The sequence below is a fragment of the Alphaproteobacteria bacterium genome (assembly GCA_030739735.1).
Classification (GTDB): domain Bacteria; phylum Pseudomonadota; class Alphaproteobacteria; order UBA7887; family UBA7887; genus UBA7887.
Window position 1 is genome coordinate 381 of the sequence record JASLYQ010000011.1, and the last position, 57,226, is coordinate 57,606.

Sequence of the window (57,226 nt, forward strand, 5' to 3'; positions counted from 1 at the left end):
ACGAATCTGGGGGTCGGGAGTTCGAATCTTCCCGGGCGCGCCACATTTCCAAACGTGATGAAAGCCAGGCGATACGGCTAAACTGACGCATTGTAAGCGTGAGCCGTTAATTCTGGAAGATTCCGAGCGGCTTCGCGCCAAATACCACCTAGAAACCGATTTAGTGACCGTCGATCGGCTGTCCTATCGCGACCTGTCCAACAGCTATCTCGAGGATAGGCCGACTGCGCTCAGATGCGTAGAAAGTTTCGATTTTATATCCTGGCACCCCGGGCATGGCAGCGTCGGCACGCGTGCCCGTTCTGCATCCCATCTGTGTTATTTGGAGGTGCAGCGCGATGCCCTGTATGGACATATCCGGGGATCCCGATGTCGAGGCGATCAAGCTCCTGATCCGTATATAGGTCTATCCCTATTGGGGCTCGTACGAGCGCTGGCTCTACCTTAATATCGAAGGCACGGTACGCCATATTTAGCAATTTCGACGTGGGAGCCGATGATGTTACGCTTGGCTATGACGTTTTTGTTCCTTGCCGCGGCCCTACCGGTGGTGGCGGACGAGTGCAGCTTTGCCGGTCCGGAAGAGGCCAAGGCTATGGTTGAGCGGGCTGAGAAACGTATCGCAGATGTGGGTGCGCAAACCGCGTTGCATGAGTTCATGGACGCCGGCGGTGATTTTTTCGACCGCGACCTCTATGTCTTCGTGCTCGATTTTAGCGGTAACGTCTGGGCCCACGGCTTGCGCCCTGACGTGGTCGGCAGCAATGGTATCGAGGCACAGTCGGCCGACGGACGCTACTATGTCCAGAAAATGATCGCGCTTGCTCAGAACAGTGGCGAAGGCTGGGTCGAGTATGAGTTCATTAACCCCTGCACCGGTGACTTTGCGTCTAAGGTTAGCTTCGTCAAGCGTGTCGGCGACCTTATCGTCGGCGTCGGTGCTTACGGCACCGTCTCCACTTAGAACTTCCCTGATGGCAAACAGCCCCTATGATGTCGGCCTACCCCAAACGCCTGCCAATTACCAACCCCTGACGCCGCTATCCTTCCTTGACCGTGCTGCGGCGGTGCATCCGGAGCGCATCGCTTGGGTGCATGGCGAGCAACGCAAAACGTATCGTGACTTTGCGAGCCGCTGCCGGAAACTGGCCGCGGCATTGGCAGTTCACGATATCGGTCGCGGTGACACGGTGGCTGTGCTGGCGCCGAACATACCAGCTGTTCTGGAGGCTCATTATGCCGTTGCCATGGCCGGTGCCGTGCTCAACGCCATTAATACGCGTCTCGATCCTACAGCGGTACGCTTCATCCTTGAGCACAGCGAAGCCAAGCTGATCATCACCGACCGTGAATTGGCGCCAGTGCTTGCCGTAGCCCTTGACGGTATGGCAAGTGCACCGCTCGTGGTTAATTATGACGATCCCAGTTATCAGGGCCCCGGCGAACGCATTGGCGAGATTGAATATGAGGGCTTTCTCGATGAGGGCGCAGCGAACTTCATGGCCCTGCCCGTGCTCGACGAATGGGATGCGATCAGCCTGAATTACACGTCCGGCACCACCGGCAATCCCAAAGGTGTTATTTATCACCATCGCGGTGCCTTCCTGAACGCACTCGGTAATCAGATGGTCTGGAGCATGCCTCAGCATCCGGTGTATCTCTGGACCCTGCCGATGTTCCATTGCAACGGTTGGTGCTTTCCCTGGACGATCACAGCGCTGGCCGGAACTCATATCTGCCTGCGCCGAGTCGAGGCGGGCCAGATCTACGACGCCATCGCACAACACAAGGTCACGCATTTCTGCGGTGCTCCGGTCGTGCTGTCGATGCTGGTCAATACCGCTGTGGACGAGCCCCGACCACTGGCATCGCCAGTCTCCGTAATGACCGCCGCGGCACCCCCACCGCCGCCCGTCATCGCGGCAATGGAAGCGGCCGGATTCCATGTGACGCACGTCTATGGCCTGACCGAGTGCTACGGCCCGGGGGTAGTATGTGATTGGCACGAGGAGTGGAACGACCTACCCGCGGAGGAGCAGGCCCGCCTGAAGGCGCGCCAAGGTGTCCGCTATCCCGTGCTCGAAAGCGTTGGTGTGTTTGATTCCGAGACCATGCGCCCCACCCCTGCGGACGGCGAGACCATGGGCGAAGTAATGATGCGCGGCAATACCGTCATGAAGGGATACCTGAAGAACGAATCTGCCACCAACGAGGCTTTCGCCGATGGTTGGTTCCATACCGGCGACCTCGGCGTGATGCACGATGACGGCTACATAGAGCTCAAGGATCGCTTGAAGGACATCATCATTTCGGGCGGCGAGAACATCTCCTCGATAGAAGTCGAGGAAGTGCTCTACATGCATCTGTCGGTACTGGAAGCGGCCGTGGTGGCCCGGCCCGACGAAAAATGGGGCGAGACCCCTTGCGCCTTCGTTAATCTCAAGGACAACGCACCGACCGTGAGTGAAGGTGACCTCATTGCCTTTTGCCGCGACAAGCTAGCAGGCTTCAAAACTCCGAGGACCGTCGTCTTCGGGCCTTTGCCAAAAACCTCGACAGGCAAAATCAAAAAAAATGTATTGCGGGAAAGAACCCGAGCGCTATAGGAGGCGTTGAGCTTACCTCCAGGGGATCGATCATTGGACATTATCGCCGCGAACGGCACATTGATGCTTGGTTTAGCCCTCGTGCTGGGCGTGTTCATGACCTGGGGTATCGGCGCCAACGACGTCGCCAATGCCATGGGAACCTCGGTCGGCTCGGGCGCCATCACGGTGACAACGGCAGTGATAATCGCGGCCATCTTTGAATTTGCTGGCGCGGCGATCGCCGGCGGCCATGTCACCGCTACCGTGCGTCGCAATATCGTAGATTCCGCGATGTTCACCAACACGCCTGAGATACTGGTGTTGGGCATGTTGGCAGCCTTGTTTTCGGCCGGGGTTTGGCTGTTGGTGGCCTCGGCCCGGGGCTGGCCGGTCTCGACGACCCATTCGATCGTCGGCGCCCTCATCGGCTTCGCCGTGGTATCGGCGGGGACCACAGCTGTGAACTGGCCGAAAGTCGGCCAGATCGCCGCGAGCTGGGTTATCTCTCCCCTGATAGGTGGCGCCATCGCGTTCGCGTTGAAGGTCAGTGTCAGAAAGTTGATTCTCACTGGCGATGACCCCGCTGCCTGCGCCCGTCGCTACGGCCCTGCCTATGTTTTCCTCTTAGGCTTTGTGGTCTCGCTCGTAACTCTGTTCAAGGGCCTGAAGCATCTCAAACTTGAGCTCAGCATTGAGGGCAGTTTTATCGTTGCCTCCTTGATTGGCGTGCTGGCGGCAGTGCTGGGGCAATACCTGATCGCCCGGGTGCACACGACCGAAAGCCAAGACCGCGATGTCGCGCTGATGAACGTCGAACGCATATTCACCCCGATGATGCTGTTTGCCGCCTGTGCCATGGCGTTCGCCCATGGCTCCAACGATGTCGCCAACGGCATCGGCCCGCTTGCGGCCGTATATGGAATTGTCAGTGCAGGCGGCGAGATCGCCAATAAGTCGGCGTTGCCGTTATGGGTGCTACTGCTCGGCGGCGGCGGCATAGTCGCCGGCCTTGCCACGTACGGCTATCGGGTGATGGAAACCATCGGCACGCGCATCACAGCGCTCACGCCAAATCGTGGCTTCTGCGCAACCCTGGCGGCGGCGGCAACTGTGGTTCTGGCCTCGCGCACCGGCTTGCCGGTCTCGACGACACATATCGCCGTTGGCGCTGTCATGGGTGTCGGCTTGGCTCGCTCGGTCGATGAAGTCGATCTACGGCTGTTTCGCGATATCGTTGTATCATGGGTGGTGACACTACCGCTCGCCGCCGGCCTCGCCGCGCTTGCCTTTATTGTCCTGCGCACCCTGTTCGGCGCTTAAAGTAATATCAGCGCAGCAACGACGAAAACTACGATGCCGACGAACGGCGAGATATCGAAAAGCGCCACCGCCACGAACAGTAATAGTGCTAGGATCAGTGCCGGCAGTGAGAGCTGGTCGGTAACGAGCGGCTTGGCCAAGGCATAGAGAGCCGCGCCCAGTAGGGCAACGGCGGCATAGCGCATACCGATTAGTAGCTTTCGCACTAAGGTGCTGTCCTGGTGCACAACGATGAGCCGCCAAAGCACCACCGCGAGCACCAGCCCAGGCAGGTTGAGAGCGAGGACGCTGGCAAGCATGCCCGGAACGCCGCCAACTTTGAGCCCGATCAAGGCGGACAACTTCACTGCTGTTAGACCAGGAAAGAGGTAGCTTGCGCCTAGTAGCGAGGCAAACTCTTCTATGTTTAGCCAGCCACGGTTCTCGATGCATTCTTGTTCGATCAGGGTGATCATGGAATTACCGCCGCCGAGCGCGAATAAGCCGATGCGGCCGAAGCTAACTAGCAGTTGCCAGGCTTCTAGCATCAAGACTCAGAAACAGCGGCGAGAAAATCGACGTATCCCATGACCATTCCGCGCTCCGGCAGAGCCCGCGGGCGTTCGGCTAGAATACGACCATGGTCGGGTCCCTCGACGCAGACAGTCCAATGAACTTGATCACGCACGGTCACCTCGGCAAACTCATACCTTAGCGAGGCATCAAAATTAATTCGAAAGCGCCGCTTGCGTGCCTTAAGTAGGCGGGGCGCATAGTCGAGACGGTTGAGCAGCACTTCTAGTCCCTTGATGTCCTCAATTGGCTCGTCGAGCCCGCTGAGGCGTGGAAACAAGGCTGCAATATCCGCAGCGACGAAAGGGAACTTAAATTTTTGCTTGCGCATGAAGGCCTGCAGCTGACCATAAGTCTCGATGCATTGTTTCACTTCCAGGCCATCAGCACGCACCTTGACACTGTCGCGGCGTTCCGGGATTAGCAGATAACGGTCGGTCACACGTGTGGTGGATAGCTTGCGCCCTGGCGGAGATGCCAAAGCGCCTGTCGCAGCCAAAGTCGGAACTTGCTCGCTCCAGAAAGCACGCCATTCCCACAGACGTCGTCCTCCGACCGGCGCTGCGGAACTTGCTGTCTCAGCATCCACATAAGACGCGGTCACAGCCGCAACGATTTCCGAGCCTACCAACGGTAGCCGCGCCGCATGGTCGATTCTCTCGGCCAGACGCCGCAACTCTTTGCCGCCGAGCGCCCGCTCAAACAGCCGGCAAGCATGGGCCAAACCTATCAAAAGTGCTTCACGAGGCTTGATCGGTTTCTTGCGCTCCAGATGCTCAAGCAAACGCCTGACACGGGCGGCTGCTTTCGGTGCTGTCGCAAACCCTGTAACGCTAAAGCCGCCAGCAAGCGGCCAAGCGTCCGCGGTCAGTAGGCTTCGCTCGCTCATGGCGTCCAGCACCGTCGCCTCGAGATCGATTGCGCCGTCACTGAGATCGTCAAGCCAATACTCTACCGGCCGTGCCTCTCCCGCCGCGTGAATGCGGCCGAGCACCGTATCCAGATATCCAATCCCGAGCGGCGACCAGTCGACAAGGTTGACACCATCACCGCTCACCCCGATTCGCTCTGCCAGAAGCAGATCTGTGAGTGCCGTGCCGGCTAGCGCTGGAACCATAGTCGGCCGCACCGGCACCGCCTGGGTGCCGCCGGAAAACGACAACAAGATTAGATCCTCGCATGTCGTATACATGGTAACTCAGCAGTTAATACTTATCGTAAAACTGTCATAAATAAACCGTCAGATCTACCGCGCTACTGATAAATAGTCATCGTCCGACCACGCACCGAGAAGCCGTCGAGCCGTTTGAGAAAGCTCATGCCAAGGAGAGATGTGCTCAGATCCGTTTGACTGATCGACGCACGCACATTCTCGACCGCGATCGGACCGATACTAATGCTTTCCAGGCGGATGGGTGCACCAAATATAGTACCGTTGGCCGTAGTATAGGCGCGAGTATACGAGAGACTATCCGGGTCCAGACCAACACGCTCAGCGTCCGTCAGCGACAAGATGACATCGCTGGCGCCCGTATCGACAACGAATATCACGGAGGTGCCGTCAACAAACGCCTCGACAACGAAGTCACCGCCGTCATTGGCTACGATGCTGGCCTCACTCGGACTGCTTGAAACGCTTCGACGGGGGTTCAACTCGGCGCGAATCCTTTCCGGTACAAAGCTCCTTTGCTGCCAAACCGCGTAGCCCAGGGCGACGACGCCGATTATGCCTGTCCATATTGTGAGGTTGCGCAGGTTGCCGCTGAGACGGTCAGCAAAGATTACCGGTCCGATGATCAGCAACAATGCCACCGCATAAACGATGCGCATTATTCCAGCCTCGGACTCTGCCACGGACGGATTCAAAAGGAAAAGAACCAATAAGCCAGCAGCAAATAGCGCCGCCAGCACGAGAAAGGCAATAGAGCATTCCCTCAAAGGATGTCTAATACGGCTTCCGGCGGGCGCCCAAGTGCAGCCCTTTGGCCATTGACCACGATCGGACGCTCTATCAATATAGGATTGGATACCATGCCATCAATCAGTGTTGCATCGTCAAGGTTGTTGTCGGCGAGTCCATTTTCCTTATAAGCTGCTTCCTTGCGCCGCATTAGCTCGCGCGGCACGAGACCAAGCTTCTTCAAAAGTCCAGCCAGTGTCTTGGCATCCGGAGGCGACTTTAGATATTCGACGATGTCCGGCTCGACACCCTTATCGCACAACAATTGCAGAGTTTGGCGCGACTTGCTGCACTGTGGATTATGATAAATGGTTACGGGCATGGGAAAACCTCACTCCTACTTTCTTTTGGCAACATAGACGCCATCCCAATCCTCATTCGGCGGCACAGCGCGAAACTCGGCTACGCGCTCCGCAATGACGTCATAATAATCTCCCAGTGGCCAGCCGTCGGCAAGCTCTCGGCAAGTTGTAAGCTGGGCCTCACAATCGTCCCAGGTCTGCGAGCGGTAGGCATCCAGCATGGCATTATGGCGTTCCACCAGCCCTGCAAAGCCAACACTGCGGACCACGTCACCATCCCCGACCAGGGTATAAATGCGTTCCGGCTGTTGGCGCCCTTTGACCTGAATAAGATCAAGCTCCAAAGTCGCCATCTCGTCGAGCCGCGCCTGTGTACGTTCGCCTATGACAATATCAACCCGATAGGGTTTGCACTGCCCCTCTAGACGCGATGCCAAATTAACACCATCGCCGAGCACAGAATAATCGAAGCGCTGCTCCGATCCCATATTACCGACACAAACCTCGTCGGTATTAATACCGATACCGATGCGTATAGGCTTGTGCTGGCGACCCTCCGCCTCGTCCTCGGTCTTGCGTTCCCGATTCAGTTCTCGGCACGCGGCCAGCATGAGTAGCGCCGCGGTGCAGCCATGATTGACATGCGCCTCGTCATCGAGCGGTGCATTCCAAAAGGCCATCACGCAATCGCCAATATATTTATCGATGGTGCCACCGCCCGCCATGATGATCCCGGTTATCGGTGTCAGAAAACGGTTGATAAGTTCGGTCAGACCCTCAGGCTCAAAATCCTCGGCAAGGGAAGTAAAGTCGCGAATATCGGCGAACATCAAGGTAAGAGATTTCATCTCGCCGCCCAACTTGAGCTGCGATGGATCGGCGGCCAGTGTCTCCACCATGGCCGGGGCGAGAAAGCGACCGAAGGCATCGCGAATCTGCTGGCGCTGCGCCTCCTCTCCGCGATAGCTTAGGTAGCTTAACGTTATGTACAGCACCAATCCGGTGAGCGAGGCATAAAGCGGGTCTGCAAGCAAACGATGTTCGCTGAAAGCATACCACGAAGCCCCGAACATGCCGACGGAAACTATTACACCAAGTAGTAAGGAATAGGTGGCACCGAGTAGTGGCACGAAAATGATCATCAGCAGGCCGATGGCAACGAGCGCAGTGCCTTCTGCTGCCTCCAGCCAAGGCGGACGGGTCAGGAAGTTCTGGGTCAGCACCGTCTCGAGAAATTGGGCATGAACCTCGAAGCCCGGCGTTCCCGGCCCCATGGGCGTCTGCTTGATATCATGCAGGCCGATCGCCGAAGTGCCGAATACCACCATGGCATCTCGCAGACGCTGGGGTGGGACGGTTCCGTCGAGAACATCCGCGGCGGAAACGTAAAGGTTTTCCAGCGAACGCCTGAAGTACGGCCAAACCCGGAAATTTGCGTCCGTCTCAATCTCTGGTACGGTTTGTATGCGGACGATTCTCTGCTGAAGCTTCTCATCCGTCTTCACCAGCACGGTCGGCTTACCGCTCAAGACGCGCAACATCTCCAGCCCGAGTGCAGGATAAATATCGTTCCCCACGCGCGTGACCAATGGCAAGCGGCGAACAACCTGGTCGATCTCGGGCGGCATGGCGATCATGCCTATGCCAGCTGCTGCTGCCTCCAATTCCGGGACATTCCGGAGTACCCCGGAAAAGGCATACATGAACGGTTTCGGATCGGGGCCCAGTTCCGCGAACGTCGCCTTTCGCCCAAGCCCCTCCTGCGGCTGCGTCTCCACGGGCAGCCCCGACTGGCCAAGCACCACCATTATGCGCCCCATCGCCTTGGCGAGGCGCTCCTCATTAGTCGGCATGGCCCGTAACTGCGAGATCACGTCGGGATCAAGCCCCCTCAGCTCATCGGCCAACAGGCTTGGCGACAGACGGTCATATTCGGAAAACAAGATGTCGAAGCCGATAACCAATGTCTGATATTCGGCAAGACGATTTATCAGCCTCGCTAGGGTCGCGCGAGACCATGGCCACTGCCCGACGCGCTGTAGGCTGTCCTCGTCGATATCGAGCAGCACGATGGGCACCCGTGTGGGCTGCGGCTCACGCGGCAAGCTACGATGAAACTGGTCAAAAGTCGCCAACCGTAATTGTTGCACTGGGGTCGGATCCCAGTTGCGAATACCCCAGACCACGACCAATATCGCAAAACCGACGACATGCATAAGTTTGATCTTGGGACGCCAAAGCATCTATGACATCGCCCGCGACGTTAGGTGCCCGCTTGCGGCTCGGGTGCGGTGTCCGGAATTGCATCCGGCAACGGACCCAAATATTCGCTGACATCGACCTTGTCAATCTGTTCTGGAAGAAGGAACTGCTCAGCATAACGTTCGTAAATCTTGTGCTCGACAAAGAGGTCGAACAGGTCTGGGTCGATATGATGCTCGTGCTTCATTTTGCCAAGAATCGTCATCGCCACGCTCAGCTTCATTGCCTTCTTGTAGGGGCGATCGCTTGCAGTTAAGGCTTCGAACACGTCCGCTATTATCATCATGCGGGCCGGCACTGACATTTCGTAGCGTAACAACCCTCGTGGATAGCCTCTTCCGTCCACACGTTCGTGATGACCGCCAGCGAACTCAGGCACGTTGCGTAGGTTTTTTGGAAACGGTAGTTTCTCAAGCATCTCGATCGTTATCACGATGTGATGATTGATGATCTCCCGCTCCTCGGCAGTCAGCGTGCCGCGCCTGATACTGAGGTTATAGACCTCATTCTTGGTAAGGAACGCCTGGTCATCGCCATTGGCATCACACCAAGTGCGCGCAGCGATCTGCTCCACTCTGTCGACCATCTCGGCGCTCATGAACTCGCCGCCTACATTGATGCGCTCGATAAAGGCGAGATCGTTATTGATCGCCGCAACAGAATTGGAAAAGGTTTTGCGCAGCGCGCCGGCATCGGGGCCAGAGCGTGCCATTAAATAGGCAATCTCGGCGTCGCGTTTCAGGACCTCCGCGCGGGCACGCACGGTATGCAGACGATCGTAAATCGTCTCAAGCTTCGTCGCTTTGTCAACCACATATTCCGGTGTTGTCACCTTACCGCAGTCGTGCAACCAAGCCGCCGTCATGAGCTCGTATTTCTGTTCCTCATCCATAGTGAAGTCGGCGAAGGGAGAGGTGGCTGCATCACATGCAACATCCGCTATCATTCCGGTTAGAAATGGCACGCGTGCGCAATGATCACCTTGATAGGACGACTTGGTATCGATTGCCGCTGCAATAAGTTTGATAAAGGCATCGAGTAGCCCTCTCTGCCCTTCCAGTAGCGTTTGGTTGTCGATGGCAACGGCAGCTTGGCTCGCCAGAGACTCAACAACTTCCTGCACCTCGGCTGTGAAGGGAACGACCTCACCCTTACGCCTATCCATAGCATTGATGAGTTGCAGAACACCAATTACCTCACCCGTATTATTCCTCATCGGGATGGTCAGGAAAGATGTTGAACGATAGTTATGCTCAAAATCAAAGCATTGCATGCCAGTGAAATCAAAGCCATCGGCCTCATAGGCATCAGAAATATTCACCGTCTCCGCCGTCAAGGCGACATGTGTGGCGATGTTGGCATGGTTGGGCTTACCGCTGCCAACTGCGTAGAGGGGTAGCGGCGCGAACGGTATGGGCTCGTCGGTAGCACCGCCCAGAGCAAGATTCAGCGAGTCGCTCCGCACGATGGCAAAACGCAGCTCTTTCTCGTCTTCACTCATGAGATAAATCGTGCCGCCATCCGCATCTGCGAGGCCCTTGGCATACAGCAGAATGTTCTCGGCCAGGCGATTCTTATTATGCTCCGCCGACAACGCCACGCCGATCTCGTTTAAGGCCCGAAAGTGCCCAAGTTGCTCCTTGACCTGATCACGGAGCTGTCGCTGATTCCTGGCTGCCTGCAACCGACCGCGGATTAGCTCAGGGATCAGGGGGCGCATCTCGAGGAAATCGGCTCCCGCCGCAAGGATTGCATCTGCCTGATCAAGATGGCTCTCATCGATGATCCCAATCACGGACAGTGTCACGCCATCAGGCTCGGCGCGCAGAGATTGGAGCAGACCCATACCACCCAGCGTCCTGTCGGTCATGTCCAACAACATGACCTCCGGATCGTACTCATCGAGGACAGCCCGCGCCGCTGCCACATTATCGATCATGGCAAAGGTTATTGCCTCTGCACTAAATTGCTCCGAAAATGTGCGCCGGTCTTTTTCGTCGCGATCGACAACCAAAGCCGTGACGGGACCGTCACTCACTTGGCGCCTCCTTGCTACGCCCGCCCCTGATGGGACGCCAACGACAAAATCTCCTTGTGGGAATTAGAGTCAATTGCGATCCGAGTTGGCTAGGCAGTATCCCACGGCAGGCAGAAATTTTAACTATATTGCAGAAACTCAATGCTGCAAAGTACGGTGCAAAACCTTGCCAACAGCGAAAGCCTCCCTATGACCAGTGACAATATGACTAGTGAACAAAATGTCGACGATATACACGCTCATTCCTTTGGCGCCCGGCGCGTCGGAGCCGTAAATTGGCTTGGGCTCTGGACGCTCTATGCGAAGGAAGTCAGGAGATTTATGAAAATTCCAGCGCAAACGGTGCTGGCGCCGACCGTTACTACGTTGGTCTTCTTGGCGGTATTTGCCCTCGCGCTAGGCGGCGCCATGCGTGAGATCAAAGGGATTCCATTTTTGATTTTTTTGGCACCTGGCTTGATCATGATGGCGATAGTACAGAACTCCTTCGCCAACACTTCGTCTTCCGTCATGGGCTCTAAGGTACAGGGCAATTTCGTTGACGTGCTGATTCCTCCATTCAGCCCAAGCGAGCTAACACTGGCGTTGGCAGGTGGCGGTGTGACCCGTGGTCTCATGGTCGGAATTGCCGTCGCCGTGGTGATGACCGGATTTGTCGACTTAAAAATACATAACGCGCTGGCAATGGCATTCTACGCTGTTTCAGCGTCCTTGATGTTATCTTTGATCGGTTTAGCCACCGCAATTTGGGCCGAAAAATTCGATCAGATGGCCGCCATTACCAACTTCTTTGTGACGCCTTTGGCGTTTCTGTCTGGAACATTTTACTCGATCGATAGGTTGCCTGAGTCGTGGCACATGGTTAGCTTGTGCAATCCATTTTTCTATATGATCGACGGCATGCGCTATGCCTTCATAGGCATGGCTGAGGGGTCACTAGTGCTAGGTACCGTTATCCTTCTTCTTACCAATGTGGCGCTATGGACCCTGTGCTGGTGGATGTTATCGAGCGGATACAAGATCAAGGAATAGAGTTACGTGGGGCTTGTCTGGGTCGAATTGGCCCGGCATCATCAGGCGGTTAAAAAGCAAGTGAAAGGCACCTCTATGGACGCCAATGTGATGCACACGTTGACCGAGCTACAGCGAGAGCAATGGGCGGTCGATGGATATCTGCAGATCGAGGGTGCGCTAAGTTCGGAAGAGGTCGAGCTTTTCAGTAACGAACTTGACAGGATACGCCTGTTGCCCGGTTACGAGCCGGCGTGCGGGAACTTGCCACTTGGCCATTACGCATGGGTTGATCATGCCGATCCAGACCCCTCCGCGTTCATGGATCGGCGCAACCTGCTCCCCTATCACCAGGCGTTCATAGACCTCATCGATAAGCTGGAAACCTTCGACCTGATTGTCGATATCATGGGACCCTGTATCCAGTTCTCTATGTCGCAGGCAATCGTGCGTCCCTCCCATGATAACTTTGACGGCTACACCCATACCGATGGCGGCGAAGGGCAGCGGCGTATTCGTGTCACCGAGACCAGTTTCCCACTTGCCGTAAAGGTGCTGTATTTGCTCAGCGACGTGTCCGGCACGGACTGTGGCAACTTCACTTTGTTTCCGGGGAGCCATATGCGCCCCTTCCCTGAAGGCGCTGAACGTGCGCCACACCCCCATGCGCCCGGTGCGGTGCAAACCACGGGAAAGGCCGGTGACGCCTTTATCTTTCCGCACTCGATCTGGCACGGCCCCGCGCCTAACAATTCCGGCAGAGCCAGAAAAACATTGCTCTACAATTATTGTCAGATGTTCATCCGTTGGTACGATTTTGGTGAACCGCCGAGAGACGTGCTGGATAGCTGCACGCCACGCCAGCAACGTTTGTTGGGCAATCTAGGCTACGATTTTCGCCCGGGATCCTACTTCTACGTGCCCGAGGATCAGGAGGCTGTAATAACCGGCCAAACATAGAGCACGATCTGCGTTGACAAGCGCCTATCGTGTCACGATACTCCCCGCCTTTTTTTCCGGCGCGCCAACAATGCGGGTCGAGCCATCTGGAATCAGGAGAGTCCAATGTCTGCGGTGATGCCGACCTACGGCCGGATAGAAATCGCTTTCGAGTGTGGCAATGGTGCTTATCTCGTCGCGACGGATGGCCGGCGATACCTGGACTTCGCCACTGGTATCGCCGTCAACACGCTCGGCCATGCCCATCCGCGCCTAATCTCGGCGCTGGAAGAACAGTCTAAGAAGCTTTGGCATTGCTCCAATTTGTATCGGATTCCGGAACAAGAGCGTCTTGCCGAACGGCTCTGCGAGCATAGCTTTGGTGAGAGTGTTTTCTTTTGTAATTCCGGCGCTGAAGCAATGGAAGGCGTTATAAAAGTTGCACGGAAATATCACAGCGCCAGTGGCAACCCGCAACGGTATAGGATTATCGCCTTCGATGGCGCCTTCCACGGCCGCACTTTGGCAACACTCGCTGCCGGCGGTAACGAGAAGGCTCTAGATGGGTTTGGTCCAGTGATGGATGGCTTCGACCATGTGCCGTTCGGTGATGCCAACGCAGTGCGCGCGGCCATAACGGGTGAGACAGGGGCTATTCTTGTCGAACCGATTCAAGGCGAAAGTGGTGTCAACCCTGCCGCGAACGACTTTCTGGCGGAGTTACGGACGATCGCCAATGAGTTTGCTATCTTGCTGCTGTTCGACGAGGTACAGACGGGTATCGGGCATACCGGTAAGCTGTTCGCATACGAGTGGTGTAGCGTAACGCCCGACGTCATGGGTCTTGCCAAAGGACTCGGTGGCGGCTTCCCTATCGGCGCCGTCGTTGCGACGGAGGCGGCTGCTATAGGCATGGTTTCCGGCACACATGGCTCAACCTTCGGCGGTAACCCACTCGCCGTGGCCGCTGGTAATGCTGTGCTGGACGAGATTTTGGCGGACGGTTTCCTAGAAAACGTGAAGGCTACAGGCAAGTATCTACACTCGCGTGTCGGCGATGTGGCGGCTCACTACCCCAATATCATCGAATCAGTACGTGGCCAGGGTCTTTTGCTCGGTATGAAATGCGCCATCACCAACATGGACTTGGTCGCCGATATGCGCGAGCGTGGCGTCCTCTTGGTCCCCGCCGGCGACAATGTTGCGCGCATGCTACCGCCTTTGATCATTAGTGAGACCGAGGTCGATGAGGCGGTCAGCGCGCTGGAGACGTCCTGCCAAGAGCTGGAAAGATGACCGCACTGCGTCACTTCCTGGATCTCGACCAGATCGATGCGTCCAGCTTGCGTGAGCTGGTCGATCAGGCGGCAATGCTGAAGGCGGGGCGCGGCGGCAACGCCGGTACTCCGCTCGCTGGGCACACATTGGCGATGCTCTTTGAAAAACCCTCGACCCGCACACGCATCTCGTTCGAGGTTGGCATGGCCGAACTCGGCGGTCGCACGGTTATACTAAACCCTGGGGAAAGCCAGATGGGCCGGGGTGAGACGGCCACCGATACCGCCCGCGTCTTGTCGCGCTATGTCGACGCGGCGATGCTGCGCGTAAAACGGCACGATACACTAATCGAGTTCGCCGATGCCGCCGCCGTACCAGTGATTAACGGTCTTTCGGACCGCAGCCACCCCTGTCAGATTCTGGCCGATATCCTGACCTTCGAGGAACACAAGGGACCGGTCGCCGGCAGAACCATCGCCTGGACAGGCGATGGCAATAATGTCGCCACGTCTTGGATACATGCGGCCGTGCGCTTTGGCTTTACGCTACGGCTTGCATGCCCCACCCTTCTTGCGCCGAATCCTAAAATTATGGATTGGGCTGCCGAGAACGCCGGCGCGGTTAGCCTGGGTGTGGACGCAGCCGAGGCAGTCACAGGTGCGGATTGTGTGGTCGCCGATACATGGGTTTCGATGGGCGACGATCCGGGAAGCCGGCATCGCCTGCTCGAGCCCTACCGGGTTGACGCCGATTTGATGTCGAAGGCGGCAGCGGATGCTATCTTCCTGCATTGTCTGCCAGCGCACCGCGGTAACGAAGTGAGCGCCGATGTTATCGACGGCTCGAGTTCGAAAGTGTGGGATGAAGCTGAGAACAGATTGCATGCCCAGAAGGCTGTTCTTCTTTGGTGTCTGAACGCGTGACGCGCCGTGACTGAAGCTGCCCTTTCTGACGATCTGATCCAACCATTTCATATCTAGGCGCTTGGCGTGTATGGGCGGCTGGTCAGGCTCGGATCCACCATCAACCAGATCTTGGGTCGTCGCGCCTACCCGTCCGCTGTTTCACCTTATGGCGTGGGTTTGTATGAGACGGAGCCGGTGCGTTCTTTCTGCCTCCGTTCGGTCAAGTGGGCTGGTACGCTAGTGCGCTCATCCCCCAGCGGCGACCACGCTGAGTTAGCCGACGACGGCATCATCTAGATCACTTGCGACTATTGCGGGGCACGCTATCTCTTCGGTCTGGACGGTGATTTCATCGATTCCGCATAAGGCTTTGTCCTGATGGTGAGCGGTCTATACTTTTCTGACATTGTATGGAGTTTTCCCAATGCGCTTTGCTATCGCCGCCACCGCCGCACTGCTGCTGGCTTGTGCACCATCGCCGCCCGAGGCGAACTTCCCAGAGATCGCCTTCCGTGATTCGCCTGCCTTCCGCATCGACGTGGCAGTGATCGAACTGGTCGAGAGCTACCAGCCTCCACTACGCACACCACACGTGGATCACGAGTCGCCCGTGCCGCCCCTGGTCCTTTTACGCAACTGGGTGCGGGACCGGCTTGTCGCGGACGGCGCAACCGGTAGCCTCAAGGCGACTGTGGTTGATGCGCGCATCACTGAGACACTGTTATCTGTCAACGAGGATTTGGCTGCTAGCTTCACAACAGAGCAGGCCGTGCGCTTTGATGGTCGCGTCGAGATGCGCCTGGAGATCATGGATAGCGCGGCCAGCGGGCATGCGAACGTATACGGGGAAGCCACGCGCTCGCGCACAATGCCGGAAGACGCAACCCTGCGTGAACGCCAGGAAGTTCTGTTTCAGATCGCAGAGGATCTGGCCAACGACCTAAACACTGTGCTCGATGGCAACATTCGTCAGCACTTCGCCCGTTATCTGCGCTAGGACACTATTGGCCGGCGGCTTGGCGGTACATCTGCAGCATCTGAGCGCGCCCTTTAGGTGACAGATCTTGGGGTGACTGCCGAATTCCAACGCGCGCCTCCGGCCGAAGATAGTCGCCGTCGTCGAAGGTCGTACCGGTGCCGCGCAGCGCGCGCCAAGTGTTGGCGGCATTAAGGGCGCGCCTGCTAGCCTTCTGAAAGCCTACTGTGTCGGCGCGAGATCGTTCCTGAATGAACGTTCTATTAAGTTCCGATAGTGTCACCGACTACAACCTTATCGATCAAGGCAACCGTCTCGTCACGCCCGTAAAGGGCAATAAACGAGCCCATGCGCGGCCCCTGACTTTGCCCCAGCAGAATTTCGTACAGCGCCTTAAACCAATCGCGCAAATTAGCAAAATCGTGCTGGTTGCCGACCTCGTAGACCGTGTTCTGAATGTCTTCCGCAGAGGCGATGCTCGGTAAGCTCATGAGCGCAGTTGATAGATCCTTCAGCGCCTCGGTTTCGCCCTCCACCGGTGCACGATAGTGCTTTGTGGGTCTGACAAAATCCCGGTAATAGGCGATGGCGTAGCCGACCAGCTCGTCGAGCATGGGATTGGCTTCAGGCCTTGCATCCGGCGCGTAGCGGCTGATGAAGCCCCATAACACCGCCTTGTCCTCTGTGTTGCAAACGCTCGCGAGGTTCATCAGGATATTGAAGGAGAGTGGTACCTCCTGCTCCGGCGGCGCGCCATCGTGGATGTGCCAGACCGGGTTGCTCAGGCGGTCATTTTCGTCCTGGTTGGCGAACTTGGCACGATGGGTCAGGTAGTCATCGACGTGACGCGGAATGACGTCGAAATAGAGCCGCTTCGCCTTCCGTGGGCTCTGATACATGTAGAGTGACAGGCTCTCCTGCGAGCCGTAGGTCAGCCATTCCTCGATGGTCAGACCGTTGCCCTTGGATTTGGAAATCTTCTGACCAGATTCGTCGAGAAACAGTTCATAGGTAAGGTTCTCTGGCGGCGTGCCGCCGAGAATGCGGCAAATCCGGCTGGAAAGCTGCAACGATGGACTGAGATCCTTGCCCGACATCTCATAATCGACGTCCAGTGCCACCCAGCGCATAGCCCAATCCGCTTTCCATTGCAGCTTGCAGGCGCCGCCGGTGACCGTCACCTCGACGTGGCGCCCATCCTCGTCCTCGTAAACGATGGTTCCGGCGTCCACATCACGTGCTACGACGGGAACTTGCAGAACGCGGCCCGTGCGCGGGCAAAGCGGCAGGAACGGGCTGTAGGTAGCGCGGCGTTCTGGCCCGAGCGTCGGCAGTATGACCTCGGTGACCTTGTCGTAGTGGGCCAGCACAGCAAGCAGTGTGGCATCGAACTCACCGCTCCGGTAGGTCTCGGTGGCGCTCTTGAACTCGTAGTCGAAGCCAAATGTGTCGAGAAAGGCGCGCAGGCGCGCATTATTGTGTGCGCCAAAGCTCTCGTGTGTATCGAATGGATCGGGAATCGCCGTCAGCGGCTTGCTGAGATGCGCCGCAAGCATCCCCTGCTGTGGGATGTTCTCGGGAACCTTGCGGAGCCCATCCATGTCGTCGGAGAAAGCGACAAGGCGTGTCGGGATGTCGCTGAAGCACGCAAAAGCCCGACGCACCATGGTTGTGCGCGCCACCTCGCCGAAGGTGCCGATATGCGGCAGCCCAGATGGCCCGTAACCTGTCTCGAGCAATACATGCCCTTTAACTGGCGTCTTACCGTCCACTCGGTCGAGCAGCTGGCGCGCCTCCACAAAGGGCCACGCTTTGCTGTGGCGGGCAATCTCATTGATGTCGGACATAATGGTGTGTGTAGGCCGGCACTTCCGGGAACGTCAATGCAGGAAATAACTATCTGCGATGGCCTAGACCATAGCGCCGAGACACGTCTCCAGCTTGAAAATTCCTTAATATTGCCGCTGACTTAAAATTCTCAGCCACATGCGTCAGGCTAACGCAAACGCATAAACTAAAAAATCGGGCCGCGGCAGTTCGAGTGGATGAGCGCCGCGACCCGTGTATGTTGGTGTGGAAGGTCGTTGGAAAGGAACATGGGAACTATAGAAGAACTCGATAACACATCAGTAACAGCAAGCTGATGTGCTGCCCGAAGCAGTGCCCGCCAATAGCTGAAAACGACTGTAGCCCAGAATACTGTAAAAGAAATAAGGCGAGCAACTAGGGTAAAAAGTGATGACTATCACACACCGGCGTCGGAACGTGTTTTTCTCGCAGCGATAAGATACTCGACATTCCCTCGCGGCCCGGTAATCGGGCTCTCGATGATGCCCAGAACGCTCCAATCCAACAGCGAATCGAGCCAGCAGCGGATGCGCTCACAAGCTTCTTCGCGCAGTGCCGGATCTCGGATGACACCATGTTTTCCGACTTGCTCCTTCCTGACCTCGAATTGCGGCTTGATCAATGCGACCAGCAGTGCCCCCGGTGCGGCGATCTTAAGCGATGCTGGCAAGATCGTCCGAAGACCGATAAAGCTCGCATCACAAACCACCATATGGATTGCCTCTGACATTAAGTCAGCATTCAAGTGGCGTGCATTGGTTCGCTCAAGAACCACGACGCGAGGGTTGTTGCGTAAGCGCCAATCGAGCTGCCCATGCCCGACATCAATGGCATAAACGCGTGTTGCGCCCTGAGATAGAAGCACGTCCGTAAAGCCCCCTGTCGCTGCGCCGATATCGAGGGCGGCTTGTCCAGAGGGGTCTATATCGAATCTCTCCAACGCGTGGGCTAGCTTAACACCACCACGGGAGACCCAAGGATAATCGGGTCCCCGAACTTCCAGTGGCGCGTCATCAGAGATCTTTTGTCCGGATTTTTCGAGGCGCCGCTCACCAGTGTAAACCTTACCGGCAATAATCAACGCTTGTGCCCGCGTCTCGTTGTCAGCGAAGCCACGCGCTACCATCAATGCGTCGACACGAGTCTTGCTCACAATTAGTGGCTGCGCTGTACCATGAAGCGCGCAGCGGCTCGTAATCCATCGGCGCGGTCATCAAAGTCATGGAGGTGTGCAACAGCCGACTCAACCAAACCTGCCGCACGGTTTCTGGCTTCGGCAACACCCAAAAATGAGATAAATGTCGCTTTCCCCGCCGCCAGATCTTTGCCGACGCCTTTGCCGACTTCCTCGACATCGCCTTCAACATCGAGCAGGTCATCGGCGATCTGGAAAGCAAGACCAAGATCTTTTGCATAACTCGCGAGCGCGGCCATCTCGCTTGCTGATGCTCTCCCCAGTATGGCCCCAGCTTCACATGATACGGCTATCAGAGCCCCCGTTTTCATCGCCTGCAACGTGATGATCGCCTCAAGATCAAGTTTATGTTTTTCTGCCTCCAAATCAATCATTTGACCGCCAACCATGCCATGCCACCCCGCCGCACGCGCCAACGCCAGCACCAACGCCGCACGGATATTACCGTCGTCGTCTGTGCCACAATCACTCAGCACCTCGAACGCGAGGGTGAGCAACGCATCACCAGCTAGAATGGCCGTGGCCTCATCAAAAGCTATATGTACTGTCGGCTTGCCACGCCGCAGATCATCGTCATCCATCGCCGGCAAATCGTCGTGAATCAAGGAATAGCAGTGCACCATTTCAATGGCCGCCGCTGCTCGAAGGGGCCCCTTCCCCACTGCACCAAACAGTTTTGCTGATTCCAACACCAAAAACGGTCGCAGGCGCTTGCCACCGCCCAGTGCGGCATAGCGCATTGCCTCTATCAAACGGTGATGATCACCTTCAATTTCGGAAATCAGAACAGTAAGTTCCCGTTCGACCGCACCAACGGAGGCTGCCAATGCCTCAAGCAGATCGGTCAAGTGTCGGTCCCGTCGTCCTCAGATACTGAAGCACTCAAAGAGCCGTCTGGCCCCACAGCAATTCGGCTGATACGCTGCTCCGCCTGCCGCAATTTTCCCTCGCAATGCCTTTTCAGTGCAGCGCCTCGAGCGTAAGCCTCGATCGCTCCATCAAGGTCGATCTCACCCTCTTCCAGATTCCGCACAATTTCTTCCAAGGCCGTCAAGGCCTGCTCAAATGTCATCGCTTCTACATCATCGAAATGATCAGTATCAGCTTGGGATGAGACCCTTGCCATTCTTGTCCCCTTTTCGGTCCGACATCACTCGGCCATCAGTGCTCCAATATGGGCCGCAACCGACGTCGCGAGCGCCTGCGGCTCATACCCCCCTTCTAGGGTCGATACAACACGACCGCTACAGCATTGCTCGGCGGCTTTTACCACTTCCTGCGTTATCCATTTATAATCCTGCTCACTCAGTTGCAATTGGGCCAGGGGGTCGGCACGGTGCCCGTCGAACCCTGCCGACATAAGTATCAACTCGGGCTGAAATTTGACCATCAGAGGAAGAAATCTCCCCCACGCAGCGCGAAAATGAGACCCAGAGGCGCCGGGCGGCAACAGCATATTGACCAGATTTCCCACGCCAACATCCGCGACACCGCCCGTTCCGGGATAAAGCCGCATCTGGTGCGTTGAGCCAAACATCACTGCAGGCTCGTCGGCAAAGGCGGCAGCAGTTCCGTTACCATGGTGCACGTCAAAATCAACAATAGCTACCCGCTCAAGCCCATGCTCGCCAAGCGCATGTCGAGCCCCCACTGCAACATTGTTGAAAAGGCAAAACCCCATGGAGCGGGTCGGTTCCGCATGGTGTCCAGGTGGGCGAACCGCACAAAAAGCACGTTTCGCATCGCCCTCCATTACGGCATCAACCGCCGCACACACTGCCCCGGCAGCCCGCAAAGCTGCCTCTCCTGATCCCGGCGACATAACGGTGTCCGCGTCAATCACGACCCTTCCCACCGCGGGACTGGCCGCCAACAATTGATCCACATAATACTGCGGATGCACGCGACACACCTGCTTGAGTGACACTTCTGGCGCCTCACACCGCACCAGACCATCAAAATGATGGGTCTCTAGAATGTCGACTATTGCACGCAACCGATCCGCACGCTCCGGATGATTCGGTCCGGGATCGTGTTCAAGGAAAATCGGGTGATAATAAAGCTGCACGGCCATAGCTACGCTAAAGGCTAAAGTAACATTCCAACAATTCGAACACGCTCCAAAACGCAAACGTGGATGTTCAAACAGCAGGTCAGCATTGCGTGTACGCCACTTGTGTGCAAAGCCTTTTGCAGAAATATTCCGTACCAATATTGGGTGAGGGAAAAACTTTGTGCTAGGCCTCGGCAAAACCATAGGCTCTTTGTTCATCCAACTCATCGTCGTCGTCGCCCTGGGGGCCGGCGGTTGGTGGACCTATCAGAATCGGGAATCGCTTCCCTTCATTGATGGTGCCGGCGGTGAAACGGATGCAAAAAATGAGCGTCCACCGACCCCTGTGGATATTGCCGGTGCAAGGCTCGACTCCGTACTTGTCACACTTGAGGCGATTGGCACTGCTCGTGCGAACGAGTCCATTACGATGATGTCAGACGAGATGGGTTTGGTGTCAAAGATTCATTTTTCTGAGGGCGCTCAAGTAAATGAAGGAGACATTCTTGTCAGCCTTGACAGTGGTATTCAGCAGGCGGAAATTGAGATCAACCGGGCAGAAATCGCGGTCCATCAAGCTCGGTTGGAGAATGCGCGCCAACTCTACGCGCGGGCTGAGCGCCTAAGACAGAGCCAAAACGTGCCTGAAGCACGAGTGGACGAACTTGCTGCGAACCTCAAAGCGGCGGAGGCGGAGGTCAAGCGTTGGGAGGCTGCACTTACAGCCACACGGGTTCGCCTTTCAAAACGCGAAGTCCGCGCGCCGTTTTCGGGCCGCCTAGGGATGCGAAACATTTCCGTTGGTGCGCTTGTGGAACCTGGTGATCCAATCGTGACACTTGACGACATCACCACCATAAAACTCGATTTTCAGGTGCCCGAACGTAATCTCGCCCATCTTCAGCCCAGTCAGGAAGTCACAGCGGAAACTGACGCTTATCCAGGACGTATCTTTTTTGGACGCGTGGCAGCCATTGGCAGCCGGATCGACGCTGTCACCAGAGCTGTGAGCGTACGCGCCCTCATCGACAACGCGGACGAGGCTCTCAAGCCTGGGATGTTCCTGCTTGTTGAACTGGGAGTTTCCATCCGCCATCAAGCAGTGATTATTCCCGAGGAGGCCGTCGTTGCTAATGGTACACAGCAATACGTCTTTATTGTCGATGAAGGTCAAGCTCGCCAGTCCTCGGTGGAACTCGGACAAAGAATGGTAGGAGAGGTTGAAGTGGTCAGCGGCGTGTTGGCGGGCGAAGCGATCATCGTTGGGGGCGTACAAAAAGTAAGAGACGGTGCAAGTGTGGCTCCGCGACCTCCTGCTGCAGAGGCTGTTGCGGCACAATAAGCAATGGTTCTTTCCGATACTTCCATAAAACGCCCGGTTTTCGCGTCTGTCGTAAGCCTGATTCTCATCATATTCGGCCTATTTGCCTTTGATCGCTTGGCTGTCCGTGAGTACCCGGACATCGATCCACCAACCGTATCCATCGTCACGCTCTATAAGGGTGCTTCGGCACAGATTATGGAGACACAAGTCACCCAGATCATTGAGGAAGCGATTGCCGGCATTGAAGGCATAAAGCTGATCACGTCGAAAAGTCGGGAGGAGAGAAGTCAAGTCGACATCGAGTTCGTTCTGGGACGGAACGTCGATACGGCTGCCAACGACGTTCGTGACAAAGTAGCACGCTCGATAGGTAACCTACCACTCGACGTAGAAGCCCCGATCGTCTCAAAAGTTGAGGCGGACGCGCGCCCCATGCTTTGGATCGCGCTAACAAGCGATGAGTGGGATGCCATCCAGCTAAGTGACTACGCCGACCGGCACCTTGTTGACCGTCTCTCTGTTGTGCCCGGCGTCGCTAAGGTCATGATCGGCGGCGAAAGAAAGCCAGCCATCAGAATATGGCTCGACCGCAGGGCTATGGCAGCACGCGGGCTTACGGTTCAAGACGTAGAGGCGGCGTTGCTGGCACAGAACGTGGAACTCCCTTCTGGGCGAATCGAATCCAACTTACGCGAATTTACGGTGCGCACTGAGTCAGCATTGGTCACACCGGATGAGTTTCGCGACCTCGTGCTACTGGCGAAGGATGGATACTTAGTACGGCTGCACGAGATCGCCGAAGTTGAACTTGGCACGGAAGAACTGCGGTACGAGGTGCGCGCTAACGGTGAAGCAGCAATTGGCCTTGGTGTAGTCAAACAGTCAAAAGCTAATGAGTTGGCGATCGCAGAGGGAATTCTGGAGGAGATAGAGAAAATCCGACCTAGTTTGGCGCGCCAAGTTAAGATGAAAGTCGCCTACGACAAGTCTCGTTTTGTCGATGCATCAATTGACGGGGTATTCCATGCCCTCTTCGTAGCACTCGCCCTTGTTGTTGGCGTGATATTCGTCTTTCTGCGCAGTCTCCGCGCCACAATTATACCGGCGGTGGCAATTCCTGTGTCGCTAACAGCATCTTTTATGGTCCTTGCTGCACTTGGATATTCCATCAATGTGCTTACCCTACTGGCCTACGTCCTTGCAGTTGGGCTGGTTGTCGATGATGCAATCGTTGTTCTTGAGAACATTCACCGTCGTATAGAACGAGGTGAGCCAGTCTTGCTTGCGAGTTATCGTGGCGCTCGTCAAATTAGCTTTGCTGTAATTGCCACTACGCTTGCGCTGGTCGCGGTCTTTATTCCGATATCGTTGATGACGGGAAACACCGGGCGCCTATTCAGCGAATTCGGCGTAACCGTCGCGGCCACCGTGCTGTTTTCTGGTCTTGTAGCCCTGACACTAACACCCATGATGTGTTCAAAATTGCTAGTTTCCAAAGAGCATGAAAGCTTTCTGTATAAAGCGACAGAATTTCTATTTCACCTCCTAAACAAGAGCTACGAGCTGCTCCTGCGCGGTACCCTGGCACTACCCGTGGTAATGATTTTCATCGGTCTGGTTATCTCTTTGGTCGCTAAGGGATTCTACGATCACATAAACCAGGAATTTGCCCCCACTGAAGATCGTGGCGTCTTTTTAGTCGTCTTAAATGCTCCGGAGGGCGCCACAATCAACTATACCAGGGCCTATCTGGAAGAGGCCGAACAAAAGCTGGAATCTCTCTTTGAGAACGGTGAAGCGGATACAATATTTGGAGTTGTCGCGCCTGGTCTGAGCCGCCCGAGCCCTGTTAATTTCGCGATTGCTTTCGTTGTTCTGGAGCCATGGGCGAAGCGTGAACGTAAGCAACAGGAAATCGTTGCCGAGATGTTTCCCAAACTGTTGGGCATTCCCGGTGCAATGGTATTCGCTATCAATCCCCCAAGCTTAAATCAACCTGGCCGAAAAACTCCTGTTCAATTTGTTATCGGCGGCCCGTCCTATGATATGCTGCGCGAGTGGAGCAGTGTAATTTTGGAAGGGGCCGCGGAGAACCCTAATTTATTAAGCATACAAAGTGATTTCAAAGAGACAAAACCAGAGCTTCGTGTGGATATTCACCGCGATCGGGCCGCAGATTTAGGGGTCTCAATTCAAGCGATTGGGCGAACACTTGAGACGATGCTCGGGTCACGGTTTGTCAGCACATTCAATGACAGGGGCGTTCAGTACAATGTCGTCATGCAAGCGCACGACGATGACCGTGTGACGCCAAGTGATCTAACAAACATAAATGTAAGATCAAGTACGACGGGAAAACTGATATCGTTATCAAGCTTGGTTACCGTAAGTGAAGCAGCGGGTCCAAAAGAACTCAATCGAGTGGATCGCATGCGCGCGGTCACGATTTCTACCTCACTCGCGCCGGGCTACACTCTTGGCGAAGCCCTGAGCTATCTCGATGCCCTTGCCCGAGACCGCTTGCCGGGAGAAGCAAGAATTACCTATGGTGGGCAATCTCGTGAATTTCGTGACTCCTCCTCATCGCTTTTGCTCACATTCATTCTTGCGATCATTATTATTTATTTGGTTCTTGGAGCGCAATTCGAGAGCTTTATCCATCCATTCATCATTCTTCTATCGGTTCCGCTAGCGGTAACCGGAGCATTAGGCACATTGTTGCTCACTGGCATCACCTTGAATGTCTATTCGCAGATCGGAATGGTGATGCTAATAGGACTGGTGGCTAAGAATGCTATTCTTATTGTCGAATTTGCGAACCAATTAAGAGAACAAGGCGCTGAGGTACGTGAAGCAATAATACGCTCCTCGCTTGCTCGCTTCCGACCAATTTTGATGACTACGATCGCAACAGTTTGCGGCGCCATGCCTCTTGCATTCGCCGATGGAGCAGGTGCTGAAAGTAGATCGTCTATTGGCTGGGTTATTATTGGTGGTGTAAGTTTTTCTACTATTTTATCTTTATTTATAGTGCCCGTACTATATTCAATTCTTGCACGCTTCACGAGGCCATCTAGCCATATTGCCGACCGTTTGCGAAACCTAGAATCAGAATACGTCGATCGCGAGGCGCGTGGCGAGGAAGGTCCGATTGCGGTCAGCCCGGCACCGGTGAAGTAACGAGCCTCCTTAACGACCCGGCCTCACCTTGAGGGCTGTCACCCCCCAAACGAAATCTTCTGCACGCTTACCCAATATTTTTCCATATGAGCAAACTTATAGCAGTCTCTATTTTAACCTATTGAAATTATTGGCGCGCCCGGCAGGACTCGAACCTGCGACCTGTGGATTAGAAGTCCACCGCTCTATCCGGCTGAGCTACGGGCGCGCGAGATTATTTTGACCCTATCGTAACGGAAGTTGTCAGCGTAGGTCTCGATATTGAGCCTGTGCTCACCTGGCTCGCTGATCTCGTACGTGTGACCATTGCGCTCGCCAAAAGCGGCCCCCGCCCCACGGCTTGGAAAGCAATGCGAGCTAGCCGCCGGAATCGACTGGGTTCATCCAGCCAGCGCCACACATTGCCCAGTCCGAACTGCATCGCAGTCTTGGCCAGCCGATAGATACTTGCCGTCATATCCGCGTCCTTGTCGTGCTCCGGTTCACGGTATTCTTGGTCGGGACGGCCGGATTTGAACCGGCGGCCCCCTGCTCCCAAAGCAGGTGCGCTACCAGACTGCGCCACGTCCCGATGGTCAAGAAATGTAGGTATTTGCGCCGCCAGCAGCAACCCCACTCCTATATGATAGTGTCAGCGTCTTAAACAAGCCAGAATGGGGCAGGTCAATGAGTGTCAATTTCGGGCTGCATGTGAAATCGAAGAAACACTGGGCTAACAACCAGACCTTTCCCGGCAATGCCAAGGAAGAGGCGACCTACTATGCCAAGCGGCAATATGCTGGGACTTATAACGATAACGAGGAGATGAATCGGGCCTGTGAGAGAGCGATGTCCGAAGCCGTACCTAAGCCGCAACCAGACATGGCTCGGTCAAAGCCGAGGCAGGCGCCGAGACCAACGGCAAAGACGGTGGCCAAAGCCGGCAGCGGTGCCGGGACACTAGCGAGCATAGGCTGATCCCACCAACCGCCATGGCACCGGCGGTGTCGATCACGGACGCACAGCTCGGTTATGACGGGGTCGTGCTGTTTGACGGCCTGTCCATGACCTTGGAGGCGGGGCGACTGACAGCGCTGCTCGGCCCGAGCGGCATCGGCAAGACTAGCCTATTGCGCCTCATCGCCGGCCTGGCACAACCGAGCGAAAAAGGGCAGGTTGCCTGCAGCGACGGTGGCTCGTTGGCCGGACGGGTCGCCTATATGGCGCAGTCCGATCTCCTGCTGCCTTGGCTCAGCGTGGTTGACAACGTTGCCCTTGGCGCCCGCCTGCGCGGCCAGCCCGCCGATATGACGCGCGCCTGCACCCTGCTTTCAGAGCTTGGTCTTGAGGGTTACGAGGGCGCCTTGCCACAGAGCCTTTCGGTCGGAATGCGCCAACGCGCGGCGCTTGCCCGCACCCTCATGGAGGACCGGCCTATCGTTCTCATGGACGAGCCCTTCTCCGGTCTTGACGCGATCACCCGCGCCCGCCTGCAGGAGCTCGCCGTGAGCACGCTAGCGGGGCGTACAGTTCTACTGGTTACGCACGATCCTCTGGAAGCGATTCGCATCGCCGAGCGTATTGAGGTGATGGCCGGCCGCCCGGCCAGCCTCGGCGCGCCCCTAACGCCACCAGGCAGGCCGCCGCGCGACAGCTCGACGCCGGACCTAGCGGCACTCTATGGCGACCTCATGCGGCGCCTCACGGCGGCCGGATCATAATGACTGTCCTGCGTCGCCTCGCCGTCGCCCTCGGGCTGCTCGCGCTCTGGCAGGCTGTGGTCTGGCTCGCGGCGACACCGCCCTACATCCTACCTGGGCCGAACCTTGCACTTTTGGCGCTTATCGAGCATCGCATCCTTATCATCGAGCATGCCGCGATCACCCTGTTGGAGATCGTACTCGGTATGATCATCGGCACTGCTTGCGGCGCTGCCAGCGCGCTGGCCCTCGCCCGTTTCGGCACCGCTCGTGCCTGGCTGTTGCCGGTGCTAGTGGTGAGTCAGGCGTTGCCCGTCTTCGCGCTGGCACCGCTGTTGGTGTTGTGGCTCGGCTACGGCCTCGGCTCGAAGGTGGCTATGGCAGTACTGATTATCTATTTCCCGGTCACCGCCACCTTCTACGACGGTCTGAGGCGCACTGACACCGACTGGCTCAACCTCGCCACCACCATGGGCGCCTCTCCGCTCACCATCCTCTTCCGCATCCGCCTGCCGGCGGCGTTGCCGGCACTTGCTTCTGGCATGCGGGTTGCGGCGTCGGTGGCGCCCATCGGCGCCATCGTCGGCGAATGGGTGGGATCGAGCGCCGGGCTCGGCTACCTGATGTTGCATGCCAATGGACGTATGCAGATTGATTTAGTTTTCGCCGCCCTATTAGTCCTGGCCGTCATTGCCGTAGCACTCTATTCCACCGTCGACCGCGGCATGCGCGCGTTGATGCCCTGGCAATCCGAAACGGTCAGCTGAAAGCTTGTCTGAGGCCGGCGCAAGACGCTGCTTCCGTCGGGCTACTGACGTAAGACTGCGAATAGGTGTTTCGAATCGGTGGTGCGGCGAAGCGGCGCCTCATACTGCTCGTCCAGGAGCGCCCGTCCTCCGTTAACCTGCCCCAAAGCCGTTGGCATTGAGCAAAACCGACAGCATCTCTCTAGATTTGTAGGACTGGGTGACTAGGTTGTGGTCTGGGGTTACTTCAGAAAACGGCTGAGGAATATCCCAGGTCAACATAGGTCGCCTGACAGGGCAGCAGATTCCGCACCACAGGACCCGGGGTTGTTTCGCGTCCGCCAGATGTTAGCCTAGCGTGCGGCTCGGCAAACAAGGCCCGGGCGAAGGAGTTTGGGATGGACATTCCCGCGCCTGCCCTTAGTGATGTTGAAACGCTGGAGTGCTACTTTGTTGCCGGGACCCGGGCCATGGCCACGCTGGAAGACGATCTGCGCCAGGGCTTGCCGACCCGGCCGCAAGTTCCCCGAAGTGACACCTGAGACCATGCGAGAGGAAAGCAAATTCGAGACGGAGTTTCACTTCACTCAGGAAGATGAAGCCTTCTTACTTGTGCTGGCGCGCCCGTGCAAATCCTAGTATCCCGCAAATCCCGACTCGAAATGCAACCCAACCCACAATGAAACATGCTCCCGCCCTTCTGCTCACGATCCTCTGTGCCGTGCCCGGCTTGGCGAGCGCGAACGAAGAGTTGACCGTTTTGCTGGATTGGTTTGTCAATCCGGACCATGCGCCGCTGATTGTCGCCCAGGAAAAGGGGTTTTTTGCCGATCAGGGCTTATCGGTGGAGTTGGTGGCACCGGCTGACCCCTCTGCACCGCCCAAGCTGGTGGCCGCCGGTCAGGCCTTTATCGCAGTGTCGTACCAACCGCAGCTTCATATCCAGGTGGCCAAGGGCCTGCCGCTGACCCGCTTTGCTACCCTCGTCGCAACACCGCTCAATGCCCTTGTGGTGTTGGCGGGTAGCCCGATCCGCTCGATAGCCGATCTGGACGGACGAAAGGTGGGCTTTTCCGTCGGCGGCTTCGAAGACGCCCTGCTCAGCGCAATGCTCTCACAGGCGGGTCTCGGCCTCGATAGCATCACATTAATCAACGTCAACTTTTCTCTCTCGCCTTCGCTGATCTCCGGTCAGGTCGACGCAGTGATAGGCGCGTTTCGAAATTTCGAACTTAATCAGATGGATATTGCTGGCAAACCCGGGCGCGCGTTCTATGTGGAAGAGCATGGGGTGCCAGCCTATGACGAACTGATTCTGGTCGCGCGCAGGGATAGTGTGGATGATCCTAAACTGGCTGCTTTTCTGCAGGCGCTCGAAGCTGGTGTGCAATTTCTGGTAAATCACCCGGAGGAGAGTTGGGCACTGTTCATCAAGGACCGTCCGGAGTTGGACGACGAACTCAATCGGCGGGCCTGGCGCGATACGCTTCCTCGTTTCGCGCTGCGTCCGGCGGCACTCGATAAGGGACGATATGATCGATTTAGCCGCTTTCTTGCCGAACAAGGCCTTATCGACGAAGCCCTTCCGGCCGACGCCTATGCTGTGGCGCTCGACTGAGCGCGCACGACAGTCCTAAGGTCCGGGGGCAAGGGGTGCGATATCGGCTCTCGCTTTTCGTGATGCTGGCGGCGGTATGGCTGCTCCTTTCGGGACATTACACGCCTCTGCTGCTGGTTTTCGGTGCCCTATCCTGCGCCTTCGTGACTTATCTGGCTCAACGATTCGATGTGGTCGACCATGAAAGCCACCCACTACACATGTGGTGGCGCCTGCCCGGCTATTGGGTTTGGTTGCTGGTCGAAATCATCAAGAGCAACATCGATGTCGGCCGCTGCATCATTCACCCGAGCTTGCCAATCGATCCCAGGCTGTTCGAGGTCGATGCCAGTCAGAAGACCGATCTTGGGCTGGTCGTATTCGCGAACTCGATCACGCTGACGCCAGGAACGATCTCAGTTGACGTGCGCAAGGACAAAATCCTGGTGCACGCGCTCAGCGCCGAAGGCGCCGAGAATCTACGTCGCGGCACCATGAACTCTAAGGTGACGGCTTTGGAGGGAAGCGACCCATGACCGGGGCTTTCGCCGTCGCGACCATAGCGTTGCTCGTGACAATGGCGCTTGCGATCGCCCGCGCCGTCGCCGGGCCGACGGTCTTCGATCGCATCCTAGCGGCGAATGCTTTCGGCACCAAGACCGTGCTGTTGATCGCGGTGCTCGGGTTCCTCACCGGGCGGCCAGATTTCCTCGATCTCGGGCTGGTTTACGCGCTGATCAACTTCATCGGTGTCATCGCGGCAATGAAGTATTTCAAGTTCGGTGGCTTCTACGACCGCCGGCCTTGGGACGCGAAGCGATGAGCCTAGTCCTGGACATTCTGGGCTGGGTCTGCCTGCTCTCAGGATCGGCAATTATTCTGGTCGGCGGCATTGGCCTGTTGCGCCTGCCGGATTTCTACAGCCGTGCCCACGCGGCCAGCATGACAGATACGCTGGGAGCGGCGCTGGTCATCGTCGGCATGATGATCGAAGCCGGCTGGTCGTTGAACCTGGGACGACTTGCCTTCATCCTCATCTTCCTACTCTTTACCAGCCCGACGGCCAGCCATGCGCTGGCGCACTCGGCCCTGGTCAGCGGCCTCAAGCCCTGGTCGAAACTCGATCCTGCCGACAAGGCGGAAAGCGAGTGATGGAACAGGTTGTCCACGTCGCTCTGCTTGCCCTATTGGTCGCGACGGCTCTACTGATCGTGCGCATGCGCAGTATTCTCGCCGTAGTCATGCTAAGCGGCATTTACAGCTTCGTCATGGCGATCATCTTTCTGGTGCTCGATGCCGTCGACGTCGCTTTCACGGAGGCGGCCGTCGGCGCCGGCATTACCACCGTGTTGGGTTTGATGGCTCTATCGTTGACCGAGGATCGAGAAAAAATACCTGTACACCGGCCGATCTTGCCACTCGCCGTGGTCTCGATTACGGGCGCGCTTCTACTCTATGCCGTAACGGACATGCCGGCGATCGGCGACCCCGACGCCCCGGTTCACGGCCATGTTGCCCCGCGTTACATCAAGGAGACGCCACACGCCATCGGCATTCCCAATATCGTCACCTCGGTGCTAGCGGACTATCGAGGCTATGACACCCTTGGCGAGGTCGGCGTGATCTTCACGGCCGGTGTTGGCATCATGCTGCTGCTCGGACGCCGCTCACGGCGGCGCGAAGAGGAGGGTGACAAATGAGAGAGCACCTGATCCTGCGCGTCATCACCAAGTTCCTCATCCCCTTTATTCTCTTGTTCGGGCTTTACGTACAATTCCATGGCGATTATGGCCCGGGCGGCGGCTTTCAGGCGGGCGTGATTATTGGCGCTGGCTGCATTCTCTATGGCCTCGTCTTCGGGCTCGAGACGTTGCGCCGGGCTATCCCGCCGGGCATCGTGCAAGGCTTGGTGGCGATCGGGCTGACTATCTATGCCGGCACCGGATTCATCACAGTGCTGATGGGCGGGCACTTCCTCGACTACGCCCGCCTCGCCCATGACACACAACACGGCCATCATTACGGCATTCTCATCGTCGAGCTCGGTGTCGGCATCACCGTTAGTGCCGTCATGCTGACTATCTTTTATGGGTTCGCCGGACGCGGCGAAGAAAACGCAGGCGGCTGATGGAAATCTTCAGTCGCTACGCCTATTGGGTCGTTGTGTTGGTGATGATGATCGGCTTCTACATCGTCATCGATCGCGGCAATCTGGTAAAGAAGCTGATCGGGCTCAACATCTTCCAAACCGCCGTATTTCTGCTTTACATCTCGGCCGGAAAGATCTTCGGCGGTACCGCCCCGATCATCGACGATGACGCCGAGCTCTATTCTAATCCCCTGCCGCACGTTCTAATTCTTACCGCCATCGTGGTTGGCGTGGCAACCTTGGCGCTCGGCCTGGCCTTAGTGGTGCGCATCAAGGAGGCCTACGGCACAGTAGAAGAAGACGAAATTCAGGCGATCGAAAATCGCGAGGAGAATAGCGCGTGATCGCCGCTAACCTGGCAGCGCTGCAGGTTGCGGTGCCGCTGATCGGTGCGCCTTTGTGCACGCTGGTCGGCCGTGGTGCCCGGGCCTGGGCGCTTAGCCTGATCATCACCTGGGCGGCCTTCGCCATGGCTATCGGCCTCATGGTGCAAGTCGCGTCGGACGGGTCCATCAGCTACATGATGGGCGACTGGCCGGCGCCGTGGGGCATCGAATATCGCGTCGATATCTTCAACGCGTTCGTGTTACTGTTGGTCACGGGCGTGGCGTCTGCCGTCATGCCTTTCGCCTATCACAGCGTCAAGGCAGAGATTAGCGCTGACAAGCACCGCCTATTCTACACCGCCTATCTGCTGACCTTCGCCGGCCTCTTGGGCATGACGATTACCGGCGATGCCTTCAACGCCTTCGTGTTCATGGAGATCTCGTCGCTCTCGAGCTATGTACTGATTAGCCTTGGTCGCGACCGGCGCGCCCTGTTCGCGAGCTATCAATATCTTGTGCTTGGCACCATCGGTGCAACATTTTTTGTTATCGCCATCGGCCTGCTCTATATCGCCACTGGCACGCTTAACATGGCGGATCTGGCCGAGCGCTTGCCAGCGCTCTCGAGTAACACGGTGGTGATCGCCGCCTATGCCTTCCTGATCGTCGGCCTGAGCCTCAAGCTGGCCCTGTTCCCGCTGCATCTCTGGCTACCGAATGCGTACACCTTCGCACCATCTGTGGTTTCCGCTCTGCTTGCCGGAACAGCGACCAAGGTAGGTGTGTATCTGTTGCTGCGCTTCATGTTTGGGGTGTTTGGCGTCGATTTTTCAATCGGTGAACATCCCGTAGCCGGACTGCTAATGCCGCTTGCCATGGTGGCTGCCGTCTCATGCTCTCTGGTTGCTATCACCCAGGTGAATGTTAAGCGCTTGCTGGCCTATTCGTCGCTAGCGCAAATCGGCTACATCGTGCTCGGCATCAGCTTGGCTAACGAGACCGGGCTCACCGGCGCGGTGGTCCATCTGTTCAACCACGCCCTGATGAAGGGTGCCATGTTCATCGCGCTGGGCTGCATAATGCTGCGCGTCGGCGGTACCGACTTTGAGCACATCAAGGGCCTCGGCAAGCGCATGCCCTTGACCATGGTAGCTTTCGTGCTGGCCGGTCTGAGCCTGATTGGCATACCTGGCACGGTCGGCTTCGTTAGCAAGTGGTATCTGGTTCTAGCGGCGCTGGAGCGCGACCTCTGGCCGATCGCGGTGATCATCATGATCACCTCACTAATGGCCGCGGTCTATATCTGGCGGGTGCTCGAGGCAGCCTACTTTGGGGAACCCGATACGAGCATCGAAATCAAAGAGGCCCCGTGGCCCATGGTCAGCGCAGCCTGGGTGCTGGCGGCGGCCTGTGTGCTCTTCGGTTTGGCCACGGATCTTACCGTCGGCACGGCCAACGAGGCCGCCAGGATGATGCTGGGGGCGGGTTCATGAGCGGCTCCTTCGTGGTCGGCTTGGCGCCACTGTGGCCGCTCGTCGGCGCAGTGATGATCTGGCTCTCCGGCTCGCTGCCCAATGTACGCGAAGGTGTGACCCTGGTGACGGCGGTAGTGCTGCTGTTGCTGGTCGCCTCGCTGGCACCGGCGGTGATGGCGGGGGAGCGACCGGCAGCCGAGCTTTTTGAAGTTCTGCCCGGCGTTCGGCTGGCCTTCGAGGTCGAGCCGCTCGGCATGCTATTCGCGTTGATCGCCTCGTTTCTCTGGCTACCAAACTCGCTTTACGCAATCGGCTACATGCGGGCGCATCACGAGCAGAACCAGACCCGTTTCTATGTCTGCTTCGCCATCGCCCTGTCCAGTGCGGTCGGTGTCGCCTTCGCCGCAAATCTGTTCACGCTGTTCTTGTTCTACGAGCTACTCACCATCTCGACATATCCGCTCGTCACACACGCAGGAACGGACAAGGCGCGGCGCTCGGGTCGAGTCTATCTCGGCGTCTTGATCGGCACCTCGATCGCTTTCCAGTTACTCGCCATCATGATCACATGGGCGGTAGCCGGGACCATGGAGTTCACGGTCGGCGGCATTCTCGCCGGCAATGCAGAACCCGCGACCATCGGCATCTTGTTCGCGCTATACATGTTTGGCGTCGGCAAGGCTGCAACCATGCCCTTCCATCGCTGGCTGCCCGCCGCCATGGTAGCACCGACACCGGTCAGCGCCCTGCTGCATGCGGTCGCCGTGGTCAAAGCGGGTGTTTTTACGGTGCTCAAGATCGTCATCTACGTGTTTGGCCTTGACCTGATGACAGGCGCGCACCCCGGCCAATGGCTGACCTGGCTTGCCGCTTTCACGCTGCTGACTGCCTCGCTGGTGGCCATGACAAAGAATAATCTCAAGGCACGGCTAGCCTATTCCACGATCAGCCAGCTCGCCTATATCGTGCTTGCGGCGGCGCTGGCGACGCCGGCGGCTATCGTCGGCGGCGGCATGCACATGTTGATGCACGCCTTCGGTAAGATCACGCTGTTCTTTTGTGCCGGCGCCATCATCATCACAGCACACAAGGAAGACATCTCCGACATGCGTGGACTGGGCCGTGCCATGCCGGTGACGCTTTTCGCCTTCTTCATCGGCGCCCTCAGCGTCATCGGCCTACCGCCTTTCGGCGGCGCCTGGAGTAAGTGGTACATCGCGCTCGGCGCGGTAGAGGCCGAGCAACTGATCTTCGTCGTCGTACTGATGGTCTCGAGCCTGTTGAACGTGGCCTATTTCATACCTGTCGTGGTGCGCGGCTTCTTCCCCGGTGAGCGCCCGACGACCTTTGATAACGGCGTAAAGGAAGCGCCGCTCGCCTGTCTCGTGCCGATCGTCTTTACCGCCGCCATGTGCCTGGTCCTGTTCGTTTTCCCGGACCCGGCCTATCGCTTGCTCTCACAACTTGTGCCCTGAGCGAGGACCGTGATGACACCGCCGCCGCACGAAAAGAGATACTGGTTGGACGATCTCGGCAATGTACGCAAGGTGTTGTGGGCGCTCTACATCACCTGCGCCGTGCTGGCCACCCTCGATCTGTTTTACGATAGGCATTCCGAGTTCGCCTTCGAAGGCTGGTTCGGTTTCTTCGGCGTCTACGGTTTCGTCTGTTGCGTGCTGCTAGTGCTGGCAGCAAAAGAATTACGCAAGCTGATTTCGCGACCCAAGAACTATTACGACGCGGAGGACGGGGATGACGCATAGCCTGGCCGCCTTTCCGCCCTTCCTGATCTTTTTTGTTGGCGCCCTGCTGATCCCCTTCTTACACGAGCGCTTCCGCCCCGCCTGGTCGCTGTTCGTGCCGCTGACCGGGCTGATCAATCTGATGGGCATCGAGCACGGCGTCTACTGGCAGACGGGGATCCTGGATTACACACTCACCCTCGGGCGTGTGGACGGACTATCGTTTTTCTTCGCCCTGCTCTTTCACATCGCCACGGTGTTGGCGAGCATCTTCGCCCTGCACGTCCGCGATCCCATCCAGCAGGTCTGCGCCCTACTCTATTCCGGTGCTGCGCTCGGGGCGGTGATGGCGGGAGATCTGCTAACGTTGTTCATCTTTTGGGAGATCATGGCGGTCTCCTCGGGCTTTCTGATCTGGGCCCGGCGCACGCCGCGCGCCGAGAGCGCCGGTCAGCGCTATCTCATCACCCAGGTTCTCTCCGGCGTGATCCTGCTGGCGGGCTCTATTGTTTATTTCGGCGAGACTGGGAGTCTCGCCTTCGAAGCGCTATCACTGGAGACCCTCGGCGCTAAGATGATTCTGCTTGCCTTCGGCATTAAATGCGCCTGGCCCTTCCTGCACAATTGGCTCACCGACGCCTATCCGGAAGCAACACCAACCGGCACCGTTTTCCTGAGCGCCTTCACCACCAAGGTCGCGGTTTACGCCCTTGTTCGCTCCTTCCCGGGCACCGAGATGCTGATTTGGGTGGGTACGGCAATGGCGATGTTCCCGATCTTCTTCGCCGTTATCGAGAACGATCTGCGCCGCGTGCTCTCCTACAGCCTGATCAACCAGGTCGGCTTCATGGTGGTGGGCATCGGACTAGGCACCGAGCTTGCGCTGAACGGCGCTGTCAGTCACGCCTTTAACGACGTGGTCTTCAAAGGCCTGTTGTTCATGAGCATGGGTGCCGTATTGCATATGACAGGACGCATCGATGGCACGGACCTCGGCGGTCTCTACAAGAGCATGCCCTGGACCACGACCTTTTGCATCGTCGGCGCCGCTTCGATATCGGCCTTCCCGTTGTTCTCTGGCTTCGTTTCAAAGTCGATGGTGATGGCGGCAGCCGCGCAAGAAGGCTACGTCGTGGTCTTCCTGCTACTGCTATTCGCCTCGGCCGGTGTCTTCCATCATGCCGGTATTAAGATTCCGTTTTTCGCCTTCTTCGCCCACGACTCCGGTCTGCGCCCAAGCGAAGCGCCACGCAACATGTTAGTGGCGATGGGCTTGGCCGCCTTCATTTGCGTTTTCAATGGCGTCTATCCGTGGATCCTGTACGACCTCCTGCCATGGCAGGTGGATTACCAACCCTATACGCTGACCCATATAATTACCCAGACACAGTTGCTGTTTTTCTCGGCACTTGCATTCACCCTGCTAATGATCGCCGACCTCTATCCGCCGGAGCTAAAGCTGGTGAACCTGGATGCGGATTGGTTTATCCGTCGCCTAGGCAAAGCATTGATTCTAGGCGTCGGCGGCTCGGTGATGCTGGCTTGGTCGAACCTGGTGTCTGTGCTACGAGCCGGCGCGGGCGGTGTCGGCGGCTACCTCTGGCACAGCCACGGCCCGCGCGGCATTTTTTCGCGTACCTGGCCGACCGGCGCTACGGTCATGTGGATTGGTGTCCTTCTCGTAGTATACCTGCTGATCAACTACGTATAATCATGTTGCCTTGAGCAGCGGCGCCGGCTTCCTAGAGGTCACATTCAGTGATTAGTTGGCGCTACCTGGGCGAACTATATAGCGGCCGTCTCGGATGCCATCGAACATAGCGCTCGCCTCCGGATGAGCGATAGGCTCACCGGTCTCATCTGGCAGCAGATTCTGCTCTGAAACGTAAGCGATGTAGCTCGTGTCCTCGTTTTCGGCGAGCAGGTGATAATAGGGTTGGTCCTTGCGCGGACGGGCTTCGCGCGGGATCGCCTGATACCATTCCTCGGTATTCGCGAATTCCGGATCAACATCGAAGATTACCCCACGAAACGGGTAGATCCGGTGCTTGACGATAGCGCCGATCTGAAACTTCGCCTGTCTAACTTCCATGACCGTCTCAGCCTCCGGCAACCTCGCTTCCCTGGTTAAGGGTAAGGTAATTAGCTGCAGCACGCTACCCCGCTTGCTCTTAATCTCTTGCGCGGTCTCTGTTCGAAAACCCAGCGGTTGACCGCCTTGCTAAGGTGATAGCGAGGGGCGCTCTTTAGCGGCCCCGCCTGGCCGGTATACCCGGCTCTGTGGGTCACGGTAATGAGCTTGGCGGTGCCGTCGGTTGGCGCTCGTGATGGGTGCGATTGAGCGGCCAGGCAACGATATCGAAGCTGGAAACGGTAGCGGTTCATACTGTTTGTGGCCAAGATCGGGGTGGCCAGGTCTTATCCTACAACGAGTGCGTTGTCGCGGGCGCGCTTGGTCCGCTATACCTACGCTCTCGCACAATTGGGGAAGTTGGATGGATTTTGCGTTAGATTCGGAGATCGTGCTGCCTTACGACGGGCTCAACGGCGCTTTGGTGGGGCGTTGCTGGGTGCCCGGTGCAGGGCCTGAGGGAGGGCCCAGCGTCGTGGTGCTCGGCGAAACGGGGGTCTACGACATTACCGCCGCCTTCTCCACTTCCGCCGATGTCATGAACGCGGCCAATCCGCCCTTCGCGATTGCCAATACGGGCAGTGCGGAGCGGCTTGGTAGCGTCGACGAGATTCTTAACAACTCGGTGCCTGCACAACGCGACCCGACAAAGCCGTGGTTCCTCAGCCCGATCGACCTACAAGCCATCAAGGCGGCGGGAGTAACCTTCCTCGACAGCCTCATGGAGCGAGTGATCGAGGAACTGGCAGAAGGTGATCCCGAGCGTGCCGAAGAGGTGCGGAACTCCATCGCCGCCGAAATAGGCGCCAGCCTGCAAGGCATCCGCCCGGGCTCGAACGAGGCCATGAAACTCAAGAAATCCCTACAGAAACGCGACCTCTGGTCGCCCTATCTCGAGGTTGGCATTGGGCCCGATGCAGAAATTTTCACCAAGGCCCAACCCATGTCGTCAGTGGGCTTGGGCGCCGATATTGGTATTCCCGAGTTCTCAACCTGGAACAATCCGGAGCCGGAGGCCGTGTTGGTGATCAACGCGCGCGGCGAGATTGTTGGTGCCACCCTCGGCAACGATGTCAACCTGCGCGACGTCGAGGGCCGCAGTGCGCTCTTGCTGGGGCGCGCTAAGGACAACAATGCCTCCTGCGCCATCGGACCCTTCATCCGCCTTTTCGATCGCACCTTCAGCCTCGACGACCTCAAGAGCATCGACATTAGCCTGGTCGTCGGCGGCGACGATGAATTCTCGCTACAGGGAACCTCATCGATGGGCCTGATAAGTCGCGACCCGGCTGACTTAGTGGCGCAGACCCTCAATGATACCCATCAATATCCTGACGGCCTGGTACTTATGACTGGCACCATGTTCGCGCCAACCCAGGATCGCGGCGAGCCAGGGCGAGGGTTTACGCACGAACTCGGTGACCTGGTAGTGATCGAGACCCCACTGCTCGGCGCCCTGTACAACCGCGTCGCCCATTGCCACGAGGCGCCGCCATGGGAGTTCGGCATCGGCGAATTGATGCGAAACTTGGCCGGCCGCGGCTTGCTCAAGCCGGGGCCAAAATCTGGGGAGTAGAGGCATGCCCGTGACAGCCCTCGACCACGTCACCATCGTCACCAAGAACCTCGACGCCTCGCGTGCCTTCTATATCGGCCTCTTAGGATTGGAGGAGGTGGCCTGGCGTCCCGATTTTCCATTCGACGGCGCCTGGCTCAAGGTAGGCCCTAACGCTGTCGTCCATCTGATGGTGGCAAACCGCGATATTGGCGACGGCAACACCCAGCCCTTCGATCATTTCGCGCTCAAGGTTGAGAACATCAACAACACGCGCCGCGTGCTCGATGAGGCAGGCTTGAGCTATCGCGAGGCAGATCCAGCCTCACACATCCACCAGATCTTTGTCGATGACCCCGACGGCGTCACGGTCGAACTCAACTTCAATACCGACCAGGAACACGCCGAGGGTTGGGTCTGATCAGTCCGCCTTGCCTTCGAGCAGACGGATGATGCTGGAAGTGTCGAGATGGCCGTTGCCGGCATTCACATAGGCCGCGTATAGGGCATGGGTTAGGGCGCCCAACGGCGACGGTGCCTCTACGCTGCGGGCTGCGGCCTGAGACAGCTTCAAGTCCTTGAGCATGAGCGAAGCAGCGAAACCAGGCGCAAATTCCCGATTAGCCGGCGAAGTTGGTACCGGCCCTGGCACCGGGCACATATGCTCCAGCACCCAGGAAGTCGCCGTCGAGCTCGACATCACGTCGTAGAGCGTCTGCACATCGAGGCCGAGCCGCTGGCCCATAACGAAGCTCTCCGAGATCGCCAAGGTGCCGATGGCAGCAACCATGTTATTGCAAAGCTTGGCCGCCTGGCCCATGCCGGGCCCGCCACAGTGGACTAAGGTCTCCCCCATGGCCTCGAGGATGGGCCGGGCACGGGCGAAGACAGCCGCCTCGCCGCCGCACATAAAGGTGAGCGTACTCGACTCCGCGCCCACAGTACCGCCGGAGACCGGCGCGTCCAACATAGCCAAGCCGGCCTTGGTCGCCCCAGCATGCAGCGCCTGTGCCGTCTCGACGTCGATAGTCGAGGAATCGATAAATAGCGTGCCCGCCGCGGCCGCGGCCATGGCGCCGTCATCGAGTAGCGCCTGACCAACTTCAGCTCCCGTTGGTAGCATGGTCAAGCAGACTTCCGCGCCGCGCGCCGCCCCGGCCGCTGAGCTGGCCGCCCGGGCCCCCGCCTGCACCGCGAAACTAAGTGCATCGGCTGACAGGTCGTAAGCCGTCACGTCATGGCCAGCGGCTAACACATTGCGCACCATCGGGCCACCCATGCGGCCAATGCCGATAAAGCCGATTACGGCCATCGTTCATCTCCTATTCGAAGTGAAAACCCATGGTGCGGCAGTGGTAATAAAGCCCCCCATCCTGCACGATAAGCCAATTGACGCGCCGGCTGCTCTCGTTGTGGTGCGAATGCACGCTCTCGGGTGGCGTCACGGTGGTGAGCCAGGGCGACCAGTTCTTGCGTTCGCCGTCAACTAGGGAATAACCGCCCTCGCCGTCGACGATCAAGGACACGGCTACCGAGTTGTGCCGATGCGCCGGTTGTGCGCCTCCCGGCGCCAGCTGGTTCATGGCCAGCGTCAGCGTGGGCGAGATATTCTTGATAGCTTCGAGCCGCTCGGTCGCTAGCACCACAGCAAGCCCGGCGACAAGCTTTCCCGATAGCTTGGCCTCCGCAATATCTAGTTGGCGTGCGATCTCGGTGGCTGGAAAATACGCAGCCTGTACCAAGGCGGCCTCGGCGGCGGGCGGCCGAAAATTCTCCTGCGCCAGCTGCGGCGCGTTGGTCACCAGCCAAAGCAGGCAATCAGCATCACCCGCCTGGTGCCGGATCGGCGTATCGCCCGGCTGGCAGACCACATCCCCCGCCGCCCAATCAATGACATCGTTACCTTGTGTGCTACACCCTCCGCCGGCAATAACGAAAGTCAGCACTGTGCTCGCGCCGGCGTTGTGCTCAAGGGCCTCACCAGCCCGAATGCGTCCATAGGCCACCAACACCAACGGCGTGGTAGCCGGAAAAGGCAGCGCCAACGCATCACTCTGATCAAGCAGGATGAACCCCGTCGCCGTCTCCGCATCCAGCGCCTGATTCCGCTCGCTGTCGAACACCCTCCCTGGCACCGGTGGATTGACCACGTTGAAGGCATTTCCCGAATCGAAATAGCGCGCACGGCGGGTGTAGGACGCCTCAGAGGTGGCGACCGTCGCGGAGTCAATAGTATCAGTCATATTTCGTGTTTCCGTTCTCAGTACACCGTCAAGGGAGGCGTTGCACTTGATCTACCTCTAGTGACGAAAAGTTGCTCTTCGGCGTACCGCATTCGGAGCAGGTCCAATTGTCGGGAAGATCTTCGAAGGAGGTGCCGGGAGAAATATCATCCTCTGGGCAGCCTTCAGCCGGGTCATACACCCATTCGCAGGACAGACAGACCCACTTCTGCATCGGCGTCAGCGCCGCTTGTGGAAGGAGATGGGCAATGCCTTTAGGGCCCGAGTCACAAATTCATCGGACCACTCCACGGTATCGGTCTCGAGCTTGAAGTCGCTGAAGCGGCGAAACAGTGCGGCGAAGGCAACCTGTGCCTCGATACGCGCGAGCGGTGCGCCGAGGCAGAGATGGATGCCGAGACCGAAGGCGTAGTGCGGGTTCTGGCTACGTGTAATATTGAAGTGTTCGGCGTTCTCAAAATACTCGGGGTCACGGTTAGCAGCGGCAGTGAGAGCGTAGACGCGGTCGCCCTTAGCGATGGTCTCACCACCAAGCTCGATCTCGTCAGCGGCGATGCGCGCCACCATCTGCACCGAGCTCTCGTAGCGTAGAAACTCCTCTACCGCCAACGGGATCAGCGCCGACTTCTGTCCGATCAGTGTCATCTGCCTTGGATGGCGCAGTAAGTTTAGCATACCATTAGCAATCAAATTAGTAGTCGTTTCATGACCCGCAAAGAGCATCAGCACCATGGTCGAGACGATCTCGTCGTCGCTCATGACATCGCTACCGTCATCCCCGCCCCTGATCATCAAACCAATTAGGTCGTCGCGCGGATTTTTCCGATGGTCATCCACGACCTCTTGATAGAAAACAGTGATCTCGCGAATGGCCTTGGCCGCGCGGTCATACTTGTCAGGAGTCGAGCGTGCGATAAGTACGAACTTGCCAATTTCCACCGCCCATTCCTTGAGCTTGGGCACGTGTACGCGGTCGATACCCATGAGGTCGGCGATGACGAAAGCAGGAAACGGCCAAGCGAAGTCGTGCAAGAAGTCAATCTGTCCACGGTCTTCCAGCGTATCGAGCAATTCCTCGGCAACACGCTCGACCATGCGCCGTTGCTTCCGCAACTCGCGCGGCTTGAAGGCACCTTGCAGCACACGGCGTAGGCGCGTGTGTGACGGCGGGTCACGAAAGACCATCCAGTCACCGAGTACCCGTGCTATCTCACCCACCTTGCTTTTGCTCTTACCCGACAGGTGATCTACTAGCGGATTGAGCTTCTCGACCGAAAACCGTGTATCGGTGAGCACGGTCTTGGCATCCATGTGGCGCGTCACTACCCAGGCCTTAACAGAGGGATTCCAATGCACCGGCGCAGTCTCGCGCATCTTCGCGAAAAGAACGTAGGGGTCCTGGATAGCCTCGTGGGACTTGAGGTCAAAATTCATGATGACGTTACCGCTGGCAGTTTAGGTGGCGAACCATAGGGCACCCTCGCCTTGGGAACAATGTGCTACAACTCTTTCGCATCAATCAGGACGGCGATGAGCAGCGCTGTCTCTTCACCGTGATTGACCCAGGCGTGATTGGTGCCACGTTGCACAACCACGTCGAAGGGTTCAAGGTCTGCCTCGTCATCGTCAAGCAGCAGCGTAACGCGCCCGGAGAGCAGAATTATGTAGTCGACCGTACGGGTCTTATGCATGGCTGGATGGCGTGTCGTGTCCACCAGTGCATCGGACGCGTTCGTGGCGGCGAAACGCTCGCGCACCAGCGCCGCGCGCGCTCCAGGGTCCACACCGTCTGATGCGCTTTCGGGCAGCACACGGAAAGTGCGGAACACGGTGCCGCAATCTGGTGGTGTCAGGCTCACGGGCCGATCAGTCGCATCGCCTGCAACCGTGTTGTCAAAGGGTGTTGCGTCAGTCACCCAAAGCTCAGAGAGATTACCGAGGCCACGGGCGCCGCCGTCCTGAATCTCGATGATGGAGCGGCCAACAGCATTGTGGCCGGTGACAATGCGTTTGCTCATGGCGTGCTTGCCGTCTGTTTGGGCTTCAGAAAGGCGAGGTCGCACCCCTTATCGGCCTGCTCTACCTCGGCAAGATATAGCTTTAGCCAACCGCGCTCGGCGCCAGGATGCGCCGATGGCGGAACCCAGACTTCACGCCGGTCCGCTAACGTAGCATCGTCGACTAACAATTCCAGGCTACGGGCATCAACATCAAGCCTGATGCGGTCGCCGGTCTCGACCAACGCCAGCGGCCCGCCGATCGCGGCTTCCGGTGTCGCGTGCAGGACGATAGCGCCGAAGGCCGTCCCGCTCATGCGCGCGTCCGATACGCGCAGCATGTCCTTGATGCCGGCTTGCGCCAGCTTGCGCGGGATCGGAATGTAGCCGGACTCGGGCATACCCGGTGCGCCCTTGGGCCCAGCATTGCGCAATACTAGTACATCGTCGGCAGCAACATCGAGATCGGGAGAATCGATGCGGTTTGCCATGTCCTCCAGGCCATCGAATACCACCGCCCTACCCTCGTGACACATCAGCTCGGGTGTTGCCGCCGATTGCTTGATGATGGCACCATCAGGTGCAAGATTGCCGCGCAAGACGGCGATGCCACCCTCCGCGGACAAGGGGTCCGAGAACGGCCGCACTACGGCTTGCTCCCACGGCGAAGGCCCAGCTTTCAGCTCTTCACCCAAGGTGCGGCCGGTGACCGTGAGACAATCCAGGTCGAGCAAAGGACTTAACTCGCGTAGGACCGGTGCTAATCCGCCCGCCTTGAACAGGTCTTCCATATAGTGAGCGCCAGACGGCTTGAGGTCGACCAGCACCGGTGTCTCGCGACTTATGCGGTCAAAGGCTTCAAGGTCGACAGTAATGCCGCAGCGCCCGGCGATAGCGGCCATATGCACAAGCCCGTTGGTCGAGCCCCCGACCGCCAGAAGCAAGCGCAACGCGTTGGCGAAGGCGGCGGGTGTCATGATCCGGTCGGGTGTCAGACTTTCGGCAGCCATGACAACCGCGCGCGCACCCGTGGCTTCGGCAATTCGCCTACGCTCGGCATGCACAGCTGGCACCGTGGCGCTGCCCGGCAACATCATGCCGAGGGTCTCGGTCATCAGTGCCATGGTACTGGCAGTGCCCATGACCATGCAGGTCCCGCCAGTGGTCGAGAGTTCGTTACTCACTTCCTTAATCTGCGCGTCGTCGAGTTCCCCGGCGCGGTAGCGTGCCCATTGGCGTCTGCAGTCGGTGCAGGCGCCGAGGCGCTCGCCACGCCATGAACCGGTGAGCATCGGCCCCGTGACAAGCTGTATAGCTGGTATGCCTGCGCTCGCCGCGGCCATCAGCTGTGCCGGCACGGTCTTGTCACAACCGCCGATCAGAACCACTGCATCCATCGGCTGGGCACGGACCATCTCTTCAGTATCGATGGCCATGAGGTTGCGGAACAGCATGCTGGTCGGCGTTAGATAGGGCTCGCCGAGCGATATGGTGGGAAAGGTCACCGGCAAGCCGCCCGCCAGCATCACGCCGCGGCTCACGGCATCGACAAGCTGCGGCACGGTTTGGTGGCAATTGTTGAACCCAGAGCCGGTGTCTGCAATGCCGATGATGGGGCGATCTAGATCCGAATCGGAATAGCCCATTGCCTTAGCGAAGCTTTTGCGCAGAAAGAAGGAAAAGTCCGTGTCCCCGTATTGGGTAAGTCCGCTGCGCATGCCGCTGGCGGGTTTCTTGCCGTCGTCCATTGCCGCCACCTTTCATGAAGCCGAGGCACAGAGTATCAGGCCTACACCAAACCTGAGAAGGTGCTAACATTCACCCCTTCGGAAGGAGGTTTGAGCGTAAAATATACAGAGCTTTACTGTTATCTGTGCCGGCATTCCGTGCCCATGACCGAGATCCGGTGCCGTCTCGACGAGGCCACGACGGAGCGACCTCAGCCTCTTCGACTTTGCCTCTATCAATACCGGTAAATCACCCTACGCCGACTATTACGAGCAAACGCTGATCTCGCATGGGCCCAGCGGCTTGGTGGTGGTGAACAATGTGCTTTGGGGCGCCTTACTAACTATCCTGGAGAAGACCAGCCAAAACACCGTGATGTTGCAGGACTTGAATGCCATGGTGCCTGCTGCCCATGGGCGACGCTCTAACGCTGGCGGTCATGCGGCGCTGACATAGCGCTTTTTCAACTCGGCCTGGACCGCGCGCTTCTCGTCGTCGGTGTAGAGCCGCCACTCGGCCACCTCCGTCAGCGTACGCTTACAGCCTCGGCAATAACCGCTGCGGGAATCAATAATGCAGACCCCGACGCAGGGGGAAACCATGCTCATATGGTTAGATGCAGCGCCCGCCGTCGATTTCGAGCATGGCGCCGGTGACCAACGAGCTTTCGTCCTCGGCGAAGAACAGCGCCGCGTTGGCGATATCCACCGGCGTGCTCAGGCGCCCAAGTGGCACCGTGTTCTTGAAGGTGGTGCGGCCATCGACGGGGTCGGCATCGCCTAGAAAGACCTCCAGCATTGGCGTCTCTCCGGCCACCGGACAGATTCCGTTGACGCGGATTCCCTGGTCGGCGACCTCGAGCGCCAAGGCCTTGCACATGGGCACGAGGGCACCCTTCGTCGAATTGTAGACCGCCAGATTAGGCCGCGGCCGAATGGCCGCGGTGGAGACGGTGACAATAATGGAGCCACCCTTCCCCTCCATGGCGTGCACCGAGTGCTTAAGGCCCAGAAAAACGCTGCGCACGTTAATGTGAAAAATGTGATCGAAAAACTCATCCTCGGTCTCTGCCAGAGGACACGGGTTCATGCCTATGGCGGCGTTAAGGACAGAGATGTCGAGATTGCCGTAAGCGTCACGCGTGGCGTCAAACATAGCTCGCGAGGCAGCACTGTTGGCAACATCGGCCGCAACAAAAGTGGCAATGCCGTTTGCCGTCACGATCTCATCTGTGACACGCTGACCGTTCTCCGCATCGATATCAGCGACGACGGTCTTGGCGCCCTCGGCCGCGAAACACTTGGCAATTCCCTCGCCGAAGCCCGAGCCCGCGCCCGTGACCAAGGCAACCTTATCCTGCAACCGTCCGGCCATGCTATCCCCCCAGTGAAGTGGCGCGGGCACCCTCGCCGAAGCCGAGGAAAATTGCAATCCTGTCTAAGGCGCCGTACACCGGCCCGGCGATGAGGCAGAATTTTCGAAGTACGGACGACATCACACCACTGCCCTGGAAGCAGCTGGAAGCCTATTTGGCTGATGCGGGCCATGAGCTAGATCTGCGCCTGCCACCACGCCAGTTCGCTGGCGGCATGGGCAATCTCAACTATCTCATCCAATTCGACAGCAAGCCCTGTGTGCTACGCCGCCCACCGCTCGGGCCCATCCCCCCCGGCGCCAACGACATGGCGCGCGAGCACCGCGTGCTTAGCTCTCTTTGGCGTTCCTTTTCGCTGGCCCCACAAAGCCTGCTCTATTGTGAGGACGAGTCCGTGCTCGGTGCCCACTTCCTGATCATGGAATACCGCAACGGCACTGCTATTCAGGGCGGCACTTGGCCGCCAGATATGAGCAACGCCGACCGCCACGCTGTATGCGCCCTGCTGGTGAATAGCCTCGCCGAGTTACATGCTGTCAATCCGGCTGCCGTCGATCTCGGCAACTTTGGCAAGCCGGATGGCTTTCTCGACCGTGCCATCCGGGGCTGGGACAAGCGCCTCAAGGTGGCCAGCGATAGCGAGCCGCCTGCCCCGTCGCGTGAGGTTTCGGATTGGCTTGCCACGAACGTGCCGAGCACGGACAACGCCACCTTGCTGCACAACGACTTCAAGCTCGACAACCTGCTGCTAGACCCCTCGGATCGCACAAAAGCCGTGGCCATGATCGACTGGGACCAGGCGACGCGCGGCGATCCGCTTTTCGACCTAGCCACCCTGCTCAGCTACTGGGTCGAGCCGGGCGACCCGGACTGCATGACCATCATCGACCAGATGCCGACTGGGGCGGTGGGTTCCATGACCCGAGGTGAGGGGCGCGACCTTTATGCTAGCATCAGTGGCCGCGACCTGTCCAAGTTCCGCTTTTACCGCGTATTGGCCATGTTCAAGCTGGCGGTGGTATTCGTGCAGCTACATGCGCAATATCGCCGCGGCACGGTCGACAATCCGCGCTATGCACCCTTTGCTGACGCGGGTTGGGGAATCATGGAAATGGCCCACCAGGTGGCGCGCGGCCACGCCGAGTGATGAGGTATCGATGATTGACTTTTCCCTGAGCCCAGAGCTCGAAGATCTAAAGGCGCGCACGGAAGCCTTTATCCGTGACGTGGTGATTCCGTACGAGGGAGACCCGCGAGAAGCTGCGCACGGCCCGGAAGACCCCTTACGCAGAGAACTCATCAAGAAGGCGCGCGAAGCCAGCCTGCTCAGTCCCCATGTCGGAAAGGACTACGGCGGCCTCGGACTCAACATGCGCGAGATGGCAGTGGTATTCGAAGCGGCCGGGTATTCTCTCCTAGGGCCGCAGGCACTCAATTGTTCGGCGCCAGACGAAGGCAACATGCATCTGCTAGAGGAGGTCGCAACCGAGACACAGAAGGAGCAATGGCTGCGTCCACTTGCGTCTGGTGAGATCCGCTCCTGCTTCTCGATGACCGAGCCACAAGGCGGGGCAGGCTCCGATCCCAACATGCTGGCAACCACCGCGCGCCAGGACGGAAATCATTGGGTGATTGATGGCCATAAATGGTTCATCACTGGCTTTGATGGTGCCAAGCTCAACATCATCATGGCGCGCACCGCGGATGCTATCGAGCGCGGCAAAGGTGCGACCATGTTCCTGATCGAAAACGATGATCCGGCGATCGAGCGTGTGCGCGTGCAGGACACCATGGAAACGAGCTTCGCGGGCGGACATTGTGAGATTCGCTTTCACGGCCTCAAAGTGACACCCGACCAAGTGCTTGGCGAGATTGGCGAAGGCTACCGCTATGCCCAAGTGCGGCTTGCCCCTGCCCGCCTTACCCACTGCATGCGTTGGCTCGGTGCCGCACAGCGTGCGCACGACATCGCTAGCCGCTATGCGGTGAAGCGCCAGGCGTTCGGCAAACCACTGGCCGAGCACGAAGGGGTCGGCTTCAAGCTCGCAGACAATGAGATGGACATGCATATTACCCGTCTCGCCACCTGGCGGGCTTGCTGGGTGATGGACAATGACGGCGAGGCACGCTCCGAATCCTCTATGGCCAAAGTTATTAGCTCAGAGGCCCTGTTCCGCGTTGTCGACCGCTGCATGCAGATTCTTGGTGGCATGGGAGTCACTGATGACACGCTGGTCGAGCGACTGTGGCGCGAGATCCGCCCCTTCCGCATTTATGATGGTCCTTCGGAAGTGCACCGCTGGGCCATAGCCAAACGGATCGCCAGCCGCACCCGAAAAGCCATGGCATGATAGACCTTTCCGATATCGAGGCTGCGCAGCAACGCATCGAGGGCAAGGTACGGCGCACTCCCATCATGCAAGCTGGGCCTATGCGTGAGCCCGCCGTCGCTGATGCCGAGCTCTGGTTGAAGCTCGAATGCCAGCAGATTTCCGGCTCCTTCAAGGCGCGCGGCGCCACCAACATGGTCACTTGCCTCGACGAGGCGAAGTTTGCGAAGGGCCTAGTCACGGCATCAGGGGGCAACCACGGCAGCGGCGTCGCCTACGCCGGCTGGCGGGCCGGCGCGCCCGTGCGTGTTTTTCTCCCGGAGGGCACACCACAAGCCAAGTACGATCTGCTCGCCGCCTGGGACGCCGAGGTCGTGACGCATGGCAAGGTCTGGGACGACGCCAACGCCGCCGCACTCGCCGCCGCAGAAGCAGACGGGCTCACCTATGTGCATCCCTTTGCCGACGATCTCGTCGTGGCCGGACAAGGTACCCTCGGCTTGGAGATCTTCGGACAGCTGCCTCATCTCGACGTACTGGTGGTAGCCATCGGCGGCGGCGGCCTCATCGCCGGCGTTGCGGTAGCGGTCAAGGCGCTGAGCCCGGAGACGCGCATCATCGGCGTGGAGCCGACAGGCGCACCAACCTTGCAAGCGTGCGTCAAGGCTGGTGGGCTCGTCTCCATCGACAAGATCTCAACGCAAGTCGGTGTGCTGGCAGCCTTAACCACGGACCAAACTGTGCTTGATATCGTTACAGATTGCGTCGAGGACATCGTGTTGGTGAGCGACGACGACATGCTGGCTGCCTCGCGCTGGCTGTGGCGCGAGTTCGGAGTCGCAGCCGAGCTCGGCGGCGCCGCCGCAACAGCCGCGCTCCTCAACGGCAAGATCAGCAACATCGTCGGCAAGCATGTCTGCAGCCTAATCTGCGGTTCCGGCCGCGACGGTATCGAATAAAGGGGGATTCGTGAGCGTACAACATGATAAACTAGCCGCGCTGACCGCGGCAATATTTCGCCACGCAGGAAGCTCTGACGACGAGGCTAACATCATCGCGCGCCACCTCATCGAAGCGAATCTAGTTGGCCATGACAGCCACGGCGTTATCCGCGCACCCGCCTACATACAGTGGGTACAGGAAGGTAAATTGGTACCCAACCAGACAATCACAGCCGTTTTTGAGAACGACTCCATGGCGATCGTCGACGGTAATTTCGGCTTTGGCCAGAGCATCGGCGAGCAGTCGGTGGACCTTGGCATAGAGAAATGCCGTAAGTCGGGGCTGGCGCTGGTGGGTCTGCGCAATGCGGGTCATGTTGGGCGCGTCGGCGATTGGGCCATCCGCGCCGCGGCGCAGGGTCTAGTGTCTATACATTTCGTCAATACCTCCGGGGGCGGTATACTGGTGGCGCCGTTCGGCGGCATCGAACGCCGGCTATCGGCCAACCCCATCGCCGCCGGCATTCCTGTTGCAGGTGGTGAGCCGATTATCGCCGACCTCTCAACTTGCGTCATTGCGGAGGGCAAGATCCGTGTTGCGCGCAACAAGGGCGTGCCCGTACCGGATAACGCCATTCTCGACGGCAACGGCGAGCCAACCACAGACCCGGAAGCCTTTTATGCCGATCCCCCCGGTGCCATTCTCACTATCGGTGCGCACAAGGGCTATGTGCTTTCCATACTCTGCGAAGTGATGGCAGGTGCAATTACAGGCAGTGGCTGCTCGAATCCTGACAATCCGACCGCCAAGAAGATTGTCAACGGCATGTGCTCTATCTACATTGACCCAAATACGATAGCGAACGACAATTTTGCTGACGAAGTGAAAGGTTTAACCGATTGGGTAAAGAGCTCACCTAAGACTGAGGAAGGCGGTGAAATTCTCATGCCTGGAGATCCCGAGCTACGCACCAAGGCCGAGCGTATAGCGGGCGGCATCCCACTCGATGATAATACCTGGGCGCAACTTTCCGAGACCGCCGCCAAGGTCGGCATCAACAATGCCGAAATCGCCCGCCTCGCCGGGCGAAACGTGTAAAGGGTTCCTGGACCATGGATATCACTGCCGATCAGCTGCGCGGTTTTACCGCAGACATCTTCACCGCCGCCGGTTGCAACCGTGAGGAAGGCGAGCGCATCGCCGATTATCTCGTCGGTGCCAATCTTGCTGGCCATCCGAGCCACGGCGTGATCCGCGTGCCGCGCTACGTCGGCGCAATACGAGCTGGCAAGGTGAATCCCGGACAGAAGATCACCGTGGTCAACGATACTGACGCCATCGCCATCGTCGACGGCCATTTCGGTTTTGGACAGACCATCGGCGAACAAGCCGTGGATTTGGGCATCGAGAAGGCCAGAAAGCATGGTGTGTCAGTTGTCGGCATCACCAATGTCAGCCATCTCGGACGCATAGGTGATTGGCCCATCCGCGCGGCGAATGCAGGCATGGTCTCGATCCATTTCGTCAACACCTCCGGCATCGGCCTACTGGTGGCGCCCTTCGGTGCAGCCGAGCGGCGCATGTCCACCAATCCCTTTGCCGTCGGCGTGCCGGTACAAGGCGAAGAGCCGGTGATCCTCGACTTCGCTACCTCGATCGTCGCCGAGGGCAAGGTCATGGTCTCTGTCGACGGCGGCAAACCGCTCCCGAAAGACGCCCTGGTCGACGAGGAAGGCAATCTAACTACCGACCAGTCGGTGATCTACGGGCCGATCACCGAGGAGCGCCCCTTGAACAGCCGCGGTGGCACCGGCGCCATCCGTGCCATGGGTGAGCATAAAGGCTCCGGACTGTCCATCATGTGCGAGTTGCTGGCCGGTGCACTATCCACCAGCGGCGCCGCCAGGCCTGGTATCGAGCAACTCTCGAACGGCATGCTATCCATTTACATGGACGTGGCGACTTTTGATGCGGGGGGTGGTTTTGCCGAAGAGGTCAAGCGCTATCTCGACTTCGCCCGCAGCGCCAAGCCTATCAATTCCGGCGCGCCGTTAATGATGCCAGGCGATCCGGAGCGCAGAAAACGCCGCGCCTACGAGGCCAACGGTATTCCGCTCGAGGACACAACCTGGCGCTCGCTGCTAGAGACCGCAGACCTCGTTGGCATCAATCGCCCTGCCCTAGATGCTGGATAGTCTACCGCCAATTATCACCGACCCGATATTCTATGTGGTCGCCATCCCGGCCGTTCTGTTGCTGGGCATATCGAAAGCCGGCTTCGGTACCGGGCTCGGCGGTATGGCTGTGCCCCTGATGGCGCTTGGCATGCCTGTCTTTCAGGCGGCGGCAATCCTCCTGCCCATCCTCTGCCTAATGGACCTGATGACCTGTTGGGCCTTTCGGCGCAGTTGGGACGCCCGCAACCTGGCAATCATGATCCCCGGGGCGGCACTCGGCATCGCTATCGGCACGGCATCTGTCAGTCACCTCGAAGAACGCCACGTGGAACTACTGGTGGGCGTCATCGCCGTGGTTTTCGGCACGCGCTACTTTCTAACTCCGAGCCGTAACGAGCCGGCGACCGCAAACCGCGGTAAAGGCACGTTCTGGAGCGGTGTCTCCGGCTTCACCAGCTTCCTCGCCCACGCTGGCAGCCCGCCTATCAATGTCTACTTGCTGCCCCAAGCGCTAGAAAAGTCCTTGTTCGTGGGCACCACCGCGGTGCTGTTCGCCGCCATCAACTACATGAAGTTGCTGCCCTACGCCTGGCTCGGCCAGTTCTCGACCGAGAACATGACCACCGCGCTGGCACTGATTTGGTTGGTGCCGATCGCCATCTGGCTCGGGCTCAAAGTCCACCGTAACCTCGATACGCTGTTGTTTTATCGACTGTGCCACGGCTTCATGGTCATCCTAGGCGTCAAGCTTATCGGTGATGGACTGGCGGTCTGGGGCTGACAAGGGTTACATAATTCTATCTTTCCAGAACTATGAAAAAACTGTGGTTATCTCCTTGTCAGCACTAGCGCAGGAGAACCGCCTTGCTGTGTTTCGGCATCTGGTGGGGTTGGGACCCGCCCACCTGTCGCCGGGGCATATCGTCGACGCATTTTTCGTATCGGCTACCACGCTCTCTTTCTATTTTAAGGAGTTACATGGCGCTGTACTGGTGTTGCTGCGCAAGAACAAGCGCTCGTTGTTCTACGCTGCCGACTACGCTGCCGCAGCGTTTCCGATCGACTATATGACGAAAAACTGCTGCCGGCGCCCTGCGCCCGCAGCCCAGGAGGAGGAGACTCTCGCCTTATGAAACGCCTGCATGTCCATGTCTTGGTCGCTGACCTCGAGAAATCAACGAAGTTCTATGCCACCCTATTCGGCAACGATCCGGTAGTGATCAAGTCCGACTACGCCAAGTGGATGCTCGACGATCCTGCTATCAACTTTGCAATCTCCTCGCGCAGCGGCGGCAGCGGCGCCCTCAGCCACCTCGGCTTCCAAGTCGACGAAAATGACGAACTCGACGAAATTCGCGGCCGTCTGGCAGCGGCCGGCAACGCCGTCACGGACCAAACCGACGCCGCCTGCTGCTACGCCAAGTCCGACAAGGCCTGGGTCACCGACCCCAGCGGCATCCCCTGGGAGACTTTTCACAGCCATGGCCCGATCGAGGTCTTCGGTGACGATGGCGTACCCGAGGAGCCCGCCGCTTCCGGCTGTGGCGATTGATCAGTCCTGCCTGCGTCCCGCAGCCGGCAGCTTGGGCGGCTTATCGGGGCGTTCCGGTCCCCATACCTTGTCGTAATAGGTATCGGCGAGATTGAGCGCACCGATGGGATTGTGGGCTAGCACCCGGTCCTTGGCGACGAGAACCGTGGTCAGCCCCTCAGCATGGCGAAAGAATAGACCGTCATGGCCAACACAAAGGCCCAACACTACGTTTAACTGGCAGCCGGCACGGTTGAGAAATTCTGCTTGGGCTACCGGATTGCATATGGACTCGTGGCCGCCAGGAAATATCTTCTGATCTTCACGCAAACCGAGATCCTGCTTGTCCACGCCGCCGCTCTTGCAGGCTACGGACGCGACCTCAAAGCCGTGGCTCTCGAGGATGCCGCTCAAGGTCTTCGCATGGTCGACGAAGCTAATGCAGGTGGCGATGCCGATGCGCTTGAAGCCCATGTTGCGCGCGAAATGACAAATCTCTTCGACCCGCGTCCATTTGCAATAACCCTGTGATTCGACCTCAGCCGAGACCTGGGCTATGTGCCGCAGCTCGGGATCGTCGTAGCGCGACCAAGCGTCATCGAGCGCCTTGCCATCGACCTTGCTTGGGCAAAATCCCGGCCCGCGCTCGTCCGACGCGCCAACCCGGCAGGCACGAACGTTGGGCGGACAATAGGCGCACCCCGGTTCCTCGTATTTCATGGCAATCTCCTCCGGTGACGGTGTCGCGTCAGTCACAGAAAAGCCTTAACCCATATCAGCCCCGTCCCAGCAGCCGCATGCCTTCTTCCAGACCCTTGATGGTGAGCGGGAACATGCGCTCTCCCATCAGCTGGCGGATCATCTGGATCGAGTGGGTATATTCCCAATGCTCGCGGGGCTCTGGATTCAGCCAAATGGCGGACGAATAGATCTCGAGCATGCGCTGCAGCCAAATACCGCCTGCTTCCTCATTCCAGTGCTCGACACTGCCGCCGGGATAAGTGATCTCGTAAGGCGACATGCTGGCATCTCCGACGAAGATAAGCTTGTAGTCGGCGGGATAGGTATGGAGCACCTCCCAGGTCGGCGTGCGTTGCGCGTGGCGGCGCATATTGTCGCGCCAGACGCTCTCGTAGGGGCAGTTGTGAAAGTAGAAATATTCCAGGTTCTTGAACTCGCTGCTGGCGGCCGAGAACAGCTCCTCGCAAGTACGCGCATGCACGTTCATGGAGCCACCGACGTCGAGAAACAACAGCACCTTGACCTTGTTGTGGCGCTCGGGGCGCATCTTGAGATCGAGCCAGCCGCCGTTGTCGGCGGTGGCCTTGATAGTGCCGTTCAAATCAAGTTCGGTATTGGCACCTTCGCGTACGAACTGGCGCAAGCGCCGCAGCGCCACCTTGATGTTGCGCGTACCGATGACAACCGAGTCGTCGAGGTTCTTGTATTCGCGCTTATCCCAGACCTTGACGGCGCTGCGTCGTCGGCCCTCTTCCTGGCCGATGCGGATGCCTTCCGGGTGATCGCCATAAGCGCCGAATGGAGAGGTCCCGCCGGTGCCTATCCACTTGCTACCGCCTTGGTGGCGCCCCTGCTGCTCGGCCAAACGCTCCTTGAGGGTCTCCATGAGCTTGTCCCAACCAAGCTTTTCCAACTCCGCGCGTTCCTCCGGGCTCAGAAGCTTCTCGATCTCGCGCCGCAGCCACTCCTCAGGAATATCGGCCAACATGCCATCCGTAAGTGTCTCGACGCCCTGAAAGAACTCGCCGAAGGCCTGATCAAACCTGTCGTAATGGCGCTCGTCCTTCACCAGCGTCGCACGCGAGAGGCAGTAGAAGTCCTCGACACTATAATTGGCAAGACCGGCCTGGACCCCCTCAAGCAGGGTCAGATATTCGCGCAATGTCACCGGCACCTTGGCCTCACGCAGCTTGAGGAAAAAGTCGACGAACATGCCCTGCCCCCTTATGCCAGGTTCTGGGATGGCCGGGGCAACGTGCGCCCCTGGGCACTGGCTTAGACCACGCGCCCTACCGGCCCGCAGCCCGTAGGTCGATAGAAGCCCCAGTGCGCTTTGGAGCGCAGTGCTAAATCACTGAGCAGCACCGACTCGTCAGGCAGTGCGGCGCGGAACGTAATCATCCCCCCTGGCGGCGGGCGAGAAAGGCCAAGCGCTCGAAGAGGTGCACATCTTGCTCGTTTTTGAGCAGCGCGCCATAGAGCGGCGGGATGGCCTTGCCCCCGTCCTTCTCGCGCAACACTGCTGGGTCGATATCTTCGGCAAGCAGCAGCTTGAACCAGTCGAGTAGCTCCGAGGTCGATGGCTTCTTCTTCAGCCCGGGCACCTCGCGTACTTCATAGAACGCCTCCAGCGCCGCCTTGAGCAGGGTCTTCTTGATGCCCGGGTAATGCACGTCGACGATCTGCCCCATGGTCTCGGCATCGGGAAAGGCGATGTAATGGAAAAAACAACGGCGCAGGAAAGCATCCGGCAACTCCTTCTCATTGTTCGAGGTGATGACCACGATTGGCCGCTTAGCCGCCTTCACCGTCTGCTTGGTCTCGTAAACGAAGAACTCCATGCGATCGAGTTCGAGAAGCAGGTCGTTGGGGAACTCGATATCCGCCTTGTCGATCTCGTCGATCAGCAACACCGGGATATCTTCAGCCTCGAAGGCGTCCCACAGCTTGCCGCGTTCGATATAGTTGCTGATGTCCTTGACCCGGTCGTCGCCGAGCTGACCATCGCGCAGCCGCGCCACCGCATCGTACTCGTATAGCCCCTGCTGAGCTGTCGTGGTCGATTTGATGTACCAGGGAATGATGTTCCTACCGAGCGCTCGAGCCACCTCCTCGGCCAGCATGGTCTTGCCCGTGCCAGGCTCCCCCTTGACCAGCAGTGGACGCTCTAGCGTGATCGCGGCATTTACCGCCACCATCAGATCCTCGGTGGCAACGTAGGTATCGGTTCCGGTGAATTTCATCGGCGCAGATCATTCCCTTCCATTCGCCCGACCGCACCATTGGCTGGATGGCGCACCAGGTCAAGCGGGCGTTGCTCGCGAGAGCGAGCCTCGGCTGATATACTCGCCGCAATAACACCATTTTATCGGGGAGGAAACGACAATGCCGAACCGCAGGAAAGTTCTGACCGATACCGTGGTAATGCGGCCATTCCGGCGCCGGCGCGGCAGAACGCGCCCTTGCATCGCAACTGCGGGACGCTGACGGCAGCTTGGATGTCGACTATGTGCGGCTGCGCTTCGCCGCCCACCTGATCGGAGCCCCCATCGCATGACAAGAATAACAAACATCACGGCAATCGGACTCGAGCACCATCTCGGCATCGACAACGCCTATGGCATGGCGCGAGGCATGACGCCTGTGCGCAACATGACCCTGATAGAGATCGAGACAGATGCTGGCATCACAGGCATAGGAGAATCTTGGGGTCCCTGTCCCATGGTTGCTTCTTCGCTCGATGTGGTTCGCCCTTATTTTCTCGGTCGTGAGATATTTGATCGCGAACAAATCGTACACTATTTCTACAATCAACGTTACCATTTGGGAATCCAAAATACTATCACGTCGACGGTAGGCGGCATCAACATGGCGCTGTATGACGCCATGGGCAAACTGTACGACCTACCGTTATGCAAGTTACTCGGGGGGCAAGGTATCGACCGCGTTCCGGCCTATGCCTCGAGCGGCTATTTTGCAGCTAATCCCGCCTATCAGCTCGGCGACCAGATGCTCGGATTCCGTGACGACC

58 protein-coding genes and 3 tRNA genes (2 of these 61 only partly in view) are annotated in these 57,226 nt (G+C 58.2%); 36 read left to right on the plus strand and 25 right to left on the minus strand.

Annotated features, from left to right (window positions below; genetic code table 11):
• The 4 genes from QF629_07005 to QF629_07020 form a co-directional block, all read left to right on the plus strand.
• A tRNA-OTHER gene (locus QF629_07005) sits at positions 1–43 on the plus strand (it extends 41 nt beyond the left edge of the window).
• A gap of 453 nt (positions 44–496) precedes the next feature.
• A complete protein-coding gene (locus QF629_07010; protein MDP6013278.1) occupies positions 497–964 on the plus strand; it encodes a cache domain-containing protein in 468 nt (155 codons plus the stop codon).
• A gap of 10 nt (positions 965–974) precedes the next feature.
• On the plus strand, positions 975–2,606 hold the full coding sequence (locus QF629_07015) for an acyl-CoA synthetase (protein MDP6013279.1): 1,632 nt from the start codon (positions 975–977) through the stop codon (positions 2,604–2,606).
• Between the two features lie 33 nt (positions 2,607–2,639).
• Positions 2,640–3,908, plus strand: coding sequence for an anion permease (locus tag QF629_07020; protein MDP6013280.1), 1,269 nt, complete (start codon positions 2,640–2,642; stop codon positions 3,906–3,908).
• Here the strand turns inward: QF629_07020 and QF629_07025 are convergent.
• The 6 genes from QF629_07025 to QF629_07050 form a co-directional block, all read right to left on the minus strand.
• Complete coding sequence (locus tag QF629_07025; GenBank protein MDP6013281.1) at positions 3,905–4,435, minus strand: chromate transporter; 531 nt, start codon at positions 4,433–4,435, stop codon at positions 3,905–3,907. The genes QF629_07020 and QF629_07025 overlap by 4 nt on opposite strands.
• Positions 4,435–5,652 (minus strand): GPP34 family phosphoprotein, encoded by a 1,218-nt coding sequence (locus tag QF629_07030; GenBank protein ID MDP6013282.1) that lies wholly within the window; start codon positions 5,650–5,652, stop codon positions 4,435–4,437. The genes QF629_07025 and QF629_07030 overlap by 1 nt, the downstream gene beginning before the upstream one ends.
• Before the next feature lie 62 nt (positions 5,653–5,714).
• Complete coding sequence (locus tag QF629_07035; GenBank protein MDP6013283.1) at positions 5,715–6,371, minus strand: TIGR02281 family clan AA aspartic protease; 657 nt, start codon at positions 6,369–6,371, stop codon at positions 5,715–5,717.
• 23 nt (positions 6,372–6,394) lie between these two features.
• Entirely contained in the window at positions 6,395–6,742 is a 348-nt protein-coding gene (gene arsC / locus QF629_07040; GenBank protein ID MDP6013284.1) for an arsenate reductase (glutaredoxin), read from the minus strand.
• 15 nt (positions 6,743–6,757) lie between these two features.
• Positions 6,758–8,965 carry an adenylate/guanylate cyclase domain-containing protein gene (locus QF629_07045; protein ID MDP6013285.1) on the minus strand — a complete coding sequence of 736 codons (2,208 nt, stop codon included), beginning with the start codon at positions 8,963–8,965 and terminating at the stop codon, positions 6,758–6,760.
• A 20-nt stretch (positions 8,966–8,985) separates the two neighbouring features.
• A complete protein-coding gene (locus QF629_07050; protein MDP6013286.1) occupies positions 8,986–11,022 on the minus strand; it encodes an HD domain-containing phosphohydrolase in 2,037 nt (678 codons plus the stop codon).
• Between the two features lie 204 nt (positions 11,023–11,226).
• On the opposite strand from QF629_07050, the gene QF629_07055 reads away from it, so the two are divergent.
• The 5 genes from QF629_07055 (at position 11,227) to QF629_07075 (ending at position 16,152) form a co-directional block, all read left to right on the plus strand.
• Positions 11,227–12,054 carry an ABC transporter permease gene (locus QF629_07055; GenBank protein MDP6013287.1) on the plus strand — a complete coding sequence of 276 codons (828 nt, stop codon included), beginning with the start codon at positions 11,227–11,229 and terminating at the stop codon, positions 12,052–12,054.
• Positions 12,055–12,060: 6 nt separating this feature from the next.
• On the plus strand, positions 12,061–12,993 hold the full coding sequence (locus QF629_07060; protein ID MDP6013288.1) for a phytanoyl-CoA dioxygenase family protein: 933 nt from the start codon (positions 12,061–12,063) through the stop codon (positions 12,991–12,993).
• A gap of 105 nt (positions 12,994–13,098) precedes the next feature.
• Complete coding sequence (locus QF629_07065) at positions 13,099–14,268, plus strand: aspartate aminotransferase family protein (protein ID MDP6013289.1); 1,170 nt, start codon at positions 13,099–13,101, stop codon at positions 14,266–14,268.
• Positions 14,265–15,173, plus strand: coding sequence for an ornithine carbamoyltransferase (argF, locus tag QF629_07070; GenBank protein MDP6013290.1), 909 nt, complete (start codon positions 14,265–14,267; stop codon positions 15,171–15,173). Before QF629_07065 ends, argF begins: the two co-directional genes overlap by 4 nt.
• A 406-nt stretch (positions 15,174–15,579) precedes the next feature.
• Positions 15,580–16,152 carry a hypothetical protein gene (locus QF629_07075; protein ID MDP6013291.1) on the plus strand — a complete coding sequence of 191 codons (573 nt, stop codon included), beginning with the start codon at positions 15,580–15,582 and terminating at the stop codon, positions 16,150–16,152.
• A 242-nt stretch (positions 16,153–16,394) separates the two neighbouring features.
• Here QF629_07075 and QF629_07080 read toward each other — a convergent pair whose 3' ends face one another.
• The 5 genes from QF629_07080 to QF629_07100 form a co-directional block, all read right to left on the minus strand.
• Positions 16,395–17,978, minus strand: a complete 1,584-nt coding sequence (locus tag QF629_07080) for a lysine--tRNA ligase (protein MDP6013292.1) — start codon at positions 17,976–17,978, stop codon at positions 16,395–16,397.
• Positions 17,979–18,376: 398 nt separating this feature from the next.
• Positions 18,377–19,132, minus strand: coding sequence for a TlyA family RNA methyltransferase (locus tag QF629_07085; GenBank protein ID MDP6013293.1), 756 nt, complete (start codon positions 19,130–19,132; stop codon positions 18,377–18,379).
• A gap of 2 nt (positions 19,133–19,134) precedes the next feature.
• A complete protein-coding gene (locus QF629_07090; GenBank protein ID MDP6013294.1) occupies positions 19,135–20,022 on the minus strand; it encodes a polyprenyl synthetase family protein in 888 nt (295 codons plus the stop codon).
• Complete coding sequence (locus QF629_07095; protein ID MDP6013295.1) at positions 20,019–20,300, minus strand: exodeoxyribonuclease VII small subunit; 282 nt, start codon at positions 20,298–20,300, stop codon at positions 20,019–20,021. Before QF629_07095 ends, QF629_07090 begins: the two co-directional genes overlap by 4 nt.
• Positions 20,301–20,324: 24 nt before the next feature.
• Complete coding sequence (locus tag QF629_07100) at positions 20,325–21,248, minus strand: histone deacetylase family protein (GenBank protein ID MDP6013296.1); 924 nt, start codon at positions 21,246–21,248, stop codon at positions 20,325–20,327.
• 160 nt (positions 21,249–21,408) lie between these two features.
• On the opposite strand from QF629_07100, the gene QF629_07105 reads away from it, so the two are divergent.
• The gene (locus tag QF629_07105) at positions 21,409–22,569 is read left to right on the plus strand and encodes an efflux RND transporter periplasmic adaptor subunit (protein ID MDP6013297.1); all 1,161 of its coding nucleotides are present in this window, start codon (positions 21,409–21,411) and stop codon (positions 22,567–22,569) included.
• A gap of 3 nt (positions 22,570–22,572) precedes the next feature.
• Positions 22,573–25,731, plus strand: coding sequence for an efflux RND transporter permease subunit (locus tag QF629_07110; protein MDP6013298.1), 3,159 nt, complete (start codon positions 22,573–22,575; stop codon positions 25,729–25,731).
• Positions 25,732–25,862: 131 nt separating this feature from the next.
• Here QF629_07110 and QF629_07115 read toward each other — a convergent pair.
• Together QF629_07115 and QF629_07120 are read right to left on the minus strand one after the other, a co-directional pair.
• A tRNA-Arg gene (locus QF629_07115) sits at positions 25,863–25,939 on the minus strand.
• A 286-nt stretch (positions 25,940–26,225) separates the two neighbouring features.
• Positions 26,226–26,302: transfer RNA gene (locus QF629_07120), tRNA-Pro, on the minus strand.
• A 95-nt stretch (positions 26,303–26,397) separates the two neighbouring features.
• On the opposite strand from QF629_07120, the gene QF629_07125 reads away from it, so the two are divergent.
• The 14 genes from QF629_07125 to QF629_07190 all read left to right on the plus strand — a co-directional run bounded on the left by QF629_07125 (position 26,398) and on the right by QF629_07190 (position 37,156).
• Positions 26,398–26,688, plus strand: coding sequence for a hypothetical protein (locus QF629_07125; GenBank protein ID MDP6013299.1), 291 nt, complete (start codon positions 26,398–26,400; stop codon positions 26,686–26,688).
• Between the two features lie 14 nt (positions 26,689–26,702).
• Positions 26,703–27,431, plus strand: a complete 729-nt coding sequence (locus QF629_07130; protein MDP6013300.1) for an ABC transporter ATP-binding protein — start codon at positions 26,703–26,705, stop codon at positions 27,429–27,431.
• Complete coding sequence (locus tag QF629_07135; GenBank protein ID MDP6013301.1) at positions 27,431–28,177, plus strand: ABC transporter permease; 747 nt, start codon at positions 27,431–27,433, stop codon at positions 28,175–28,177. Before QF629_07130 ends, QF629_07135 begins: the two co-directional genes overlap by 1 nt.
• Before the next feature lie 658 nt (positions 28,178–28,835).
• Positions 28,836–29,774 carry an ABC transporter substrate-binding protein gene (locus QF629_07140; GenBank protein MDP6013302.1) on the plus strand — a complete coding sequence of 313 codons (939 nt, stop codon included), beginning with the start codon at positions 28,836–28,838 and terminating at the stop codon, positions 29,772–29,774.
• A 35-nt stretch (positions 29,775–29,809) separates the two neighbouring features.
• Complete coding sequence (locus QF629_07145) at positions 29,810–30,289, plus strand: Na+/H+ antiporter subunit E (protein MDP6013303.1); 480 nt, start codon at positions 29,810–29,812, stop codon at positions 30,287–30,289.
• A complete protein-coding gene (locus tag QF629_07150; GenBank protein MDP6013304.1) occupies positions 30,286–30,576 on the plus strand; it encodes a monovalent cation/H+ antiporter complex subunit F in 291 nt (96 codons plus the stop codon). Before QF629_07145 ends, QF629_07150 begins: the two co-directional genes overlap by 4 nt.
• Positions 30,573–30,905 (plus strand): monovalent cation/H(+) antiporter subunit G, encoded by a 333-nt coding sequence (gene mnhG / locus QF629_07155; GenBank protein ID MDP6013305.1) that lies wholly within the window; start codon positions 30,573–30,575, stop codon positions 30,903–30,905. The genes QF629_07150 and mnhG overlap by 4 nt, the downstream gene beginning before the upstream one ends.
• Positions 30,905–31,453 (plus strand): DUF4040 domain-containing protein, encoded by a 549-nt coding sequence (locus tag QF629_07160; protein MDP6013306.1) that lies wholly within the window; start codon positions 30,905–30,907, stop codon positions 31,451–31,453. Before mnhG ends, QF629_07160 begins: the two co-directional genes overlap by 1 nt.
• Positions 31,450–31,881, plus strand: coding sequence for a Na(+)/H(+) antiporter subunit B (locus QF629_07165; GenBank protein MDP6013307.1), 432 nt, complete (start codon positions 31,450–31,452; stop codon positions 31,879–31,881). The genes QF629_07160 and QF629_07165 overlap by 4 nt, the downstream gene beginning before the upstream one ends.
• Positions 31,881–32,246 carry a cation:proton antiporter subunit C gene (locus QF629_07170; protein MDP6013308.1) on the plus strand — a complete coding sequence of 122 codons (366 nt, stop codon included), beginning with the start codon at positions 31,881–31,883 and terminating at the stop codon, positions 32,244–32,246. Before QF629_07165 ends, QF629_07170 begins: the two co-directional genes overlap by 1 nt.
• Positions 32,246–33,721 carry a monovalent cation/H+ antiporter subunit D family protein gene (locus QF629_07175; GenBank protein ID MDP6013309.1) on the plus strand — a complete coding sequence of 492 codons (1,476 nt, stop codon included), beginning with the start codon at positions 32,246–32,248 and terminating at the stop codon, positions 33,719–33,721. Before QF629_07170 ends, QF629_07175 begins: the two co-directional genes overlap by 1 nt.
• On the plus strand, positions 33,718–35,178 hold the full coding sequence (locus QF629_07180; GenBank protein MDP6013310.1) for a proton-conducting transporter membrane subunit: 1,461 nt from the start codon (positions 33,718–33,720) through the stop codon (positions 35,176–35,178). The genes QF629_07175 and QF629_07180 overlap by 4 nt, the downstream gene beginning before the upstream one ends.
• Positions 35,179–35,190: 12 nt before the next feature.
• The gene (locus QF629_07185; protein ID MDP6013311.1) at positions 35,191–35,466 is read left to right on the plus strand and encodes a hypothetical protein; all 276 of its coding nucleotides are present in this window, start codon (positions 35,191–35,193) and stop codon (positions 35,464–35,466) included.
• On the plus strand, positions 35,456–37,156 hold the full coding sequence (locus tag QF629_07190) for a Na(+)/H(+) antiporter subunit D (protein ID MDP6013312.1): 1,701 nt from the start codon (positions 35,456–35,458) through the stop codon (positions 37,154–37,156). The genes QF629_07185 and QF629_07190 overlap by 11 nt, the downstream gene beginning before the upstream one ends.
• Before the next feature lie 51 nt (positions 37,157–37,207).
• On the opposite strand, the gene hspQ is transcribed toward QF629_07190, so the two are convergent.
• Positions 37,208–37,537 (minus strand): heat shock protein HspQ, encoded by a 330-nt coding sequence (hspQ, locus tag QF629_07195; protein ID MDP6013313.1) that lies wholly within the window; start codon positions 37,535–37,537, stop codon positions 37,208–37,210.
• A 403-nt stretch (positions 37,538–37,940) separates the two neighbouring features.
• On the opposite strand from hspQ, the gene QF629_07200 reads away from it, so the two are divergent.
• Positions 37,941–39,152 (plus strand): fumarylacetoacetate hydrolase family protein, encoded by a 1,212-nt coding sequence (locus QF629_07200; GenBank protein ID MDP6013314.1) that lies wholly within the window; start codon positions 37,941–37,943, stop codon positions 39,150–39,152.
• Between the two features lie 4 nt (positions 39,153–39,156).
• Positions 39,157–39,552 (plus strand): VOC family protein, encoded by a 396-nt coding sequence (locus tag QF629_07205; GenBank protein MDP6013315.1) that lies wholly within the window; start codon positions 39,157–39,159, stop codon positions 39,550–39,552.
• Here QF629_07205 and mmsB read toward each other — a convergent pair whose 3' ends face one another.
• The 8 genes from mmsB to QF629_07245 all read right to left on the minus strand — a co-directional run bounded on the left by mmsB (position 39,553) and on the right by QF629_07245 (position 46,473).
• Positions 39,553–40,443, minus strand: coding sequence for a 3-hydroxyisobutyrate dehydrogenase (gene mmsB / locus QF629_07210; protein MDP6013316.1), 891 nt, complete (start codon positions 40,441–40,443; stop codon positions 39,553–39,555).
• Positions 40,444–40,453: 10 nt separating this feature from the next.
• Positions 40,454–41,374 carry a cupin domain-containing protein gene (locus tag QF629_07215; protein MDP6013317.1) on the minus strand — a complete coding sequence of 307 codons (921 nt, stop codon included), beginning with the start codon at positions 41,372–41,374 and terminating at the stop codon, positions 40,454–40,456.
• A 28-nt stretch (positions 41,375–41,402) separates the two neighbouring features.
• Complete coding sequence (locus QF629_07220; GenBank protein MDP6013318.1) at positions 41,403–41,588, minus strand: rubredoxin; 186 nt, start codon at positions 41,586–41,588, stop codon at positions 41,403–41,405.
• 5 nt (positions 41,589–41,593) lie between these two features.
• Positions 41,594–42,808, minus strand: coding sequence for a cytochrome P450 (locus QF629_07225; GenBank protein MDP6013319.1), 1,215 nt, complete (start codon positions 42,806–42,808; stop codon positions 41,594–41,596).
• A gap of 65 nt (positions 42,809–42,873) precedes the next feature.
• Complete coding sequence (locus QF629_07230; GenBank protein MDP6013320.1) at positions 42,874–43,392, minus strand: cupin domain-containing protein; 519 nt, start codon at positions 43,390–43,392, stop codon at positions 42,874–42,876.
• On the minus strand, positions 43,389–45,119 hold the full coding sequence (locus QF629_07235; protein MDP6013321.1) for an IlvD/Edd family dehydratase: 1,731 nt from the start codon (positions 45,117–45,119) through the stop codon (positions 43,389–43,391). The genes QF629_07230 and QF629_07235 overlap by 4 nt, the downstream gene beginning before the upstream one ends.
• Before the next feature lie 417 nt (positions 45,120–45,536).
• Positions 45,537–45,707, minus strand: a complete 171-nt coding sequence (locus tag QF629_07240; GenBank protein MDP6013322.1) for a DUF1289 domain-containing protein — start codon at positions 45,705–45,707, stop codon at positions 45,537–45,539.
• A 4-nt stretch (positions 45,708–45,711) separates the two neighbouring features.
• Positions 45,712–46,473, minus strand: a complete 762-nt coding sequence (locus QF629_07245; GenBank protein ID MDP6013323.1) for a glucose 1-dehydrogenase — start codon at positions 46,471–46,473, stop codon at positions 45,712–45,714.
• Positions 46,474–46,562: 89 nt separating this feature from the next.
• Between QF629_07245 and QF629_07250 the strand changes: the two genes are divergently transcribed.
• The 8 genes from QF629_07250 to QF629_07285 all read left to right on the plus strand — a co-directional run bounded on the left by QF629_07250 (position 46,563) and on the right by QF629_07285 (position 53,475).
• Positions 46,563–47,621, plus strand: coding sequence for a phosphotransferase family protein (locus QF629_07250; protein MDP6013324.1), 1,059 nt, complete (start codon positions 46,563–46,565; stop codon positions 47,619–47,621).
• Between the two features lie 13 nt (positions 47,622–47,634).
• On the plus strand, positions 47,635–48,825 hold the full coding sequence (locus QF629_07255; GenBank protein ID MDP6013325.1) for an acyl-CoA dehydrogenase family protein: 1,191 nt from the start codon (positions 47,635–47,637) through the stop codon (positions 48,823–48,825).
• On the plus strand, positions 48,822–49,763 hold the full coding sequence (locus QF629_07260) for a pyridoxal-phosphate dependent enzyme (GenBank protein ID MDP6013326.1): 942 nt from the start codon (positions 48,822–48,824) through the stop codon (positions 49,761–49,763). Before QF629_07255 ends, QF629_07260 begins: the two co-directional genes overlap by 4 nt.
• 10 nt (positions 49,764–49,773) lie before the next feature.
• On the plus strand, positions 49,774–50,844 hold the full coding sequence (locus tag QF629_07265) for a malate/lactate/ureidoglycolate dehydrogenase (protein MDP6013327.1): 1,071 nt from the start codon (positions 49,774–49,776) through the stop codon (positions 50,842–50,844).
• Between the two features lie 14 nt (positions 50,845–50,858).
• Positions 50,859–51,941 (plus strand): Ldh family oxidoreductase, encoded by a 1,083-nt coding sequence (locus tag QF629_07270; protein ID MDP6013328.1) that lies wholly within the window; start codon positions 50,859–50,861, stop codon positions 51,939–51,941.
• Complete coding sequence (locus tag QF629_07275; protein MDP6013329.1) at positions 51,931–52,704, plus strand: sulfite exporter TauE/SafE family protein; 774 nt, start codon at positions 51,931–51,933, stop codon at positions 52,702–52,704. Before QF629_07270 ends, QF629_07275 begins: the two co-directional genes overlap by 11 nt.
• A gap of 88 nt (positions 52,705–52,792) precedes the next feature.
• The gene (locus tag QF629_07280; protein ID MDP6013330.1) at positions 52,793–53,056 is read left to right on the plus strand and encodes a transcriptional regulator; all 264 of its coding nucleotides are present in this window, start codon (positions 52,793–52,795) and stop codon (positions 53,054–53,056) included.
• The gene (locus tag QF629_07285; GenBank protein MDP6013331.1) at positions 53,053–53,475 is read left to right on the plus strand and encodes an ArsI/CadI family heavy metal resistance metalloenzyme; all 423 of its coding nucleotides are present in this window, start codon (positions 53,053–53,055) and stop codon (positions 53,473–53,475) included. Before QF629_07280 ends, QF629_07285 begins: the two co-directional genes overlap by 4 nt.
• On the opposite strand, the gene QF629_07290 is transcribed toward QF629_07285, so the two are convergent.
• From QF629_07290 to QF629_07300, 3 genes are all read right to left on the minus strand, one after another.
• Entirely contained in the window at positions 53,476–54,174 is a 699-nt protein-coding gene (locus QF629_07290; GenBank protein ID MDP6013332.1) for a DUF1847 domain-containing protein, read from the minus strand.
• A gap of 55 nt (positions 54,175–54,229) precedes the next feature.
• Complete coding sequence (locus tag QF629_07295; protein MDP6013333.1) at positions 54,230–55,408, minus strand: VWA domain-containing protein; 1,179 nt, start codon at positions 55,406–55,408, stop codon at positions 54,230–54,232.
• A gap of 184 nt (positions 55,409–55,592) precedes the next feature.
• Positions 55,593–56,438, minus strand: a complete 846-nt coding sequence (locus QF629_07300) for a MoxR family ATPase (GenBank protein MDP6013334.1) — start codon at positions 56,436–56,438, stop codon at positions 55,593–55,595.
• 310 nt (positions 56,439–56,748) lie between these two features.
• On the opposite strand from QF629_07300, the gene QF629_07305 reads away from it, so the two are divergent.
• Positions 56,749–57,226, plus strand: the 5' end (the start) of a protein-coding gene (locus QF629_07305; protein MDP6013335.1) for a mandelate racemase/muconate lactonizing enzyme family protein. The gene runs 659 nt beyond the window's last position; 478 of the gene's 1,137 nt are visible here — the first part of the coding sequence; its start codon is at positions 56,749–56,751; the stop codon falls past the right edge of the window.

What these genes read in the sequence shown, in the direction of transcription:
- QF629_07150 (MDP6013304.1), top strand. Translation starts at nt 30,286, where the DNA reads ATGACCGGGGCTTTCGCCGTCGCGACCATAGCGTTGCTCGTGACAATG.
- QF629_07110 (MDP6013298.1), top strand. Translation starts at nt 22,573, where the DNA reads ATGGTTCTTTCCGATACTTCCATAAAACGCCCGGTTTTCGCGTCTGTC.
- QF629_07185 (MDP6013311.1), top strand. Translation starts at nt 35,191, where the DNA reads ATGACACCGCCGCCGCACGAAAAGAGATACTGGTTGGACGATCTCGGC.
- QF629_07010 (MDP6013278.1), top strand. Translation starts at nt 497, where the DNA reads ATGATGTTACGCTTGGCTATGACGTTTTTGTTCCTTGCCGCGGCCCTA.
- QF629_07075 (MDP6013291.1), top strand. Translation starts at nt 15,580, where the DNA reads ATGCGCTTTGCTATCGCCGCCACCGCCGCACTGCTGCTGGCTTGTGCA.
- QF629_07015 (MDP6013279.1), top strand. Translation starts at nt 975, where the DNA reads ATGGCAAACAGCCCCTATGATGTCGGCCTACCCCAAACGCCTGCCAAT.
- QF629_07285 (MDP6013331.1), top strand. Translation starts at nt 53,053, where the DNA reads ATGAAACGCCTGCATGTCCATGTCTTGGTCGCTGACCTCGAGAAATCA.
- QF629_07030 (MDP6013282.1), bottom strand. Translation starts at nt 5,652, where the DNA reads ATGTATACGACATGCGAGGATCTAATCTTGTTGTCGTTTTCCGGCGGC.
- QF629_07130 (MDP6013300.1), top strand. Translation starts at nt 26,703, where the DNA reads ATGGCACCGGCGGTGTCGATCACGGACGCACAGCTCGGTTATGACGGG.
- QF629_07245 (MDP6013323.1), bottom strand. Translation starts at nt 46,473, where the DNA reads ATGGCCGGACGGTTGCAGGATAAGGTTGCCTTGGTCACGGGCGCGGGC.
- argF (MDP6013290.1), top strand. Translation starts at nt 14,265, where the DNA reads ATGACCGCACTGCGTCACTTCCTGGATCTCGACCAGATCGATGCGTCC.
- arsC (MDP6013284.1), bottom strand. Translation starts at nt 6,742, where the DNA reads ATGCCCGTAACCATTTATCATAATCCACAGTGCAGCAAGTCGCGCCAA.
- QF629_07160 (MDP6013306.1), top strand. Translation starts at nt 30,905, where the DNA reads ATGGAACAGGTTGTCCACGTCGCTCTGCTTGCCCTATTGGTCGCGACG.
- QF629_07055 (MDP6013287.1), top strand. Translation starts at nt 11,227, where the DNA reads ATGACTAGTGAACAAAATGTCGACGATATACACGCTCATTCCTTTGGC.
- QF629_07080 (MDP6013292.1), bottom strand. Translation starts at nt 17,978, where the DNA reads ATGTCCGACATCAATGAGATTGCCCGCCACAGCAAAGCGTGGCCCTTT.
- QF629_07025 (MDP6013281.1), bottom strand. Translation starts at nt 4,435, where the DNA reads ATGCTAGAAGCCTGGCAACTGCTAGTTAGCTTCGGCCGCATCGGCTTA.
- QF629_07290 (MDP6013332.1), bottom strand. Translation starts at nt 54,174, where the DNA reads ATGAAATACGAGGAACCGGGGTGCGCCTATTGTCCGCCCAACGTTCGT.
- QF629_07180 (MDP6013310.1), top strand. Translation starts at nt 33,718, where the DNA reads ATGAGCGGCTCCTTCGTGGTCGGCTTGGCGCCACTGTGGCCGCTCGTC.
- QF629_07215 (MDP6013317.1), bottom strand. Translation starts at nt 41,374, where the DNA reads ATGACTGATACTATTGACTCCGCGACGGTCGCCACCTCTGAGGCGTCC.
- mnhG (MDP6013305.1), top strand. Translation starts at nt 30,573, where the DNA reads ATGAGCCTAGTCCTGGACATTCTGGGCTGGGTCTGCCTGCTCTCAGGA.
- QF629_07220 (MDP6013318.1), bottom strand. Translation starts at nt 41,588, where the DNA reads ATGCAGAAGTGGGTCTGTCTGTCCTGCGAATGGGTGTATGACCCGGCT.
- QF629_07065 (MDP6013289.1), top strand. Translation starts at nt 13,099, where the DNA reads ATGTCTGCGGTGATGCCGACCTACGGCCGGATAGAAATCGCTTTCGAG.
- QF629_07300 (MDP6013334.1), bottom strand. Translation starts at nt 56,438, where the DNA reads ATGAAATTCACCGGAACCGATACCTACGTTGCCACCGAGGATCTGATG.
- QF629_07140 (MDP6013302.1), top strand. Translation starts at nt 28,836, where the DNA reads ATGAAACATGCTCCCGCCCTTCTGCTCACGATCCTCTGTGCCGTGCCC.
- QF629_07270 (MDP6013328.1), top strand. Translation starts at nt 50,859, where the DNA reads ATGGATATCACTGCCGATCAGCTGCGCGGTTTTACCGCAGACATCTTC.
- QF629_07225 (MDP6013319.1), bottom strand. Translation starts at nt 42,808, where the DNA reads ATGAATTTTGACCTCAAGTCCCACGAGGCTATCCAGGACCCCTACGTT.
- QF629_07260 (MDP6013326.1), top strand. Translation starts at nt 48,822, where the DNA reads ATGATAGACCTTTCCGATATCGAGGCTGCGCAGCAACGCATCGAGGGC.
- QF629_07045 (MDP6013285.1), bottom strand. Translation starts at nt 8,965, where the DNA reads ATGCTTTGGCGTCCCAAGATCAAACTTATGCATGTCGTCGGTTTTGCG.
- QF629_07170 (MDP6013308.1), top strand. Translation starts at nt 31,881, where the DNA reads ATGGAAATCTTCAGTCGCTACGCCTATTGGGTCGTTGTGTTGGTGATG.
- QF629_07165 (MDP6013307.1), top strand. Translation starts at nt 31,450, where the DNA reads ATGAGAGAGCACCTGATCCTGCGCGTCATCACCAAGTTCCTCATCCCC.
- QF629_07240 (MDP6013322.1), bottom strand. Translation starts at nt 45,707, where the DNA reads ATGAGCATGGTTTCCCCCTGCGTCGGGGTCTGCATTATTGATTCCCGC.
- mmsB (MDP6013316.1), bottom strand. Translation starts at nt 40,443, where the DNA reads ATGGCCGTAATCGGCTTTATCGGCATTGGCCGCATGGGTGGCCCGATG.
- hspQ (MDP6013313.1), bottom strand. Translation starts at nt 37,537, where the DNA reads ATGGAAGTTAGACAGGCGAAGTTTCAGATCGGCGCTATCGTCAAGCAC.
- QF629_07235 (MDP6013321.1), bottom strand. Translation starts at nt 45,119, where the DNA reads ATGGACGACGGCAAGAAACCCGCCAGCGGCATGCGCAGCGGACTTACC.
- QF629_07200 (MDP6013314.1), top strand. Translation starts at nt 37,941, where the DNA reads ATGGATTTTGCGTTAGATTCGGAGATCGTGCTGCCTTACGACGGGCTC.
- QF629_07095 (MDP6013295.1), bottom strand. Translation starts at nt 20,300, where the DNA reads ATGGCAAGGGTCTCATCCCAAGCTGATACTGATCATTTCGATGATGTA.
- QF629_07230 (MDP6013320.1), bottom strand. Translation starts at nt 43,392, where the DNA reads ATGAGCAAACGCATTGTCACCGGCCACAATGCTGTTGGCCGCTCCATC.
- QF629_07190 (MDP6013312.1), top strand. Translation starts at nt 35,456, where the DNA reads ATGACGCATAGCCTGGCCGCCTTTCCGCCCTTCCTGATCTTTTTTGTT.
- QF629_07275 (MDP6013329.1), top strand. Translation starts at nt 51,931, where the DNA reads ATGCTGGATAGTCTACCGCCAATTATCACCGACCCGATATTCTATGTG.
- QF629_07125 (MDP6013299.1), top strand. Translation starts at nt 26,398, where the DNA reads ATGAGTGTCAATTTCGGGCTGCATGTGAAATCGAAGAAACACTGGGCT.
- QF629_07100 (MDP6013296.1), bottom strand. Translation starts at nt 21,248, where the DNA reads ATGGCCGTGCAGCTTTATTATCACCCGATTTTCCTTGAACACGATCCC.
- QF629_07250 (MDP6013324.1), top strand. Translation starts at nt 46,563, where the DNA reads ATGAGGCAGAATTTTCGAAGTACGGACGACATCACACCACTGCCCTGG.
- QF629_07135 (MDP6013301.1), top strand. Translation starts at nt 27,431, where the DNA reads ATGACTGTCCTGCGTCGCCTCGCCGTCGCCCTCGGGCTGCTCGCGCTC.
- QF629_07295 (MDP6013333.1), bottom strand. Translation starts at nt 55,408, where the DNA reads ATGTTCGTCGACTTTTTCCTCAAGCTGCGTGAGGCCAAGGTGCCGGTG.
- QF629_07205 (MDP6013315.1), top strand. Translation starts at nt 39,157, where the DNA reads ATGCCCGTGACAGCCCTCGACCACGTCACCATCGTCACCAAGAACCTC.